The 55,961-nt window shown below is 67.7% G+C and carries 55 protein-coding genes and 3 tRNA genes; 27 read left to right on the top strand and 31 right to left on the bottom strand.

All coding sequences use genetic code 11. From position 1 onward, the window contains the following. Positions 1-32: 32 nt before the first annotated feature. The 4 genes from dprA to ABFD52_13025 all read left to right on the top strand — a co-directional run bounded on the left by dprA (position 33) and on the right by ABFD52_13025 (position 4,909). Positions 33-1,136: a DNA-processing protein DprA gene (dprA, locus tag ABFD52_13040; protein MEN6561689.1), complete on the top strand. Its 1,104-nt coding sequence runs from the start codon at positions 33-35 to the stop codon at positions 1,134-1,136. Between the two features lies 1 nt (position 1,137). Next, a complete protein-coding gene (locus tag ABFD52_13035) occupies positions 1,138-3,519 on the top strand; it encodes a type I DNA topoisomerase (protein ID MEN6561688.1) in 2,382 nt (793 codons plus the stop codon). Continuing rightward, positions 3,500-4,387 (top strand): tyrosine recombinase XerC, encoded by an 888-nt coding sequence (gene xerC / locus ABFD52_13030; GenBank protein MEN6561687.1) that lies wholly within the window; start codon positions 3,500-3,502, stop codon positions 4,385-4,387. Before ABFD52_13035 ends, xerC begins: the two co-directional genes overlap by 20 nt. Positions 4,388-4,597: 210 nt before the next feature. After that, on the top strand, positions 4,598-4,909 hold the full coding sequence (locus ABFD52_13025) for a helix-hairpin-helix domain-containing protein (protein MEN6561686.1): 312 nt from the start codon (positions 4,598-4,600) through the stop codon (positions 4,907-4,909). 4 nt (positions 4,910-4,913) lie between these two features. Here the strand turns inward: ABFD52_13025 and rdgB are convergent, their stop codons facing one another. Together rdgB and ABFD52_13015 are read right to left on the bottom strand one after the other, a co-directional pair. Beyond that, positions 4,914-5,546: an RdgB/HAM1 family non-canonical purine NTP pyrophosphatase gene (gene rdgB / locus ABFD52_13020; GenBank protein ID MEN6561685.1), complete on the bottom strand. Its 633-nt coding sequence runs from the start codon at positions 5,544-5,546 to the stop codon at positions 4,914-4,916. Next, positions 5,539-6,186, bottom strand: coding sequence for an MgtC/SapB family protein (locus ABFD52_13015; protein ID MEN6561684.1), 648 nt, complete (start codon positions 6,184-6,186; stop codon positions 5,539-5,541). Before ABFD52_13015 ends, rdgB begins: the two co-directional genes overlap by 8 nt. Positions 6,187-6,287: 101 nt before the next feature. On the opposite strand from ABFD52_13015, the gene eno reads away from it, so the two are divergent. From eno to ABFD52_12965, 10 genes are all read left to right on the top strand, one after another. Further along, entirely contained in the window at positions 6,288-7,571 is a 1,284-nt protein-coding gene (gene eno / locus ABFD52_13010; protein MEN6561683.1) for a phosphopyruvate hydratase, read from the top strand. A 379-nt stretch (positions 7,572-7,950) separates the two neighbouring features. Further along, positions 7,951-8,454, top strand: a complete 504-nt coding sequence (locus ABFD52_13005) for an Rrf2 family transcriptional regulator (GenBank protein ID MEN6561682.1) — start codon at positions 7,951-7,953, stop codon at positions 8,452-8,454. Next, positions 8,451-9,458, top strand: coding sequence for a porin (locus ABFD52_13000; protein MEN6561681.1), 1,008 nt, complete (start codon positions 8,451-8,453; stop codon positions 9,456-9,458). Before ABFD52_13005 ends, ABFD52_13000 begins: the two co-directional genes overlap by 4 nt. Before the next feature lie 23 nt (positions 9,459-9,481). Beyond that, positions 9,482-10,498, top strand: coding sequence for a substrate-binding domain-containing protein (locus ABFD52_12995; GenBank protein MEN6561680.1), 1,017 nt, complete (start codon positions 9,482-9,484; stop codon positions 10,496-10,498). After that, entirely contained in the window at positions 10,495-11,379 is an 885-nt protein-coding gene (gene pstC, locus ABFD52_12990; protein ID MEN6561679.1) for a phosphate ABC transporter permease subunit PstC, read from the top strand. The genes ABFD52_12995 and pstC overlap by 4 nt, the downstream gene beginning before the upstream one ends. Continuing rightward, on the top strand, positions 11,376-12,251 hold the full coding sequence (gene pstA / locus ABFD52_12985; protein ID MEN6561678.1) for a phosphate ABC transporter permease PstA: 876 nt from the start codon (positions 11,376-11,378) through the stop codon (positions 12,249-12,251). Before pstC ends, pstA begins: the two co-directional genes overlap by 4 nt. 15 nt (positions 12,252-12,266) lie before the next feature. Then, a complete protein-coding gene (locus ABFD52_12980; protein MEN6561677.1) occupies positions 12,267-13,028 on the top strand; it encodes a phosphate ABC transporter ATP-binding protein in 762 nt (253 codons plus the stop codon). A 284-nt stretch (positions 13,029-13,312) separates the two neighbouring features. Beyond that, positions 13,313-16,405 (top strand): TonB-dependent receptor, encoded by a 3,093-nt coding sequence (locus ABFD52_12975; GenBank protein MEN6561676.1) that lies wholly within the window; start codon positions 13,313-13,315, stop codon positions 16,403-16,405. Positions 16,406-16,767: 362 nt separating this feature from the next. Then, a complete protein-coding gene (locus tag ABFD52_12970) occupies positions 16,768-19,971 on the top strand; it encodes a carboxypeptidase regulatory-like domain-containing protein (GenBank protein ID MEN6561675.1) in 3,204 nt (1,067 codons plus the stop codon). 102 nt (positions 19,972-20,073) lie between these two features. Continuing rightward, entirely contained in the window at positions 20,074-22,260 is a 2,187-nt protein-coding gene (locus tag ABFD52_12965) for a sulfatase-like hydrolase/transferase (GenBank protein ID MEN6561674.1), read from the top strand. A gap of 6 nt (positions 22,261-22,266) precedes the next feature. Here ABFD52_12965 and ABFD52_12960 read toward each other — a convergent pair whose 3' ends face one another. The 18 genes from ABFD52_12960 to ABFD52_12875 form a co-directional block, all read right to left on the bottom strand. Then, on the bottom strand, positions 22,267-22,797 hold the full coding sequence (locus tag ABFD52_12960) for an ATP-binding protein (protein MEN6561673.1): 531 nt from the start codon (positions 22,795-22,797) through the stop codon (positions 22,267-22,269). Continuing rightward, positions 22,794-23,540 carry a PHP domain-containing protein gene (locus tag ABFD52_12955; GenBank protein ID MEN6561672.1) on the bottom strand — a complete coding sequence of 249 codons (747 nt, stop codon included), beginning with the start codon at positions 23,538-23,540 and terminating at the stop codon, positions 22,794-22,796. The genes ABFD52_12960 and ABFD52_12955 overlap by 4 nt, the downstream gene beginning before the upstream one ends. Next, on the bottom strand, positions 23,540-23,881 hold the full coding sequence (locus ABFD52_12950) for a DRTGG domain-containing protein (protein MEN6561671.1): 342 nt from the start codon (positions 23,879-23,881) through the stop codon (positions 23,540-23,542). The genes ABFD52_12955 and ABFD52_12950 overlap by 1 nt, the downstream gene beginning before the upstream one ends. After that, a complete protein-coding gene (locus ABFD52_12945; protein MEN6561670.1) occupies positions 23,878-25,179 on the bottom strand; it encodes a [Fe-Fe] hydrogenase large subunit C-terminal domain-containing protein in 1,302 nt (433 codons plus the stop codon). The genes ABFD52_12950 and ABFD52_12945 overlap by 4 nt, the downstream gene beginning before the upstream one ends. Continuing rightward, a complete protein-coding gene (locus ABFD52_12940) occupies positions 25,176-25,625 on the bottom strand; it encodes an ATP-binding protein (GenBank protein ID MEN6561669.1) in 450 nt (149 codons plus the stop codon). Before ABFD52_12940 ends, ABFD52_12945 begins: the two co-directional genes overlap by 4 nt. Then, positions 25,612-25,968: a DRTGG domain-containing protein gene (locus tag ABFD52_12935; protein MEN6561668.1), complete on the bottom strand. Its 357-nt coding sequence runs from the start codon at positions 25,966-25,968 to the stop codon at positions 25,612-25,614. The genes ABFD52_12940 and ABFD52_12935 overlap by 14 nt, the downstream gene beginning before the upstream one ends. Before the next feature lie 239 nt (positions 25,969-26,207). Further along, on the bottom strand, positions 26,208-27,791 hold the full coding sequence (locus ABFD52_12930) for an FMN-binding glutamate synthase family protein (protein MEN6561667.1): 1,584 nt from the start codon (positions 27,789-27,791) through the stop codon (positions 26,208-26,210). Between the two features lie 22 nt (positions 27,792-27,813). Beyond that, positions 27,814-28,497, bottom strand: a complete 684-nt coding sequence (locus tag ABFD52_12925; GenBank protein MEN6561666.1) for a 2Fe-2S iron-sulfur cluster-binding protein — start codon at positions 28,495-28,497, stop codon at positions 27,814-27,816. Positions 28,498-28,505: 8 nt separating this feature from the next. Further along, positions 28,506-30,323: an NADH-quinone oxidoreductase subunit NuoF gene (locus ABFD52_12920; GenBank protein MEN6561665.1), complete on the bottom strand. Its 1,818-nt coding sequence runs from the start codon at positions 30,321-30,323 to the stop codon at positions 28,506-28,508. Positions 30,324-30,331: 8 nt separating this feature from the next. Further along, positions 30,332-30,724, bottom strand: a complete 393-nt coding sequence (locus ABFD52_12915; GenBank protein MEN6561664.1) for a (2Fe-2S) ferredoxin domain-containing protein — start codon at positions 30,722-30,724, stop codon at positions 30,332-30,334. 19 nt (positions 30,725-30,743) lie between these two features. Then, positions 30,744-31,217, bottom strand: a complete 474-nt coding sequence (locus ABFD52_12910) for an NAD(P)H-dependent oxidoreductase subunit E (protein MEN6561663.1) — start codon at positions 31,215-31,217, stop codon at positions 30,744-30,746. Positions 31,218-31,482: 265 nt separating this feature from the next. Next, on the bottom strand, positions 31,483-31,836 hold the full coding sequence (gene hypA, locus ABFD52_12905) for a hydrogenase maturation nickel metallochaperone HypA (protein ID MEN6561662.1): 354 nt from the start codon (positions 31,834-31,836) through the stop codon (positions 31,483-31,485). Next, positions 31,829-32,500 (bottom strand): hydrogenase nickel incorporation protein HypB, encoded by a 672-nt coding sequence (gene hypB / locus ABFD52_12900; GenBank protein ID MEN6561661.1) that lies wholly within the window; start codon positions 32,498-32,500, stop codon positions 31,829-31,831. Before hypB ends, hypA begins: the two co-directional genes overlap by 8 nt. Further along, positions 32,497-32,916: a hydrogenase maturation protease gene (locus ABFD52_12895; GenBank protein MEN6561660.1), complete on the bottom strand. Its 420-nt coding sequence runs from the start codon at positions 32,914-32,916 to the stop codon at positions 32,497-32,499. Before ABFD52_12895 ends, hypB begins: the two co-directional genes overlap by 4 nt. 41 nt (positions 32,917-32,957) lie before the next feature. Continuing rightward, positions 32,958-34,406 (bottom strand): Ni/Fe hydrogenase subunit alpha, encoded by a 1,449-nt coding sequence (locus ABFD52_12890; protein ID MEN6561659.1) that lies wholly within the window; start codon positions 34,404-34,406, stop codon positions 32,958-32,960. A gap of 13 nt (positions 34,407-34,419) precedes the next feature. Further along, on the bottom strand, positions 34,420-34,965 hold the full coding sequence (locus ABFD52_12885; protein MEN6561658.1) for an NADP oxidoreductase: 546 nt from the start codon (positions 34,963-34,965) through the stop codon (positions 34,420-34,422). 4 nt (positions 34,966-34,969) lie between these two features. After that, positions 34,970-35,674 carry a 2Fe-2S iron-sulfur cluster-binding protein gene (locus ABFD52_12880; protein MEN6561657.1) on the bottom strand — a complete coding sequence of 235 codons (705 nt, stop codon included), beginning with the start codon at positions 35,672-35,674 and terminating at the stop codon, positions 34,970-34,972. Next, positions 35,667-37,475 carry an NAD(P)H-dependent oxidoreductase subunit E gene (locus ABFD52_12875; protein ID MEN6561656.1) on the bottom strand — a complete coding sequence of 603 codons (1,809 nt, stop codon included), beginning with the start codon at positions 37,473-37,475 and terminating at the stop codon, positions 35,667-35,669. The genes ABFD52_12880 and ABFD52_12875 overlap by 8 nt, the downstream gene beginning before the upstream one ends. A 163-nt stretch (positions 37,476-37,638) precedes the next feature. Between ABFD52_12875 and ABFD52_12870 the strand changes: the two genes are divergently transcribed. The 3 genes from ABFD52_12870 (at position 37,639) to ABFD52_12860 (ending at position 38,549) form a co-directional block, all read left to right on the top strand. Then, positions 37,639-38,331: a hypothetical protein gene (locus ABFD52_12870; protein ID MEN6561655.1), complete on the top strand. Its 693-nt coding sequence runs from the start codon at positions 37,639-37,641 to the stop codon at positions 38,329-38,331. Positions 38,332-38,397: 66 nt separating this feature from the next. Beyond that, a tRNA-Lys gene (locus tag ABFD52_12865) sits at positions 38,398-38,469 on the top strand. Between the two features lie 7 nt (positions 38,470-38,476). After that, positions 38,477-38,549: transfer RNA gene (locus tag ABFD52_12860), tRNA-Glu, on the top strand. A 536-nt stretch (positions 38,550-39,085) separates the two neighbouring features. Here the strand turns inward: ABFD52_12860 and ABFD52_12855 are convergent. Then, positions 39,086-39,157, bottom strand: a tRNA-Val gene (locus ABFD52_12855). A 122-nt stretch (positions 39,158-39,279) separates the two neighbouring features. Here ABFD52_12855 and rplU point away from each other — a divergent pair. The 8 genes from rplU to ABFD52_12815 all read left to right on the top strand — a co-directional run bounded on the left by rplU (position 39,280) and on the right by ABFD52_12815 (position 43,884). Beyond that, entirely contained in the window at positions 39,280-39,816 is a 537-nt protein-coding gene (gene rplU / locus ABFD52_12850) for a 50S ribosomal protein L21 (GenBank protein ID MEN6561654.1), read from the top strand. 3 nt (positions 39,817-39,819) lie between these two features. Next, positions 39,820-40,074, top strand: coding sequence for a 50S ribosomal protein L27 (gene rpmA, locus ABFD52_12845; protein MEN6561653.1), 255 nt, complete (start codon positions 39,820-39,822; stop codon positions 40,072-40,074). Positions 40,075-40,092: 18 nt separating this feature from the next. After that, complete coding sequence (obgE, locus tag ABFD52_12840; GenBank protein ID MEN6561652.1) at positions 40,093-41,148, top strand: GTPase ObgE; 1,056 nt, start codon at positions 40,093-40,095, stop codon at positions 41,146-41,148. Continuing rightward, the gene (gene nadD, locus ABFD52_12835; GenBank protein MEN6561651.1) at positions 41,148-41,804 is read left to right on the top strand and encodes a nicotinate-nucleotide adenylyltransferase; all 657 of its coding nucleotides are present in this window, start codon (positions 41,148-41,150) and stop codon (positions 41,802-41,804) included. The genes obgE and nadD overlap by 1 nt, the downstream gene beginning before the upstream one ends. A 5-nt stretch (positions 41,805-41,809) precedes the next feature. Next, positions 41,810-42,181 carry a ribosome silencing factor gene (gene rsfS / locus ABFD52_12830; protein MEN6561650.1) on the top strand — a complete coding sequence of 124 codons (372 nt, stop codon included), beginning with the start codon at positions 41,810-41,812 and terminating at the stop codon, positions 42,179-42,181. A 111-nt stretch (positions 42,182-42,292) separates the two neighbouring features. Next, complete coding sequence (locus ABFD52_12825; GenBank protein ID MEN6561649.1) at positions 42,293-42,760, top strand: 23S rRNA (pseudouridine(1915)-N(3))-methyltransferase RlmH; 468 nt, start codon at positions 42,293-42,295, stop codon at positions 42,758-42,760. Positions 42,761-42,772: 12 nt separating this feature from the next. Further along, the gene (locus tag ABFD52_12820) at positions 42,773-43,144 is read left to right on the top strand and encodes a TraR/DksA family transcriptional regulator (GenBank protein ID MEN6561648.1); all 372 of its coding nucleotides are present in this window, start codon (positions 42,773-42,775) and stop codon (positions 43,142-43,144) included. Continuing rightward, positions 43,141-43,884: a ComF family protein gene (locus ABFD52_12815; GenBank protein ID MEN6561647.1), complete on the top strand. Its 744-nt coding sequence runs from the start codon at positions 43,141-43,143 to the stop codon at positions 43,882-43,884. The genes ABFD52_12820 and ABFD52_12815 overlap by 4 nt, the downstream gene beginning before the upstream one ends. A gap of 274 nt (positions 43,885-44,158) precedes the next feature. Here the strand turns inward: ABFD52_12815 and ABFD52_12810 are convergent, their stop codons facing one another. The 4 genes from ABFD52_12810 to ABFD52_12795 all read right to left on the bottom strand — a co-directional run bounded on the left by ABFD52_12810 (position 44,159) and on the right by ABFD52_12795 (position 47,110). After that, complete coding sequence (locus ABFD52_12810) at positions 44,159-44,635, bottom strand: Hsp20/alpha crystallin family protein (protein ID MEN6561646.1); 477 nt, start codon at positions 44,633-44,635, stop codon at positions 44,159-44,161. 137 nt (positions 44,636-44,772) lie between these two features. Continuing rightward, positions 44,773-45,444, bottom strand: coding sequence for a 16S rRNA (cytidine(1402)-2'-O)-methyltransferase (gene rsmI / locus ABFD52_12805; protein ID MEN6561645.1), 672 nt, complete (start codon positions 45,442-45,444; stop codon positions 44,773-44,775). Between the two features lie 3 nt (positions 45,445-45,447). Beyond that, entirely contained in the window at positions 45,448-46,266 is an 819-nt protein-coding gene (locus tag ABFD52_12800) for an NAD+ synthase (protein ID MEN6561644.1), read from the bottom strand. Beyond that, on the bottom strand, positions 46,250-47,110 hold the full coding sequence (locus ABFD52_12795; protein MEN6561643.1) for a nitrilase-related carbon-nitrogen hydrolase: 861 nt from the start codon (positions 47,108-47,110) through the stop codon (positions 46,250-46,252). Before ABFD52_12795 ends, ABFD52_12800 begins: the two co-directional genes overlap by 17 nt. A 104-nt stretch (positions 47,111-47,214) precedes the next feature. Here ABFD52_12795 and ABFD52_12790 point away from each other — a divergent pair, with 104 nt between their 5' ends. Then, positions 47,215-48,672, top strand: coding sequence for a DnaJ domain-containing protein (locus ABFD52_12790; protein ID MEN6561642.1), 1,458 nt, complete (start codon positions 47,215-47,217; stop codon positions 48,670-48,672). Here ABFD52_12790 and ligA read toward each other — a convergent pair whose 3' ends face one another. Continuing rightward, on the bottom strand, positions 48,673-50,682 hold the full coding sequence (ligA, locus tag ABFD52_12785) for an NAD-dependent DNA ligase LigA (protein ID MEN6561641.1): 2,010 nt from the start codon (positions 50,680-50,682) through the stop codon (positions 48,673-48,675). Between the two features lie 90 nt (positions 50,683-50,772). Continuing rightward, positions 50,773-51,924 (bottom strand): hypothetical protein, encoded by a 1,152-nt coding sequence (locus ABFD52_12780; GenBank protein MEN6561640.1) that lies wholly within the window; start codon positions 51,922-51,924, stop codon positions 50,773-50,775. Positions 51,925-52,063: 139 nt separating this feature from the next. Between ABFD52_12780 and murB the strand changes: the two genes are divergently transcribed. Then, entirely contained in the window at positions 52,064-53,002 is a 939-nt protein-coding gene (gene murB, locus ABFD52_12775) for a UDP-N-acetylmuramate dehydrogenase (protein ID MEN6561639.1), read from the top strand. Here the strand turns inward: murB and ABFD52_12770 are convergent. From ABFD52_12770 to murA, 4 genes are read right to left on the bottom strand one after another with little or no spacing between them, the layout of a single operon-like run. Then, a complete protein-coding gene (locus tag ABFD52_12770) occupies positions 52,968-53,834 on the bottom strand; it encodes a Rossmann-like and DUF2520 domain-containing protein (GenBank protein MEN6561638.1) in 867 nt (288 codons plus the stop codon). The genes murB and ABFD52_12770 overlap by 35 nt on opposite strands. Beyond that, positions 53,831-54,307 (bottom strand): NYN domain-containing protein, encoded by a 477-nt coding sequence (locus ABFD52_12765; GenBank protein MEN6561637.1) that lies wholly within the window; start codon positions 54,305-54,307, stop codon positions 53,831-53,833. Before ABFD52_12765 ends, ABFD52_12770 begins: the two co-directional genes overlap by 4 nt. 28 nt (positions 54,308-54,335) lie before the next feature. Then, a complete protein-coding gene (locus ABFD52_12760; GenBank protein MEN6561636.1) occupies positions 54,336-54,692 on the bottom strand; it encodes a histidine triad nucleotide-binding protein in 357 nt (118 codons plus the stop codon). Further along, positions 54,689-55,951, bottom strand: coding sequence for a UDP-N-acetylglucosamine 1-carboxyvinyltransferase (gene murA, locus ABFD52_12755; GenBank protein MEN6561635.1), 1,263 nt, complete (start codon positions 55,949-55,951; stop codon positions 54,689-54,691). Before murA ends, ABFD52_12760 begins: the two co-directional genes overlap by 4 nt. Positions 55,952-55,961 lie beyond the last annotated feature (10 nt).

Raw genomic sequence — 55,961 nt, 5'->3', positions numbered from 1 at the left:
CCGGGCGTCCTTATTACAATAGGGAGGCGACCGTGGACGACCGGGACCTCTGCTGGCTGGCGCTGGCGCTCCTTTTCTACGGGCCGCGCGCCGCGACCCGCCGGCTCCTGGCCCGCTTCCCGGCGATCACCGACGTCTTCCGGGCCGGCCCCGGCGATCTCGAGGGGCTGCGGCTGGACGCCCGGACGGTCGAGGCCATCGCCGGCGGCCGGGCCCTGGACCGGGCCCGCCGGGAAGTGGAAATAATAGAGAGGAAGGCGTATACTCTCCTGACCTTGGACCACCCCGGCTATCCGGGGTACCTGCGAGAGATCTTCGATCCTCCGTTCGCCCTCTATTGCGAGGGCGACCCGGGGGCTCTGGGAAATCCCGCGGTGGCCGTTGTCGGCGCCCGGCGGCCCACCCCCTATGGGCGGGCCGTGGCCGAGAAGCTGGCCGCCGACCTGGCCGGCCGCGGCTGCGTCGTCGTCAGCGGCTTGGCCGCGGGCATCGACGCCTGCGCTCATCGGGGGGCTCTCAAGAAAGGAAGGACGATCGCCGTGCTCGGTTCCGGCTTGGACGTTCCGTATCCGTGGGAGAACCGCGGCCTGCACCGGGAGATCGCCGGGCGCGGAGCCGTCGTCTCGGAGCTACCCCTGGGGACGCCGCCGCTGGCGGAGAACTTCCCGGTCCGGAACCGGATCATCAGCGGCCTGGCCCTGGGCCTGGTCGTGGTCGAGGCGGCCCGCAAGAGCGGTTCGCTCATCTCGGCCAAGCTGGCCCTGTCCCAGGACCGCGAGGTCATGGCCGTCCCGGGCAACGTGACCTCGCCCCTGAGCGAAGGGCCCATCGGCCTGATCCGGGACGGGGCCCGGCCCGTGGCCTCGTGGGAGGACGTGGCCGACGCCCTGCCGTCGCCGTGGCGCGAGAATCTCCTTGCGCAGCGGGACGCAAAAGAGGAGAATAGCGCCGCTTCTCTGAGCCCGGACGAGCGCCGGCTGCTGGACGAGCTGCCCGTCGACGCGGCCCTGTCCATCGACGAGCTGGCCGAACGGACGGGCCGGTCGGTTTCCGGCCTGCTGGCGCTGCTGCTGGGCCTCGAGCTGAAGGGGGCCGTTATCCAGCATCCCGGGAAAGAATTCCAGAGGAGAATGTAAGGTGTCGAAATCACTGGTCATCGTCGAGTCGCCGGCCAAGGCGAAGACGGTCAACCACTATCTCGGTCCGGACTACCTGGTCAAGGCCTCGATGGGCCATGTCCGCGACCTGCCCAAGAAGGGCCTCGGCGTCGACGTCGAGCACGGCTTCGAGCCGACCTACGAGGTCATCCCCGACAAGAAGAAGATCGTCTCCGAGCTGAAGAAGGCGGCCAAGGAGAGCGACCGGGTCATCCTGGCGGCCGACCCCGACCGGGAAGGCGAGGCCATCTCCTGGCATCTCAGCCAGCTCCTGTCCGACGCCAACGCGAACATCTTCCGGGCCTCCTTCCACGAGATCACGGAGGACGGCGTGCGGGCGGCCTTCAAGGACCTCGGCCAGATCGACATGAACCTGCTCGACGCCCAGCAGACGCGCCGCATCCTCGACCGGCTGGTCGGCTACCGCATCAGCCCGCTCCTGTGGAAGAAGATCGCCCGGGGCCTGTCGGCCGGCCGGGTCCAGTCGGTGACCCTGCGGCTGATCGTCGACCGGGAGCGGGAGATCGAGGCCTTCAAGCCGGAGGAATACTGGAATATCGCCGCCCGGCTCGAGGCCGCCAACCCGCCGGCCTTCAAGGCCGCGCTGGCCAAGGTCGACGGCAAGAAGGCCAAGGTCCGCAACGGGGAGGAGGCCGGGATCGTCCGCGAGGAGTGCGAGCGGACGCCCTTCGTCCTGGGCCAGGTCCAGGTCAAGCCGAAATACAAGCACCCCGGCCCGCCCTACATCACCAGCACCCTGCAGCAGGACGGCTTCCGGCTGCTGCGCTTCCCGGTCAAGAAGACCATGTTCGTGGCCCAGAAGCTCTACGAGGGCATGCCCATCGGCGAGCTCGGCCAGACCGGGCTCATCACCTACATGCGCACGGACTCGTTCCGCATCTCCGAGTCGGCCCAGGCGGCGGCCCGGGCCTGGATCGAGCAGAATTACCCGGGCGACAAGGCCGCCGCGGCCGCGGACGCGAACGCGCCGGCGGACGAGGCGGCTTCCCATGCCGGGCACCGGTCCCCCTACGTCCCGGCCAAGCCCAACGTCTACGCGAGCAAGAAGAAGACGCAGGACGCCCACGAGGCCATCCGGCCGGCCCACGTCGAGCTGACGCCGGAGAAGGTCAAGCCCTTCCTCAAGAAAGAGGAATACGACCTGTACAAGCTCGTCTGGAGGAAGTTCATCGCCTCGCAGATGGCCGCGGCCCGGATCGAGGAGACATCCTTCGACATCACCTCCGGGCGGTACCTCTTCCAGGCCAAGGGCGAGGTGGTCAAGTTCGACGGCTTCCTGGCCGTCTGGCCGAACGGCGCGAGCGATAAGGAGCTTCTGCCCAAGGCCGCGGCCGGCGAGACGCTCAAGCTGCTGGAGCTCGAGACCAAGCAGAAGTTCACCGAGCCGCCGCCCCGCTACACCGAGGGCACGCTGGTCAAGGAGCTCGAGGCCCGCGGCATCGGCCGGCCGAGCACCTACGCCCCGACGATCGCCACGATCCAGGGCCGGACCTACGTCGTCAAGGAGGAGGGCAAGTTCAAGCCCACCGAGCTGGGGACGTACGTCACGGACTTCCTGGTCAAGCACTTCGCCCGGCTCATGGACTTCAAGTTCACGGCCCAGATGGAGGAGGAGCTCGACCAGATCTCCGAGGGCGCGCGGAAGGGCGTCGACAGCCTCCAGGAGCTATACGGCCTCCTGGAGGACGCCCTCAAGCAGGGGCTCGAGACCGAGAGCGTCAAGAAGACAGGCATCCCCATCGACGAGAAGTGCCCCAAGTGCGGGGCGGACCTGGTCATCAAGGACGGCCGCTTCGGCCGGTTCAAGGCCTGCTCCGCCTACCCGGCGTGCAAGTTCAGGGAGAGCCTGGACAAGAGGGAATCCAAGCCCCTCGACGAGAAGTGCCCCGAGTGCGGCTCCCAGCTGGCCCAGAAGTTCGGCCGGTTCGGGCCGTTCGTGGCCTGCTCCAACTACCCGAAGTGCAAGTTCATCAAGAAGGACCGTCCGGTCGAGACGGGCATCGCCTGCCCGACCGGCTGCGGCGGCCAGATCCTGAAGCGGAAGACGCGCCGGGGCAAGTTCTTCTTCGGCTGCAGCCGCTACCCGAAGTGCCATTTCGCCTCCTGGGACGAACCCATCGCCCGGCCGTGCCCGCAGTGCGGCGCGCCGGTCATCTATCGGAAGAACCTCATCAAGGGCGAGCCGTACGTCTACTGCAAGAACGAGAAGTGCGCGTTCAAGGAAGCCGCGCCCCGGGACAAGATCTGGGAGACGGCCCCGGCCAAGGAGCCGGCCGGCCCGGACGGAGCGAAGACCGGAGCGGCCGGATCCGGCGGCGCAGATGAACAAGGAAATCGCTGAGTTCCTGGACTATCTCCGGCACGAGAAGAACGCTTCCCCCCACACCGTCGCCGCCTACGAGCGCGACCTCCGGCAGGTCGCGGCCTACCTGAAGGAGCGCGAGGTCCGCTGGGACAGGGCCGGCAACGTCATCCTCCGCGGCTGGCTGGCCGGGCTCCACGAGAAGAAGCGCCAGAAGTCGACCATCGGGCGCAAGCTGGCCGCGTTGCGTTCGTTCTACGATTTCGCGATGCGGCGGAGATGGATCGCCGATAACCCGGCCCGGGTCCTGTCCCGGCCGCGGCTGGAGAAGAAGATCCCGTCATTCCTGTCGGAGGACGAGGCGGCGTCGCTGCTCGACCTGCCGGCCTCGGACAAGCCCATCGACCTCCGCGACCGGGCCATCCTGGAGCTCTTCTATGCCACGGGCATCCGGGTCAGCGAGCTCGTCGGCATCGAGACGGCCGACCTCCACTTCGGCGAGCGCCTGGTCCGGGTCCGGGGCAAGGGCAAGAAGGAGCGCCTCGTGCCTTTCGGCCGCAAGGCCCTCGAGACCATGGAGGACTACCGGCGGGCGCGGCCCGCGCTGGCCGCGGGCGGGGGGAAGGGCGGCGAGGCCTTCTTCCTGAACTACCGGGGCGGAAGGCTGACCGCCCGGTCGATTCAGCGCATGGTCCGGGCGCACATCCGGCGCACGGCCGTGACCCGCAAGATCAGCCCCCACTCGCTCCGCCACTCGTTCGCCTCCCACCTGCTCGGCCGGGGCGCGGACCTGCGAGTCATCCAGGAGCTGCTGGGCCACGCCAGCCTGGCCACGACGCAGAAGTACACCCACGTCGACCTGACCCAGCTCATCGGCGTCTACAAGAAGAGCCACCCCCGGTCCTGAGCCGTCCCCGCGCCGGCGGCGCCCCTCCAGCCCGCATCCTCACCCCGTTTCGCGCGCTAACAGCCGTTTCCACGCCGGGCGCGGTTTTGTCCACGGAGCTAGACAAGGGGTGCCGGGGCTCTCTTGTAACCGCCACAAAATAAAGCAACGGGACGGCGGGCGGGGTGGCACGGGCGTTGCATAAAACGGGGGCGAAAGGAGGTCGCACCCATGACCACACAAAGACACAAGGCCCTGGCGTTGGGGCTGGCCGCGGCGATCCTGGCGCTCGCGCTCGCCCCGGCCTACGCCCAGTCGCCGGCGCCGAAGGGCCGGATCAACATCAACACGGCCTCGGCCTCGGAGCTCGAGACGCTGCCGCGGATCGGCCCCAAGGTCGCCCAGAGGATCGTCGATTTCCGGACGAAGAACGGCAATTTCCGGAAAGTCGAGGAGATCATGAAGGTCCAGGGGATCGGCGAGAAGATCTTCGAGCAGATCAGGGACCTGATCACGGTGGGGGCGGAGAGCGCGCCAAAATGATGGCCTAGGCCCTGTCCGGAAGGTCGCCGGGCAGGGCCTTTCTTTTCGCCTCGAGGAAGGCCCGCAGCTCGCGGACGGCGCGGCCGCGGTGGCTGATCTCGTTCTTGGCTCCCGGCGCAAGCTCGGCGAAGGTCTTCTTGAGCGGCGGGTAATAGAAGACGGGATCGTAGCCGAAGCCCGATTCCCCGCGCGGCTCGAGAGCGATCCTGCCCCCGACCTCGCCGCGGAATTCCCGGATGACCCGGCCGTCCAGGGCCAGGACCATGACGCAGACGAAGCGGGCCTTGCGCCCGGCCGGGGGAAGGCCGTTGAGGAGGCGCAGGACCTTGCGGACATTCTTCTCGTCGGACGGGCGGGGAGCCGAGAAGCGCGCCGAGCGCACCCCGGGCGCGCCCTCCAGGGCGTCGACCTCGAGCCCGGAATCCTCGGCCACGACCAGGCCGGACCACCTCCGGCCGTAATACAGGGCCTTGGCCCGGGCGTTCTCGGCGAAGGTCCGCCCCCTCTCAACGGGCGGGGGCGCCGGCAGGACGTCGCGCAGGCCGACGACCTGGATAGCCAGGCCCTCGAGGGCCCGCCGGATCTCTCGGACCTTGCCGGGATTGCCGGTCGCCAGGAGCAGGCGCCGCTCAGTCAATCTTCAGCTCTTCGATATCGGCCAGCTCCAGGAGCCCCTGGTTGAAGTCCTGTTCCTTTTCCTCGGAGGCCGCGAAGGAGAAAGCCAGGAGGTAGGACGAGCCTTCCTGTTTCATGGTCAGGCGCTCGAGCCGGACGCCGTGGTGGAGGGCCAGCTTGCGCAGGCTGGAAAGGATGTAGGGACGGGCCTTGGCCTTTAGATGGTAGTGGAATTGCGCTTTGCGCAGATAGGATTCTTCGATCCGGCCGAACACGATGAGGGTCACGATGGTCAGCGCGGTGAAGATGACGGCCGGGACGTAGTAGCCGGCGCCGATGACCAGACCCAGGCCGGCCACGACCCAGAGCGTCGAGGCGGTCGTCAGGCCGGCGATCGTGCCCCGGGCCTGGAAGATCGTGCCGGCGCCGAGGAAGCCGATGCCGGTGATGACGCCGGCGGCCATGCGGACGAGCGTGTCCGCGCCGGATGCGTTCTTCCCGGCGATGAGCGTGGCCAGGGTCATCATCATCGTCGCGGCCAGGCAGACGAGGATATTCGTCCGGAAGCCGGCCGGCTTCTGGCTGGCCTCGCGCTCGAGGCCGATGAGCCCGCCCAGGGCGACGGCCAGGACGAGCTTGAGCAGGACCCGCAGGATCTCCATGGATGACGCCTCGCCCCCTCTTTTAGCATCGGCCGCCAGGGGTTGTCAATCGCGGCCTCCCTCTGCTAGAATGTCTCGGCGAGTTTTTCAGGAGGCAACCCATGTCCGCTCTGATCAAGAAAGTCCATGCCCGCGAGATCCTGGATTCCCGCGGCAATCCGACCGTCGAGGTCGAAGTCACGCTGGCCGACGGCTCCTGGGGCCGGGCCGGCGTTCCGTCGGGCGCATCGACGGGCGTTTACGAGGCCCTGGAGCTCCGCGACGGCGACAAGTCGCGCTACCAGGGGAAGGGCGTGCTCAAGGCCGTCGGGAACGTCAACGACCTGATCGCCCCGCGCGTCGCCGGCCTGGACGCCCTCGATCAGGCCGCCGTCGATCAGGCCATGATCGCCCTCGACGGCACCGAGTCCAAGACCAAGCTCGGGGCCAACGCCGTCCTCGGCGTCAGCATGGCCTCGGCCCGGGCCGTGGCCGCCTCGACGAAGGCCCCGCTCTACCGGCACCTCGGCGGCCCGAAAGCCCATCTCCTGCCCGTGCCGATGTTCAACATCCTCAACGGCGGCGTCCACGCCAACTGGCAGAGCACCGACCTCCAGGAGTTCATGATCGCGCCGGTCGGGGCCCCGAATTTCCGCGAAGCCCTGCGCTGGGGCGCGGAGACCTACCAGGCCCTCAAGAGCGTCCTCAAGGCCGCCGGCTACTCGACCGGGGTCGGGGACGAAGGCGGGTTCGCCCCGGCGTTCAAGAAGAACTCGGACGCCATCGAGAACATCATCAAGGCCATCGAAAAGGCCGGCTACAAGCCCGGCGCCGACATCGGCATCGTCCTCGACTGCGCCGCGAGCAGCATCTACGAGGACGGCGTCTACAACCTCCGGACCGAAGGCAAGAAGGTCGGGCCGGCGGAGATGGTCCGGATGTACGAGGACTGGATCGGCCGCTACCCGGTCATCTCCATCGAGGACGGCCTGGCCGAGGACGATTGGCAGGGCTGGGCCCTGCTCAACCGGACGCTCGGCGGACGCGTCCAGCTGGTCGGCGACGACCTCTTCGTGACCAACGTCAAGCGGCTGGCCCGCGGCATCGCGGAGAAGGCGGCCAACTCCGTCCTCATCAAGCTGAATCAGATCGGGACGCTGACCGAGACGGTCGCGGCCATCGAGATGGCCCGCCAGGCCGGCTGGACGGCCATGATCTCCCACCGCAGCGGCGAGACGGTCGACAGCTTCATCTCCGACCTGAGCGTGGCCATGGGCACGGGCCAGATCAAGACCGGAGCGCCCTGCCGGGGCGAGCGGGTGGAGAAGTACAACCAGCTCATGCGCATCGAAGAGGAGCTGGGGTCGAAGGCCGTCTTCTCCGGCCGGTCGACGCTTAAAAGATAGGCTGCCTCCTCTTCTCGCCGCCACCCCCACGCGTCCTCGCCGCTCCAAAGCGCTCACAGGCGTCAGCGGCTCCGGGCGCATGGGAAGGGCCGCGCCTCGCGTCGTCATCTCTCGCTTCGCAAAGACGCGGGCCCCCTTTCAAATCCGTCTCGCTCCCATCTCCGGGATTCCTTCTCGCGGCTTCGAGCCCTCAGCCGTGATCCTGCCTGGTCGCTCCCAAGATCCCGCTTCCCGTTGCCAGAGGCAAGGCCCTGAGCAAAGCCGAAGAGAGGGATCCTCCCGGAATCGGGAGAAGAACCGAAAAAAGGCTTGACAGGGGCTGGCGCGATATGTTAAATGACTTAGTCTATTGAGATAGTCGACTAACAACGGAGGCGCGATGAGGCTCTCGACCAAGGGCGAATACGCCAGCCGGGCCATGCTTGAGCTCGCCCGGCGCTACGCCGGCGGGCCGGTCCACAGCCGTGAGATCGCCAAGGCCCAGGAGATCCCGCAGCGGTTCCTGGAGCAGATCCTCCTGCTTCTCAAGAGGGCGGGGTATCTCAGGAGCCGCAAGGGCCAGCACGGCGGCTACGTGCTGGCCAAGCCCCCGGCCCAGATCAATGTGGCCGAGGTCATCCGGGTCATGGACGGCCCCCTGGCGCCCATCGACTGCGTCAGCGTCATGGCCCACGAGACCTGCCCGATGGAGGCGACGTGCGGCCTGCGCTGGCTCTGGAAGGAGGTCCGCGACGCCGTGGCCGAGATCCTCGAGGCGACGACGTTCGACGACCTCGTCCGGAGAAGCCGGCCCGGCGCCGGCGGCCGTCCGGGAACCGGCCCGGCGAAGAAGGCGGGCGGAGCGGCGAAGAGGCCGGCGCGCCCGCATGGAGGGAGACGATGAGCCTAAGATCTCCGAGGGCCGCGGCCGCGGCGGCCGCCCTGGCCCTGGCCTTGACCGTTCTGCCGGCCGCAACGGCCGCGGCCGAAGAAAAGGACAAGAAGGACTCGCCCGTCCTCACGGCCCTCAAGAACCTCAAGCTCGGCGGCTACGCCCAGTTCTACGGCGCCTCCTGGGACCCCGGCACGGACACCTTCTCGCTCCGCCGGGCCCGCCTGTCGCTCGGCGGGACGATCGTCAAGAACCTCAGCTTCAAGCTCTCCGCCGACCTGGTCAAGTCGCCCGCGCTGCTCGACGCCCAGATCGATTACGCCCCGCTCAAGTGGGCCGGCCTGCGCTTCGGGCAGTTCCTGGTCCCCTTCAGCCTGGACAACGTGACCTCGGTGGCGGACATCGAAATGGTCAACCGTCCGGCCGTGGTCGAGGCCCTGGCGCCGGGCCGCGACATCGGATCGTCGGGCCGCGACGCCGGCCTGGCCGCCTTCGGCAGCTGGAAGATCGCCGAGTACTCGTTCGGTCTCTTCAACGGCTCCGTCATCAACAAGGCGGACTCTGACGGCCGCAAGGACTTCAGCGGCCGGCTCGTGCTCAAGCCCCTGGAGTCCCTGGCGATCGGGGGCTCCGTCTATCGGGGCCGGCGGGCCCCGGCGGAAGGGGCGCCGCTGGCCGGCCGGAACAAGGAAGGCCTGGAAGCCCTTTTCCGCCTCGACCGCGTGATGGTCAAGGGCGAATACATCCACGCCAGGGACGGGCTCGTTTCCAGGGCCGGCTGGTACGCCCTGGCGGGCGTGTTCGCCCTGCCGGGCAAGCTCCAGGCGCTCGTCCGCTACGATGCGCTCGATCTCGACCGGGCCGTCCCGGACAACGGGAAGCACATCGTCACCTTCGGCGTCAGCTGGTACATCGCCGGCCGGACCAAGCTGCAGCTGAACTACGAGATCCACGGGCTCGAGGCCGCGGGCCGCGAGAAGTCCGGCCTGCTGGCCCAGTTCCAGGCGGCCTTCTAGAGGCCGGCCGCAGGAGGCATGACATGACCAAACGTACCGGCTCAGCGGCCGCCTTCGCCGCCGCCCTCTCCGTCATCCTTGTCCTGGCCCTCGTTCTCCCGGCCTGCAGAAACGCGAACGGGGCCTTCCCTCCGGCCGCCTCCGCGGCGGCGCGGCCCGCGGGCGAAAGCCTGTCGCTTTCGGGCGCCTGGGCCCTCTATCCGCTGGCCGTCCGCTGGCAGGAGGAGTTCCAGAAGAGCCATCCCGGAACGGCCATCGACGTCCAGGCCGGCGGCGCGGGCAAGGGCATCGCCGACGTCCTCGCGGGCGCGGCCGACATCGGCATGGTTTCCCGCGAGATCCATGAGGCCGAGACCGCGAAGGGCGCGGTGGCCCTGGCCGTGGCCAAGGACGCGGTCGTGGCCACGATCAGCAGGAAGAACCCGTTCCTGGACGAGATCCTCCGCCGCGGCCTCAGGAAGGAGGACTTCACTGCGATCTGGATCCGGAAGACGGCCGCGACCTGGGAGGGGCTCCTCGGCCGGCCCGGCCAGACCCCGATCCACGTCTACACCCGCTCGGACGCCTGCGGCGCCGCGGAAACCTGGGCCGCCTACCTCGGCGGGCACCAGGAGGACCTCGGCGGCGTCGGCGTCTACGGCGATCCCGGCCTGGCCGAGGCCGTCCGCCGCGACCCGCTGGGCATCGGCTTCAACAACGTCAACTTCGCCTACGACGCCAAGAGCCTGAAGCCCGTGGCCGGGCTCGAGATCGCCCCGATCGACATCGACGGCAACGGCCTCGTCGACCCGGCCGAGCGGGTCTACGCCGGCCGCGACGACCTGACCCGGGCCATCGCAGCTGGCGCCTACCCCTCGCCGCCGGCCCGCGACCTCTACTTCGTCATCAAGGGCCGGCCCGACCGGCCGCTCCTGGCGGAGTTCCTGGCCTGGGTCCTGACCGAGGGCCAGAAGTACGTCCCCGAGATGGGCTACATCGGCGTCGGGCCGGACAAGATCGCTTCGGGCCTGGCCGTCGTCCGCGCCGCGGAAAAGCGATGAGGCTGGTCAAGGACGCGCTGGCCCGCCGGGGCATGGGGATCGTCACCACCCTGCCCGGCCTTCTCGTCCTGCTCATCGTCATCGGGCTGTTCCTCAAGTCCAGGGCCATCCTGGCCGTCGAGCCCCTGTCCCGCCTGCTCTTCTCCCCGGTCTGGCGCCCCCTCAAGGGCGAGTTCGGGCTGCTGCCGTTCATCGCCGGGACGGTCTGGGTGACCGTGACCGCGCTCGCCCTGGCCGTGCCGGTCTCGATCCTGGCCGCCATCTATCTTTCCGAGTACGCCCCGCGCTGGGTCCGCGAGGCCGCCAAGCCGGTCATCGACCTCCTGGCCGGCCTGCCCTCCGTCGTCTACGGCGTCTGGGGCGTCATCGTCGTCGTGCCCTTCGTCGGCGACGTGCTGGCCCCGGCCTTCGGCGTCGTCTCCTCCGGCTTCAGCATCCTGGCCGGCGGCATCGTCCTGGCCATCATGACCTTCCCGACGATCATCCATGTGACCCTCGAGGTCTTCTCGACCGTCCCCCGGGCGCTCCGCGACGCCTCCCTGTCGCTGGGCGCGACGCAGTGGGAGACGATCAGGCACGTCGTCCTGCGCAAGGGGGCCCAGGGCATCCTGGCCGCGTCCGTCCTCGGCTTCTCCCGGGCCTTCGGCGAGACCATGGCCGTGCTCATGGTCGTCGGCAACGTGCCGGCCGTGCCCCGCTCGCTCTTCGACCCGGGCTACCCGCTGCCGGCCCTGATCGCCAACAACTACGGCGAGATGATGTCCGTGCCCCGCTACGACGCGGCCCTGATGCTGGCCTCGCTCGTCCTCATGCTGATCGTCCTGTCCTTCAACGTCCTGGCCCGGGCGATCCTGGTCCGGGTCGAGCGGAGGGCCAGGTGAAGCCGCTCCCGGACGGCGGACTCGGCCGGCGCAAGCGGACCGACCGCGCTTTCCGCGTCCTGGCCTCGGTCTCGGCCGCGGCCGTCCTCCTGTCGCTCGTTCTCATCCTGACCGTCATCCTCTGGAAATCGGTGCCGGCCCTGAGCCTGTCCATGCTGACCCGGACGCCCAAGGGCGGCTTCTACCTCGGCAAGGAGGGCGGCATCCTGAACGCCATCGTCGGCTCGCTAGAGCTGGCCATCGGCGCGACCGTCCTCGCCTTCTTCCTGAGCCTGCCGCTCGCCCTTTACCTCAACGTCTACAAGGCCCGGACGTCGAAGACGGCGGTTTGGACGCGCTTCTTCCTCGACGTCCTCTGGGGCGTGCCCTCCATCGTCTACGGCGCCTTCGGCTTCCTCCTCATGCTGGCCCTGGGGCTGCGGGCCTCGCTCCTGGCCGGCCTCCTGACCGTCGCCCTGCTCGAGTTCCCGATCATGAGCCGGGCCATCGACGAGGTCATGCGCCTGGTCCCGCGCGAGCTCAAGGAGGCCTCGGCCTCGCTCGGCGCGACCCGCTTCGAGACGGCGGTCAAGGTCCTGGTCCGCCAGGCGGCCCCGGGCATCCTGACCGGCGTCCTACTGGCCTTCGGCCGGGGCATCGGCGACGCCGCGTCGGTCCTGTTCACGGCCGGGTTCACCGACCGCGTCCCCGGCGGCCTCCTGGACCCTGCGGCCACCCTGCCGCTGGCCATTTTCTTCCAGCTCGGGACCCCGTTCCCCGAGGTCCGCGAGCGGGCCTACGCCTCGGCCGCGGTCCTGACCCTGATCATCCTTCTCATCAGCCTGGCCGGCCGGGCGCTGGGCCGAAAGGTGACCCGTCATGTCGTCAAGTGAAAGGCGGCCGCTCCGATGAACGGCGAGACCCCCATCAGCATCCGGAACCTGAGCGTCTTCTACGGCGACCTGCAGGTCCTCAAGAACGTGAGCCTAGACATCCCGGCCCGGAAGATCACGGTCATCATCGGGCCGTCGGGCTGCGGCAAGACGACGCTGCTCAAGTCGCTCAACCGGCTCCTGGACACGGCCGAAGGGGCCCGCGTTCGCGGCCAGGTCCTCGTCGACGGCGAGGACATCTACGCGCCCCGGACCGAGGTCACGCGGATCCGCAAGAAGATGGGCCTGCTCTCTCAGAAGCCCCAGGTCCTGCCGATGTCGATCGCCGACAACGTCGCCTACGGGCCCCGCCTCCACGGCCTGCGGGCCCGGAAGGAGCTCGACCGGCGGGTCGAGCATTACCTCCGGGTCGCCGGGCTGTGGGACGAGGTCCGCGACCGGCTGCGCGAGCCCGCCTCGGCGCTCTCGGTCGGGCAGCAGCAGCGGCTCTGCCTGGCCCGCGGCCTGGCCGTCGAGCCCGAGATCATCCTCGGCGACGAGCCGACCTCGGCCCTCGACCCGCAGTCGAGCCAGAACGTCGAGCGGCGGCTGCTCGAGCTCAAGCGCGACTACACGGTCGTCGTCGTCACCCACATCCTCCGCCAGGCCCGCCGCATCGCCGACCATCTCGCCTTCCTCTATCTGGGCGAGCTGGTCGAGCAGGGCCCCGCGGCCGAGGTCTTCGCCGACCCGCGCGACCCGCGGACGCGGGCCTACCTCACCGGCGAGATCAGCTGAGCGGGACCGCGTCCCCCTTCTCTTACTTATCTAATTGTATTGACATTTTTGCGGCTCCGTCCTAACTTCAAAAGGACGCAGGCGGCGCGAGGTCCGTGTTCGGGCCGCCGGACGTTACCGGTCCGAAGCGGCCCGCCGCGCGGGCTTTCCGACGACCCACACGACCTCGAGGAGGCAAATGACAACGGGAGACTCGGCGACCAAAGGCTGAAGCGCCGGGCCGCCCCGCGGGGGACGTCCCGGAAAGGGAAGACCGGAGAATGACAAAGGAGAAAAGGAGCCAGATGAAGAAGTTGAGTGTTCTTGTCCTCATCGTCTGCCTGGCGACCGTCGGCGCGGCGTTCGCCCAGTTGACGCCCGAAGGCCGGATCAACGGCAAGGTCGTCGACACCCAGGGCAACCCCCTGCCCGGCGTCAACATCGAGGCCGTCAGTCCCAAGCTCGTCGGCAAGGCCGTGGCCGTGACCGACGGCGCGGGCGTTTACCGCCTGATGGCCCTGCCTTCGGGGACCTACGAGGTCACCTACTCGCTGCAGGGCTTCAAGACGCTCATCCGCAAGGGCATCCTGCTCGAGCTGTCCCAGACCCTGGCCGTCAACGTGACGCTCGAAGAGGCGACCATCGAGGAGCAGGTCACGGTCGTCGGCCAGAGCCCGCTCATCGACGTCAAGAGCACGGTCAAGGGCCAGGTCATGACCAAGGAGACCTACCTGGCGCTGCCGCGCGGCAGGTCCTTCGATTCGCTCATCAACACCATCCCCGGCGTCCAGAACGAGAGCATCGCCGGCGGCATCTCGGTCGACGGCGCTTCGGGCGCCGAGAACGTCTTCTACGTCGACGGCGCCGACGTGACCAACTTCCACCTCGGCACCGAGGGCCAGAACGTCGTCCTCGAGCTCCTGGACGAGGTCAAGGTCACGGCCTCGGGCTACAACGCCGAGTTCGGCGGCTCGATGGGCGGCGTCGTCAATGTCATAACCCGCACCGGCGGCAACGAGTTCCACGGCGACGCCATCATGTTCTACGAGAACAACTCGCGGCTGATGCGCGGATATGCCCGGGACTACCTCCGTCAGAACCCGCTCGACGACTACGACTACCAGTACGTCAACAATGATACCCTCTATTTCGACAGCGCCAAAAAGCGGGACAACTACGACCGCTACGAGGGCATCCTCAGCCTGGGCGGCTACATCATCAAGGATAAGCTCTGGTTCTTCGGGTCCATCAACGGGACGACCAACCGGACCCTGGCCATGCGCGATTTCGAGCTCGGGGCCGGGCCGTACTCCCAATACAAGACCAAGAACGACGGCCTGAACGGCTCCATCAAGCTGACGGCCGCGCCCATCACCGGGCTGCGCCTGTCGGCCAGCTTCGTCAACAACTTCACCCGCTACCGGGGCGCGCTGCCCAGCCTCGTCGGCAACGACGACAGCAGCTACGAATGGTCCCAGGAGGGCATGGACTATCCCAACTGGACCGGCACCCTGACGGCCGACTATTCCCTCGGCAACAACCTGCTCCTGAGCTACCGCGGCGGCTGGCACATGCAGAACGAGAACAACCAGCAGCTGCTGCCGCCGGACAGCTCGACCTATTATTTCGCCTATTCCAACTCCCGCTACGACGACGACCCGTTCTACGTCGCCAATCCGCAGCTGATCGAGGCCTCCGGGTATTCGACGAACTGGAACTACTTCGAGACCAAGAAGTACCGGCAGGACAAGGTCAGCAACAACCTGGATGCGACGCTGTACACGAACTGGCAGGGCGAGCATTCGATCAAGGCGGGCTTCGGCTATTATTACCTGCACGAAGACGTCTATGACGCCTCGACCCATCCCCGGGTCTGGCTGTATTGGGGCCGGACCTATACCGGCCTGGGCTTCCCCGTCGGCGCCGGCGCCGACCCGTCGAGCGACTACTACGGCCAGTACGGCTACTACTATGTCCGCGGCTCGTACACCTCGCCCTACGGCGGCGTCTGGAACATCCACGCCAACAACTTCTCGGCTTACCTCCAGGACTCCTGGACGATCGGCGGCAAGCTCACCCTGAACTTCGGCGTCCGGGCCGAGAGCCAGTACATCCCGGCCATGACCACCGATACGTCCTACGTGTCCTACAACGCCAAGCCGGTCAAGTTCGACTTCGGCCAGATGCTGGCTCCCCGCTTCGGCGCCGTCTATGACGTCTTCGGCGACTCCAGCCTGAAGATCTTCGGCAGCTTCGGCATCTACTACGACGTCATGAAGCTCTACATGGCCGAGCTGACCTTCGGCGGCTGGAAACGGAAACAGGATTATTACTCCCTCGAGACCCCCGACTGGCGCCTGATCGCGGCCAGCGGCGACCTCGCCGACGCCGCCAGCCAGGGCGCCGGCGGCACTTACGCCGGCACCGTCGACTTCCTCCCGCCGTCCTTCGACCGGGTCGACCCCGACCTCAAGCCGACGGCCCAGCGGGAGATCTCCCTGGGCGCCGAAAAGAAGCTGGTCGAGAACCTGTCCCTGTCCGTCCGCCTGGTCCAGAAGCATCTCATCCGGACCATCGAGGACGTCGGCGTTTACGTCATGAACGGGGACACCCTCGAGCAGCAGTTCTACGTCACCAACCCCGGCTTCGGCGTTTCCCGGCCGATCTCCGAGGGCGGCTTGTTCTCCGACGACTACTGGCGCTGCCCCAAGGCCACGCGCGAGTATTACGGCGTCAACGTCTCCCTGGAAAAACGGTTCAGCAACAACTGGCAGGGCGGTTTCAACTACACCTGGAGCCGCCTGACCGGCAGCTACACCGGCCTGGCCAGCGCCGACGAGGACGGCCGCATCGGCCCGAACGTCGAGCAGGACTACGACCGCTGGTTCATGGGCTACGACGCCCTCGGCAACCAGCTCGACGGCGTCCTGCCGCAGGACCGGACCCACTACTTCAAGGCCTACGGCTCCTACCTCTTCCCGTTCGGCCTGACCGTCGGCGTCGTCGCCTACGGCCGCAGCGGCCTGCCGCTGACGACCAAGCTTTACTACGACGGCAAGTACTTCTATCCCAACGGCCGCGGCGACCTCGGACGGCTGCCGTTCACGTTCTGGGCCGACCTGTTCATGGAGTACAGCCTCAAGCTCGGCGACCGCTACAAGGCGGCCATCAACCTCCAGGTCGACAACGTGACCAACACCAAGACCGTCCAAAGCCGGGTCACGGACTACAACCTGGACGGTTTCTCCGGCTACGACACCGAGATCCTGAACGGCGAGTTCGCCACGCACTACCCCGAGTACACCGCGGCGGACGACACCGTTCATCCCGCGTTCAACCAGTGGTCTTCGCGTTTCGGCGCCTGGTCGGCGCGGCTCGGGCTCAAGTTCTCGTTCTGATCAGGACGATCCCCGGGGATCCGACACGCACGGCCCGCCCCCTCCGGGGGGCGGGCCTTTTTATTTGGGGCGCATCTCCCGATCCCGCTACGCGACCTCCGCTCTCCGCCGGTTCTTGACAAAGCCTCCCGTCGGACTTAACCTTTGGAGGAAGTCGGCAGATTGAATAAGGGGACCCGCGGCCCTGCCCGTCGGCGGCGCCGTCAGGAGATCCGTCCGCGCCCGCCGAAATGGCGTCCCCCGTGCGGAGGGTGAATGCAGCAGGCTCACAATTCCCGAAGGTAAAGGCTCGCGGCGGGGTCCGCCCGGAGCCCGTCGCAGGGAAAAGGGATGAGAGGAAAGAAAGGGGAGGATCTCAGCGAATGAACAAAAAGGCTTTCATTCTTGTCCTCATCGCCTGCGCGTCCATGGCCGGGCTGGCGTTCGCCCAGCTGACGCCCGAAGGCCGGATCAACGGCAAGGTCGTCGACACCCAGGGCGGCCCCCTGCCCGGGGTCAACGTCGAGGCCGCCAGCCCCAGGCTCATCGGCAAGGCCATGGCCGTGACCGACGGGGCCGGCGTCTACCGCCTGATGGCCCTGCCGTCGGGCCCGTATGAGATCACCTATTCGCTCCGGGGCTTCAAGACGCTCGTCCGCAAGGGCATCGTGCTCGAGCTGTCCCAGACCCTGGCCGTCAACGTCACGCTCGAGGAGGCGACCCTCGAGGAGCAGGTCACGGTCGTCGGCCAGAGCCCGCTCATCGACGTCAAGAGCACGGTCAAGGGCCAGGTCATGACCAAGGACATCTATCTCGCGCTGCCGCGCGGCCGGTCCTTCGATTCGCTCATCAGCACCATCCCCGGCGTCCAGAACGAGAGCGTCACCGCGGGGATCTCCGTCGACGGCGCCTCGGGCGTCGAGAACGTTTTCTTCGCCGACGGCGCGGACATCACCAACTTCCACCTGGGGACCAAGGGCCAGAACGTCGTCCTCGAGCTTCTCGACGAGGTCAAGGTCACGGCCTCCGGCTACAACGCCGAGTTCGGCGGCTCCATGGGCGGCGTCATCAACATCATCACCCGCTCCGGAGGCAACGAGTTCCACGGCGACGTCATCGGCTATTATGAGAACAACACCCGGCTGATGCAGGGCTACACCCGCGGTTACCTCCAGCAGAACCTGGACGATTACACCGTCTGGGAATACGCGAACAACGATACGCTCTACTTCGACCACGGCAAGGACCGGGACAAGTACAACCGCTACGAGCTGGTCCTGAGCCTGGGCGGCTACATCGTCAAGGACAAGCTCTGGTTCTTCCTTTCGGCGAACCCGGCCTTCGACCGGAGGATCGCGTCCCGGGATTTCAACTACGGGGCCGGGCCCTTTGCCAGCTTCCGGAACAGGAACACCGATCTGGGGGGATCGCTCCGGATATCGGCCGCTCCGTTCAAGGGATTCCGCCTGTCGGGCAGCTTCATCGAGAATTACAACAAGTACCGCGGCGCCATCCCGAGCGTCCGGGGCTATGACGATTCGTCCTATGAGTGGGGCAAGGAAGGCTATGATTATCCCAATTGGACGGCCGCGCTGACGGCGGACTATTCCCTGGGCAACAGCCTGCTCGTGAGCCTGCGGAGCGGCTGGCACTGGGCGAACACGACGGACCAGCAGATCCTGCCGCCGGACAGGTCGACGTTCTACTTCAGCTATTCCAACCTCCGCTACGAGGACGAGCCGTTCTACGTCGAAAATCCGGGTCTTCTTCATTCCCGCTACTGGACCGACTCCGGCGTCCTGAGGGAGACGAAACGTGACATCGAGGAGAAGGTCAGCAACAACCTGGATGTTTCCTACTATCTGAACTGGATGGGGGAGCACGCCCTCAAGGCCGGCTTCGGCTATACCTACCTTCATGAGGATAACGATTCCACGGCGACGCATCCGCGGGTCTACCTGAACTGGGGGAGGACCACGACCGCTCTGGGCGCCCCGATCGGCGTCGGGGCGGACCCGTTCCTCGAGGACGGCGAGACGCCCAACCCGGCCTACGGCCAGTACGGCTACTACTACATCCGCGGCTCCTGGACACAGCCCATCAACGGAGGATCCTGGAAGATCCACGCCAACAATTTCTCGGCCTACCTCCAGGATTCCTGGACGATCAAGGGCAAGCTCACGGTCAACTTCGGGCTCCGGGCCGAGAGCCAGTACATCCCGTCGATGACGACCGAAGCCTATCCCAATTTCACGGACAAGCCGGTCAAGTTCGACTTCGGCCAGATGCTGGCCCCCCGGCTCGGCGTCGTCTACGACGTGTTCGGGGATTCCAAGCTGAAGATCTTCGGCAGCTTCGGCATCTACTACGACGTCATGAAGCTCTACATGGCCGAGCTGACCTTCGGCGGCTGGAAGCGCGTCCAGGATTATTATTCCCTGAACACCCTCGATTACCGCCTGATCGCGGCCAGCGGCGCCTTCAACGACCGGGCCAGCCAGGAGGCCGGCGGCAGCTACATCGGATCGCTCGATTTCCTGCCGCCGTCGTTCGGCCGGGTCGACCCGAACCTGAAGCCGACGGCCCAGCGGGAGATCTCCTTCGGGGCCGAGAAGAAGCTGGCCGAGGACCTTTCGATCTCCGCCCGCTTCGTCAACAAGCACCTCATCCGGACGATCGAGGACGTCGGGGCCTGGGCGATCACGACCAATCCCGACGGGACGCGGGAATGGACGGAGACCTTTTACGTCACCAACCCCGGCTACGGCTGGTCGCTGCCCGTGAGCCAGGGAGGAAAGTTCCCCGACAAATGGACGGACCCCGGCGAAGACGAGGTGACCGGGACCGAGGATGACGGGCTGACGTATACGATCTGGCCCAATCCCAAAGCCACGCGGGAGTACCTCGGGCTGAACATCTCCCTGGAAAAGAGGTTCAGCCACAACTGGCAGGGCGGGATCAACTACACCCTGAGCCGCGTCTCGGGGAATTATTCCGGCCTGGCCAGCTCCGACGAGGTCAGCGGCGGCGAAGGCCGCATCGGCCCGAACGTTGAACAGTACTATGATGATTTCTACATCATGTACGACGCCAAGGGATATGTCCTCAAGGGGCCCCTGGCCCAGGACCGGACGCACTACGTCAAGGCCTATGGCTCCTACTCCTTCCCGTTCGGGCTGACCGTGGGCCTCGTGGCCTACGGACGAAGCGGGCTGCCCCTGACGACGAAGCTCTATCTCAACGACCGTTACATCTATCCCGAGAACCGCGGGGACCGGGGCCGCCTGCCCTTCACCTTCTGGGCCGACCTCTATCTGGATTACACCCTCAAGCTCGGCGACAAGTACCGCGCCTCCATCAACCTCCAGATCGACAACGCGACCAACACCAAGACGGTCCAGAGCTACGAGATGACGCTCAACCTGGACGGCATCTACGCGACCAATACGCAGATCCTCGACGGGACCCTGGCCAGGGATTACCTGGTCATGGTCGCGGACGCCGGGGACTCGGACTACGGGTACAACAAATGGGCGACCCGGTTCGGTTCCTGGTCCGCCCGGCTCGGGCTCAAGTTCTCCTTCTGACCGGACGATCCTCCGGGATCAGGCGCGACGGGCCCGCCTCCCGCGCGGGGGGCGGGCCCCTTTTCTTGACTATTTCCCAAAATGTCTTAATCTGGACTCCCCATGGATAAAACGGACCGTCCCCTCCCGGAGACCGGGCCGCGCCGGCGCCGGCTGGCCCGGCCGATCGGAGCCGGGCTGGCCTTGGCCCTGCTCGTCGCGGCGGCCGCCGCGTTCCTCGCCAAGGGGCGGGGACCGTTCCGGCCCGGAGCCGCCGCCGGTCACAACATCCTGCTCATCACCCTGGATACGACGCGGCCCGACCATCTGGGCTGCTATGGGTACGCCCAGGCGAAGACCCCCAACATCGACCGCCTGGCCGGCGAGGGGATCCGCTTCGCCCGCGTCTATTGCCCGGCCCCGCTGACCCTGCCCTCGCACAGCACCATCATGACCGGCCTCTATCCGGCCACGCACGGCGTCCGCAACAACGGCCACGATCTCCCGGCCAAATGGAAAACGCTGGCCGAGATCCTCAAGGCGAAGGGCTTCGCCACGGCGGCCTTCGTCTCGTCCTTCTCGGTCGATTCCCGGTTCGGCCTCGGCCGCGGCTTCGACGTCTACGACGACACGTTCGACGTCCAGGCGCCCCTGAAGGGGGCCAACGCCGAGCGCCGGGCTGAGGCGACCTTCGCCCGCTTCTCGCGCTGGTTCGAGAAGCGGGACGGGGCGCGGTTCTTCGCCTGGATCCACTATTACGATCCGCACCTGCCCTACGACCCGCCCTCGCCCTACAAGGAAGAAGCGGCCGGCCGGCCGTACGACGGCGAGATCGCCTATATGGACCGCTATGTCGGCGCCGCGCTGGACGCCCTCGCCTCCAGGGGCCTCCTCGACAAGACCCTCATCGTCGTGGCCGGCGACCACGGCGAGGGTCTGGGCGACAAGGTCGAGCGCGGGCACGGCATCTTCCTTTACGATGAGACCGTGCGCGTTCCCCTGATCGTCCGCGATCCCGCCTCCTTCCCGAAGCCCAGGGTGGTCGAAGGCGCGGCCCGGCTGGCGGACGTGGCCCCGACCATCCTGGAAACGCTCGGCTTCGCCGGCGATGCGGCCGCGATGGAAGGGCGGAGCCTCGTCCCCTGGATCAAGGACCCGGCCCGGCCGGGCCTGGCCTGCCTCGTCGAGAGCTTCTACCCGCGGGAGAACTTCGGCTGGTCGGAGCTGGCCGGGATCGTCGCCGGCCCCTGGAAATACATCCAGGCCCCGCGGCCCGAGCTCTATGACCTGCGGAACGACCCGGCGGAGAAGGCCGACCTGGCTGGCGCGACGCCGGCCAAGGCGGCCGAAATGCGGCAGGCGCTCGAGCGGGAGCTGCTCGGCCTGACCGCCGGGTCAGGCCCGGGCCCCGGCCCGGCGGCCGTCGGGTCCGGAGACCGGGAGCGGCTCCGCTCACTGGGCTACGTCAACTTCGCTCCGGCCGCGCCGGGCGGCGCCGCGCCAGATCCGAAAGACATGATCGGCCTGCTGCGGCTCATCCAGGAGGCCCAGGCCTTCGAGGCCGCGGGCCGCTTCGCCGAGGCCGAACAGGCCTTCGAGCGGGTCGTGGCCGAGATCCCCGACTCGCCCGAGGGCTACGTCGACCTGGCCCTGGCCCAGGCCCGGCAGAGCCGTTTCGACCTGGCCCTGCGGACGCTCGTCCGCGGCCTGGCCCGCCTGCCCGATTCCGAGGTCCTCCTCGTCCGTCTCGGCCACACCTACCTTGTCAGCGGCAAGCCGCGGGAAGCCCTGGAAGCCATGGATAAGGTCCTGGCCCTGAACCCGCAGAACCTCGACGCCCTGACCGTCGCCGCCGGCATCCTGGACGCGACGAACCGGAAGGCCGAGGCCCGGGCCTTCTATGAACGGGCCCTGGCCGTGGAACCGGAGAGCCGTCATCTCCGGATGAGCTATGCCGGGAACCTGGCCTCGACCGGGTCGTTGAAGGAAGCCATCGCCGTCTACGAGAAGCTGGCGGCCGATTTCCCGGAGGAGCAGGCCTTCTACCAGTTCGCCGGGATCGCCCACTCCTACCTCGGCGAATACGACCAGGCCATCTCGCTGCTGCGCCAGGCCGTGGCCATCCGGCCGACGCCGGTCGGGTTCTTCAACCTGGCCGTGGCCTACGAGAAGCGCGGCGACCTCCGCGAAGCGGCTGAGGCGCTGCGCATGTATCTCCGGAACGCCCAGGGCGAGAGCGCGGCCAATGTCGCCAAGGCCCGGGCCGAGCTGGAGAGCCTGCAAAAGAAGGTCGGCTCCAACGGGCCCTGACCGCCCTCACGCCGCTCCGACCCGCTTCAATCCCGCCCGCAACGCGTCGCGCAGCGCGGTGATCTCGGCCGCGTCCGCCGCGGCGCTCTCCCGGCCCCGCCGCAACACGCTGAAACGACGGCCGTTGCGGGCGTGGGCGTAGCGGAAGCTGACGCCCGGATGGCCGAAGAACAGGGTCATCATGGTCTCGGCCATCCGCGTCAGCGGCGGCCGGTCCAGGTGCGAGAACGGGAAGCGAGCCTCGACCGCCGTGCCCCGGCCGGGCGCCGAAGCGATGGTCAGGCGGCCGCCGCAGAGCTCGGCCGTCTGGGCCAGCAGAGGCAGCCCGAGGCCGGTCCTCTTCCGCCCGGTCGTGAAGAACGGGTCGAGGGCCCGGGCCCGGTCCGCCGCCGGCATGCCCCGGCCGTCGTCGGCGACCCGGATGGTCAGCACATCGCGCCGCTCGTTTTCGTTGACCGATATGAGGACGCGCGTCGCGCCCGCGGCCACCGCGTTCTCGGCGAGATCGAGGATGTGGAGCGAGAGGTCCTCCATCATGGAGCGAGGACCTCCCGTCCGGACTCGCCGGCCAGGGCCAGGCGGATCTCCCCGAGCGACGGGCCGGCCACGAGGAATTCGGTGACGGCCGCGCCGATCTCCTCGGGCCTGTGGGCGTCGGAGAAGCGGACGATGGGCAGGGACCCGATGGAGCCGAGGCTTGCCCGGGCCTCGGCCGCCGTCGTCCGGGGCGAGACCTCGACGGCCTCGAGCCCGAGTCCGGGCGGGATGAAGCCGAGCTGGCCGATGATGCCGAAGGCCTCGCGGTCGACGTGGCAGGCGATGGCCAGCCCGCCGTGGGCGTGGATGAGCTCGACGGCGTCCCGGACCGGGAACCGCGTCGCCCCGAACAGGCCCCGGGGGCAGAAGCCCATGACATAGTCGTCCGCGTCGACGAGGACCTGGTCCTCGATGAACTTCGCTTTCGACGGGACGTCGGGCAGGTTGCGGTAGACCTCGGCCTGGAAAGGGCCGAGGTCGGCGCCGGCGTCGAAGAGCCCGAGGACGTGGACCTCCTCGGCGGTCGTCAGCTCGATGCCGGGCAGGACGGCCAGCCCGGTTCCGCCGGCCGCGGCCGTGGCGGCGGCGGCGTTCTCGGTCGTGTTGTGGTCGGTGACGGCGATGAGGTCGAGCCCGGCCGCCCGGGCCCGCTCGACGACCGCCCGCGGCGACATCGACAGCTCGCCGCAGGGGGACAGGCAGGTGTGGATGTGGAGGTCGGCCCGCAGACGGCGCAGGGACATCAACTTCCCTTGAGGCCGAGTCCGTACAGCCGCCCGGCCAGCTCGAACGTGCCCGAACCGGCGCCGAGAATGGGCACTTTCTCGCGGGCGGCCTGCTCCAGGGTCTCGGGAGCCGGCTCGCGGCCGTTGACGACGACGATGGCGGCCAGCTCCTTGAGGACCGCGACGGCGACGATGTTCGGATGGACCTGCATGGTCACCCAGAGGTCGTCCTTGCGGGCGTGGCCGATGACGTCGCTGAGGAGGTCGCTCGCGTAGCCGCCGCGGACAGGCCGGTCGAGCGCGACGCCGGCCGTGAAGACCTTGAGCTCGAGACGCGGGACCAGATCGGACAGGATCATCGTTTCTCCTTCTTCGTCTTGGCCGTCTCGGCGAACGGGCAGTCCTCCAGCCGGGCGTAGCCGCGGACGATATCGTCGGCCAGGGTCCGGCAGTCGGGCGCGCCGCAGATGCCGCAGTCCTTCTGGGGCAGGCCGGCGTCGATCTTGTCCCGGAGCTTGGCCTTGCGGATGGCCGTGGCCGGATCGAGGTCCAGGGGCCGGGCTTCGGCAGGCGGCACGGGGTGGTCGAACGACAGGAAGTTCCGGTGATAGAGCCGGCTGACGTCCTTCTGGTCCACGACGGCGTGCTCGCCGGCGGCCGCGACGAGCTCCAGGATCCGGCTCTTGGCCAGGAAGCGGTTCTCGACTTCGAGGGGCCCCCCGACGCAGCCGTCCGGACAGACCGTGCACTCGAGCAGGTCGATGTCCTGGAGGAGCCCGCCCTCGACCTGATCGAGGACGCGCATGGTGTCCTGGATGCCGGACACGGCCACGGCCCGATGGCTTTTGAGCCCCCGGATCTCGCCCCCGGACAGGGACCAGCCCATGCCGATGCCGCTGAAGAGCGTCTCCGGGAAAAGGTGCCGCATCAGGGAGTCCTCCTCGCTCTTGCGCAGGGCCTTGACGACCTGCGGGAAGATGTCCCGGATCGAGATGGCCCCGTCGAGGTAGGACTTGGCCAGGGAGGCCGGACTGTTGATGGAGACGATCTTGGCCGGGCACGGGGTGATGTGGATGATCCCGATCCGTTCCGCGGGGAGGCCGAGCGACTTGGGCAGGATCGTGCGCAGGATCTTGGCCGCGATCTCCCGGGGCGGCTCGATGGGCAGGATCTGGCCGCAGAGCGACGCGTAGCGCCGCTGGATGATGCGGACCACGACCGGGCAGGTCGAGGTGATGTACGGCCGCGGCCGGGGGTGGTCGTTGAGGTACTCCTCGGTCGCCGCGCAGTTGAGCTCGCAGATGGAGCTGAGGTCGTAGACCTCGTCGAAGCCGATGCGGCGCAGGGCCGAGAGGATCTCGTTGGGCAGGACGGAGGAGCCGAACTGGCCGTAGAGCACCGTCGAGGGGATGGCGACCTTGTAATCGAAGGCGTCTAGCGCGGCGAACGAGGTGGTGTGGGAGTGGATGGCGTCGCGCGGGCAGATCCGGAGGCATTCGGCGCAGTCGATGCAGAGCTGGCCGATGATGCGGGCCCGGCCGTCCTGGACCCGGATGGCCCGGGTCGGGCAGGCGGACAGGCAGCGGACGCAGCCGATGCACTTGTCCTTGGTGATGTGGATGGCGTGGAAGTTCTTTTCGGTCTTGGTCTCGTTCATGATGGTCCGTGTCCGTTCGTCCGGATGATGATGTCGAGGCGCGTCCCCCGGCCCACCTCCGAGTCGATGGCAAAGACGTCGGCGTTCCTCTTGATGTTCGGCAGGCCCATGCCGGCGCCGAAGCCGAGCTCCCGCATCTCTGCCGTCGCCGTCGAATAGCCTTCCGTCATGGCCAGTTCGACGTCGGCGATGCCGGGGCCGCGATCGTCGATGGTCAGGCGGACTTCCTCCGAGGAGACGGCCAGGTTCATCCGGGCCTCGCTCGCGTACATGATCACGTTCATCTCCGCCTCGTAGGCCACGATGGCCGCGCGGCGGATCGTCGCGGTGGCCAGCCCGAGGTCCTTCAGCAGCTCCTTGATTTCACAGGCGGCGGCTCCGGCGTTGGCGAAGTCCCCGCCCTTGACGGGGAACTCCCGGCGGAAGACGGGCTCAGCGGCGGGCATGGCCTCCGTCCTGTAAGAGGCCGGCGATCCGCGAGCAGGCCTCGAACATCGTCATCTTGGTGGCGATGAGGGGGAGGTTCTTCGTCCCGGCCTCGCGGACTACCTCCGGCGCCGGGCGCTTGCCCTGGACGAAGACGACGCCGGCGAGATCGGCCACCGAACAGGTGCAGACGACGTGAGAATTGGCCAGCCCCGTCAGCAGGAGAGAGCCGGGCTCGGCGGAGGTCAGGACGTCGCTCATGAGATCGGAGGCGAAAACCTTGCCGAAGGCCGCCTCGGGGGCGGTTGCCGGGGTGAGGAGCTCGCCGTCGAGAAGGGCCAGAACGTCCTTGAGAACGATCATCGGGGCCTCCGACCGTGCCGAATCACCCGGAGATCTTCATTATATCCGGAACCGGAGCTAAAACAAAGCCGGGGCGGCCATCGCCATCGCGGGGAGGGCGGCTCGAAGCCGTCCGGCCGGGACGTCTCCGAGAAGCGTCCCGGGAGGGACGCGGGGGAAAAGGGCGGATTAAAAAAATCGGCGGAGGAAGGACCCAGCCCTCCTCCGCCGATCGGAGGTAATTCAGCCGATGCCGCCGCCTACTTGCCCTTGAGGATCTTCTGGACCTCTTCCTTGTCCACGTCGGTGATGTACGGGATGCCGCTGATATCGGCCGCCTCCCTGGTCAGGGAGGCGATGTCGTCGCGGTTGATGTAGTCGAGCGTGAACTTGCGCTCGCCGGCCATCATCTGGCGGAGGCCCTGGCTGAGGCGCTTGAAGTAGGTGTAGACGCCGATGGCCCCGGACGGGAGCTCCTCGAACCGGGCCCCGAAGCGCCGCCGCAGCTCGGGCGCGGTGACGAAGATCTCGTCCCGGCTGCTGCCGAAGCGCTCGACGTAGACCGGGATCTGCCCGTCGGCGATGCGGCCGCCGATCGTCTTGCCGACCATGGCCGCGGCCAGGGGCGAGCGGGCCATGCCGACGGCCTTGACGTAGGGCGCGCCGAGGGCCAGGGCCTTGAAGATCTGGTCCTCGAAGGTGATGCCGCCGGCGAAGGCCAGGTCGGGCACGTACTCGCCCTGCTTGGCCAGCTGGTCGGCGAACTTCCAGGTCAGGGACCAGATCTCGACGGTCGGGATGCCCCACTCGTTCATCATCCGCCAGGGGCTCATGCCCGTGCCGCCGCCGGCGCCGTCGACCGTCAGGAGGTCGAGCTTGGCCTTGGAGGCGTACTTCACGGCCCGGGCCAGGTCGGCCGGCCGGTAAGCGCCCGTCTTCAGGAAGACGTGCTTGGCCCCGATCCTGCGCAGCTCCTCGACCCGTTTAATGAAGTCGCCCTCGTCGACCATGCCCATGCGGGAGTGGCGCTCGAACTCCTTGAAGCTGCCCTTCTCGAAGGCGGCGATGACGTTGGGGTCCTCGGGGTCGGGCAGGACGATGTAGCCCTTCTTTTTCAGGGCCTGGGCCTTGGTGACGGTCTTGAGCTTGACCTCGCCGCCGATATCCTTGGCCCCCTGGCCCCACTTGAGCTCGACGGTCTCGATGCCCAGCTTCTCGATGGCGTACTCCTGGGTGCCCAGCCGCGTGTCCTCGACGTTGGCCTGGACGACGACGTCGCCGTAGCCGTCCTGCCAATCACGGTAGGACCTGATGCGGAACTCCATGTCCGGCGAGCGGACGACCCGGCCGTTCTTGAGCTCCGTCTCGTCGTCCATGCCGCAGACGTTCTCGCCGATCGTCAGGATCGACCCGGCGATGGCCGCGCCGCCGCCGAGGCCGGCCCAGTTCTGCCGGGCCACGTTGGTCGAGCCCATGCCGGAGATGATGAACGGGACCTTGAGCTTGATGTCCTTGTTGCGGCCGATCTTCGTCTCGACCGTGACCTTCTCGAAGGTCGCCTTGTCGCTGTCGGCCTCGACGCCGCAGGCCCCCTTGGCCGTGCCCATGATGCTGAAGTGGGACAGGTCGACGGGATAGTCCTTCTCGCAGCCGGCCGTGATGATGCCGAACGGCTGGGGATAGAGGACCTCGGCGCCTCGGTAGGCGGATTTGCCGATCTCGCACATCCCGATGCAGCCGTCGACGCAGGTCACGCACATGCCGCTGAAGGGGCTGATCGACCCTTCGGTCCTGTTCTTGGTCAGGGTGGCGGCGCTTCTGTTGATTTTCGTGAGACTCGGCATGATGTTACCTCCTCATATGCCTTTAGGGTTTCTTTTCTTGAACGCAGGTGCCACAGCGGCCCGCATCGTACATCCAACATTGCAGATCGTCGTAGTGCTCCAGGCAGGTCGGTTCCATGGTCAGGCAGCCGTTGCACAGAGCCGTTTCGGCGTTCGGGCCCTGGCAGCGCAGCTGACAGGCGGGACAGATGTACATGCAGGCCCCGCACAGCCGGCAGACCTCCGAGCGCATGTCGAAGGGCGTCGAGATCTTTCTCTTGTGGCCCCGCTGCTGGAAGCCGATGGCCGAGGCGTCCATCTGCTCGGCGCAGATGCGAGTGCACAGGCCGCAGAGAACGCACTCGCCGTTGCGGGGGGTGAACCGGACCCGCGTCACCCCGAACCGTGAGGCCATATCCTGGAGGACCTTGGACCCCGGGGCCATGGCCAGCATGAGCTCGATCATCATCCGCCGGGACGCCCAGACCCTGGCGGAATCGGTCCGGACGACGAGCCCCTCCTCGGCGGGATAGGTGCAGGACGAGACGAGCTTGCTCCTCAGGCCCTCGCCGATCTCGACGACGCAGAGCCGACACCCCCCGAAGGGCGTCAGCCCCTCGTTGTAGCAGAGGGTCGGGATCTCCAGGCCGTAGAACCTGGCCGCGTCGAGGATGGTCGACCCCTCCTCCGCCTTCACTTCCAACCCATTCATGCGAAAGGTGATCATGGTCCCTCTCAAACGATCTGAATGGCTTCGTCGCGCTGCTCTTCGATGGCCTCGAACTTGCAGGCCTCCTTGCAGGCGCCGCACTTGATGCATTTCGACTGGTCGATCAGGTGGACATCCTTGAGAGTGCCCTTGATGCAGTCGTTCGGGCAGGCCTTCTTGCAGGATTGACAGCCGGTGCACTTCTCGGCGAGGACGACGTAGCGGATGAGGCTCTTGCAGACGCCGGCTGGGCATCTCTTGTCGAGGATGTGGGCCTCGTACTCGTGGCGGAAGTAGCGCAGGGTCGTCAGGACGGGATTGCCCGCCGTCTGGCCGAGGGCGCACATCGAGGCGTCCTTGCAGATCGTGGCCAGCTCCTCGAGCAGGGCAAGATCGCTTTCCCGGCCCTTGCCCTCGGTGATGCCCTTGACGATCTCGTACATCCTCTGCGTGCCTTCCCGGCAGGACACGCACTTGCCGCACGACTCGTCCTGCAGGAAATTGAGGAAGTACTTGGCCACGTCGACCATGCAGGTCCGGTCGTCCATGACGATCATGCCGCCCGAGCCCATCATGGCCCCGGCCGCGGTCAGGCTCTCGTAGTCGACGGGCAGGTCGAGCATCTTGGCCGGCAGGCAGCCGCCGGAGGGGCCGCCGATCTGGATGGCCTTGAAATCCCGCTTATCGGGGATGCCGCCGCCGATGCCGTAGACGATCTCGCGAAGGGTGATCCCCATCGGGACCTCGACCAGCCCGGTATTGGCGATCTTGCCGACGAGCGCGAAGATCTTGGTCCCCTTGCTTGTCTCCGTCCCCAGCCCCTGGAACCAGTCCGCGCCCCGGCGGATGATGTTGGGGACGGTGGCCCAGGTCTCGACGTTGTTGATGACCGTCGGCTGGCCCCATAGCCCCCTCTGGGCCGGATAGGGGGGTCTCTGCCGCGGCATGGCGATCTCGCCCTCGACGGAGGCGATCAGGGCCGTCTCCTCGCCGGAGACGAAGGCTCCGGCGCCCTGGACGATCTCGAGATCGAAATCGAAGCCGGTCCCCAGGATGTCCTGGCCGAGCAGGCCGTTCTCCCGGGCCTGGGCGATGGCGATCTCCATGCGCTTGAGCGCCAGCGGATATTCATGGCGGATGTAGACGAATCCTTTGGCCGCCCCGATGGCTCTGGCCCCGATGACCATACCTTCGAGAACGGCGTGGGGATCGGCCTCGAGGACGGAGCGGTCCATGAAGGCCCCCGGGTCGCCTTCGTCGCCGTTGCAGATGATGTACTTCGGCGACCTTTTCTCCTTGGCGCAGAGGGCCCACTTCCTGCCCGTGGGGAAGCCGGCGCCGCCCCGGCCGCGGAGGCCGGAGAAAAGGATCTCGTCGATGATCTCCTGGGGCTTCATCCCGGAGAGGGCCTTGGCCATGGCCTCGTAGCCGTCGAAGGCGATATATTCCTCGATCCTCTCCGGGTCGATCCGGCCCCGGTTGCGCAGCACGATCAGCCGCTGGTGCTTGAAGAACTCGATGTCCTTCATCTTCGGGACGGGCTGTTTCTCGTCCGGCGGCACGTACATCAGCTTCTGGACGGGGCGGCCCTTGAGGAGGTGCTCCTCGACGAGATGGGGGACATCCTCGACGCTGAGGAGCTGGTAGAAGATGCCGTCGGGCTGGACCATGACGATCGGCCCCCGCTCGCAGAAGCCGTTGCAGCCCGTGGCCACGACCTGGACCTCGTCTTCGAGGCCCTTCTTCTTGATCTCGGCCTCGAGGGCCTCCTTGATCCTGAACGATCCGCAGGAGACGCAGCCGGTGCCGGCGCAGACCAGAAGGTGAGCTCGGTAGTGTTTCACGACGCCCCCTAATACATGGTTTCGCAGCCGACGGCCAGCACCAGGTCGGCGGCCATCTGCCCGCCGAGGATGTGCTGAACGAAGATCTTGTGCAGCTTCTCCGGGGTCAGGTAACCGTATTTCACGGGGGGATGGTTCTTGAGCTCGACGGTCATCATCGGCTCGGCGTTGCACAGCCCGGCGCACCCCGACGTCGTGACGATGACGTCCTGGATCTGGGCCTTCTCGATCTCCCCGAGAAGGGCATCCATGATGTCGCGGGCGCCGGCGGCGATGCCGCACGTGCCCATGTGGACCGTGACGCGGGCCCGGCCTTCGCTCTCCCGGATGGCCATCATCGATTTTGTCCTTTCCCGGATCTTGGCCAGGTCTTGAATGCGGAGTTTCTTTGTTCCGGCCATCAGATGTCCTTCCTTTCCGTCATGACGCTTCCGGCGCCTGGTATTTGCCGAGGATCGGTCCGATATTGCGGATCGTGGCGCGGCCGTGATACTCGCCGTCGACGACGACGACCGGCCCGATGGCGCAGCAGCCAAGGCAGGCGACCGTCTCCAGGGTGAACAGTCCGTCCTTCGTCGTCTCTCCGGCCGGGATGTCGAGCTTGCGCTCGAGCTCCTCCAGGATCTTCGGTCCGCCCCGGACGTGGCAGGCCGTGCCGAGACAGACGAGGCAGGTGTGCTTGCCCCGCGGCTTCAGGCTGAAGGCCCGGTAGAACGTGGCTACGCCGACGACGTTGATGAGGGGCATGTCCAGGGCCTTGGCGACGTGTCGCAGGGCTTCCGGGGGAAGGTAGTTGAAGCTCTCCTGGACGTCGAGAAGGATGGCGATGAGGTTCTTCTTGAGGCCCCTGTGCTTGTCGACGATCGACTGGACCTTCGTAGTGTCGATGTCCAAATCATCCCTCCGGTACGTGGATTGTCCTTGCAAGCGCAAAACGGGAAGATCGGCGCGGGTCCCCCCTGAAGGGGGTCAGGCAGGAGGCGGGGGGAAGCGAGGCGGGGCACGGCGGCTTTCGGCCGTCGGCCGGCCTCACAGGCGGGCGACTATGGTCTATAAAAATAAAAATCTCCTACGGCAGTGCCAGGAGACCTACAGACCACGTAATAAGACGGCACTTATAGCAGAACTGATTTGGCCTTGTCAAGTGCGCGGCCGAAAACTAGGCGCCGTCGGTCTCGAGCTCGATCTTGTCGACGACGAGGTCGCGGCCCTCGACGATCTCGACCCGCCTCGAGCCGCAGGCGGAGCAGGAGAAGTCCGTGTCCTCGCGGACGGTCGAGCCGCCGCAGTCCGGGCAGCGGAGCTTCACCGGGACGACGACGATCTCGAGCCGCGCGCCCTCGGCCAGCGTTCCCTTCCGATAGGCCTCGAAGGCCGATTCGAGGAGATCGGGCACGGCCCCCGACATGACGCCGACCTTGAGGACGACGGCCGTGACCCGGGTCGCGCCGTGCGCCCTGGCCTGCTCCTCGAGGATCGCGAACATCGAGGCGACGAGCGACAGCTCATGCATGGCCGGACCTGAGGCGCTCGAGGGCGTCGACGAGCCAGGCGGCGAGCTCGTCGAGCCCCTCGCCGCGGAGCGCGGACACGGTGAAGACGCGGAGCGCGGGCTTGATCGCCCGGGCCTCGGCCGAGGCCCGGGCCGGGTCGAACGGCAGGTAAGGCAGGAGATCGGCCTTGGTCAGGACGAGCGCGTCGGCCGACAGGAAAGCTTGGGGGTACTTGGCCGGCTTGTCGTCCCCTTCGGGGGACGAGAGCAGGACCAGGCGGACCTGCTCGCCGAGGTCGTAGGAGGCAGGGCAGACGAGGTTGCCCACGTTCTCGATGAACAGGAAGTCGATGTCGGCCGGGATCCCGGCGAGGACCTTGCCGATCATGCGGGCCTCGAGGTGGCAGGCGCCGCCGGTCGTGATCTGCCAGGCCGGGACGCCCTTGGCCCGGATGCGCTCGGCGTCCCGCTCGGTCTCGATGTCGCCCTCGATGACGGCCAGGCGGAACCGGCCCCGGAAGCGGTCGGCCAGGGCCTCGAGCAGGGTCGTCTTGCCCGAGCCCGGCGAGCTCAGCAGATTGACGGCCAGGATGCCGCGGCCGCGGAGCTCGCCGCGGATGGCCGCGGCGGCCTGCTTGTTCGTGGCCAGGAGATCGTGGACGACGGTCAGGGTCTTGACGGTCATGGGCGTTCCCCTTTCAGGAAGGCCTCCAGGAAGCCGAGGGCCAGGCCGAGGTCGCGCTCGCCCCGTTCGGTCAGCCCTTCGCCGACGGCGAAGCTGTGACCGCGGACGGCCAGGAGCCAGGCCTCGGGCGTCTGGCCGTAGAGCGCGGCCGCGAGCGCCAGGACCGCGGCCGGATCGAGGGCATGGCTCATGGCCGGCAGCCCTGCCCCGGGCTCGAGGCGCCCGAAGCGGAAGGGCTTGCGCAGTCCCCGAACGGCGTCGACGAAGACGACGACGTCATGCCCGGCGCAGGCCAGGGCGTCCTCGATGTTGAGCTGGTAGTTGGCATCGCACGCGACGCCGCGCAGGCGGCGCTTCCTCAGGCGTTCGGCCGCGGCGACCCCCAGGCCGTCGTCCCGGCGTCCCGGATTGCCGATCCCCAGGACGAGCGTGCGCGGGGCCGTGGCGCGGCGCGGGCTCAGCGGACCTTCCTCTGGAGGACCCGGCCCGCCGCATCGACGAGAGCGACCTCGAGCGGCATCCGGCCCAGCGCGTGCGTGGCGCAGCTGAGGCAGGGATCGTAGGCCCGGATGGCCACCTCGACGCGGTTGAGCATGCCCTCCGTGATCTCGGGCTTCTCCGAGAGCACGTTCATGGCGACCCATTGGACGGCCCGGTTCATCGGCTCGTTGTTGTTGGTCGTGGAGACGATGAGGTTGGCCATCGTGATCTGGTCGTCGCCGTTGACGCGGTAATGGTGGAACAGGGTGCCGCGCGGCGCCTCGATCAGGCCGATGCCCTCGGGAGCGCGCGGACCGGTCTTGACCAGCTTCGAGCCCTGGAGGTCCTTGTCGAGCAGGAGCTCCTTGACCACCTCGGCCGCGTGGAGCAGCTCGATGAGCCGGGCCCAGTGGCTGTGGAGCGACATGTTGTTGGGCTTGCCGTCGGTGTAGGCCTTGTAGGTCTCGAACTCCTTCTGGGCCAGCGGCGAGGGGATATAGTCGCAGGTGTTGAGCCGGGCCAGCGGGCCGACGCGGTACCAGCCGGCGGCCTTGCCCAGCGACCGCAGGTAGGGGAACTTCATGTAGCTCCAGGGCCGGGTCTCCTCGCCGATGTACTCGAGGTAGTCCTGGTAATCGACGTCGTCGAGGACCTTGCGGCCGTCGGCGTCGACGGCCCGCAGGACGCCGTGGTAGAAGTCGAGGGCCCCGTCCTTGCGGACCAGGCTGAGGTGGTTCGAGGGGAAGACGGCGAAGCCGTCGACCAGGTCCTTGTGCCTGGCCTGGTAGCCCTTGAACAGGTCGACGGCGGCCTGGCACCATTCGATCACCCGGTCGATCGTCAGCCCGTCGGGGGCCTTGAGGAAGCGGTCGCGCTCTTCGGGGGAGAGGTTCTTGTTGATCCCGCCCGGGACGGCGCCCGTGCCGTGGACCTTCTTGCCGGCCGTGGCCAGGATGATCTCCTGGCCGAACTTGCGCAGCAGGACGGCCCGCGTGGCCAGGTCCTTGTCCAGGCCGATGATGCCGATGACGTTGCGGACGGCCGGGTCGGCGTCCAGGCCCAGCAGGAGGTCGGGCGACGCCAGGTAGAAGAAATGCAGGGCGTGGGACTGGACCATCTGGCCGTAGTGCATGAGCCGGCGCATCTTCTCCGCCGTGACCGGCAGCTTGCCGGGCCCGGCCCCGACCACGACATCCATGGCCTTGGCCGCGGCCAGGTGGTGGCTGACGGGGCAGATGCCGCAGAGCCGCTGGACCAGGACCGGCGCCTCCCAGTAGGGGCGGCCCTGGACGAAGCGCTCGAAGCCGCGGAACTCGACGACGTGGAAGCGGGACTCCGTGACCCGGCCGGCGTCATCGAGCCGGATGGTGACCTTGCCGTGCCCTTCGACCCTGGTGACGGGTTCTATGGTGATCTTCTTGCCCATGGCTGTTCACTCTTCAGTCGAATTTGACCAGATCGTAGGTCAGGTGCAGGGGCCGGCCCTCGATGAGCGCGGTCAGGGCCTCCCAGATGAGGTCGGCCGAGGGCGGGCAGCCCGGCAGGAACGCGTCGATCTTGACGATCTCGTGGCAGGGATAGACCTTGTCCAGGATGATCGGCAGGTCCTCGTCGTTGGGGATGAGGCGGTCCTCGGGGGCGATCGTGGGCGAGTTCAGGTAGGCCTCCTCGAGGCACTCCTTGAGCGGGATGCCGTTGCGCAGGGCCGGCAGGCCGCCCATGATGGCGCATTCGCCGACCGAAACGAGGACCTTGCAGTTCTTGCGGAAGTCCCGCAGGACATGGACGTTCTCGCTGTTGCAGCAGCCGCCCTCGATGAGGCCGATGTCGACGGGCTTGGTGAACTCCTTGATGTCGTCGATCGGCGACTTGTTGAACTCGACCAGCTCGACCAGCTTGAGGATGCGCTCGTCGATGTCCAGGAGGGACATGTGGCAGCCGAAACAGCCGGCCAGCGAGGCGGTGGCGATGACGGGTTTGCCCACGGCGTTACCTCCCGATCCCCTTCTCGATGTCGGCGCCGATCGGCGTGCGGTCGAACCTGCGCTTGCCGATGGGCTTGGCGAAGCCCGTCCCCTTGCGCAGTATGGCGCCCACGGGGCAGATGTCCATGGCCCGCCGGGCCTCTTCCTCGGACAGCCTGGCGGCCAGCTTCCGGTCGATCTCGATGGCCACGCGGGCGCCCCGGCGGACCGAGGCGAAGATCTTCCGCCCGTCCCTGGCCCGGACGCCGCGGACGCAGCGCAGGCACTGGACGCAGCGGTTGCGGTCGAGCATGACCAGCGGGGTCCCGGCCTCGACCGTCCGGACAGGCCAGAGATAGGGGAAGCGCGGGACCATCATCCGGTAGCGGTAGGCCAGGGCCTGGAGCTCGCAGTTGCCGCTCTTCTCGCAGGAAGGGCAGAGGTGGTTGCCCTCGGCGAAGAGCATCTCGATGAGCGACTTGCGCATGTCCTCGAGGTCCGGGGCCGTGTTCTCGACGGCCATGCCCTCGGTCACCGGCTGGGTGCAGGCGGCCATGTAGCGGCCGGCGACGCGGACGGTGCAGATCCGGCAGCTGCCGGCGGGCTTGAGCCCCTCATAGTGGCAGAGGACCGGGATGTAGACGCCGTTGGCCTTGGCCGCCTCGACGATCGTCTGGCCCGGCTTGGCCAGGCAGGCCCGGCCGTCGATGGTGAAGCGGATCTCAGTCATGGAGGGACTCCTTGCACTCGGGCTCGCGGCCGGCCGCGGCGCAGCCGTCCCGGATGGCCGTTGCGAGGTCGAACTCGCTGACGAACGCCTCCCCCTTGCGGATCCTGGCCTCGTAGAGCTCGGGGAAGCTTTTCATGGTTGTCAGGATGGGGTTGGGCGAGGTCTGGCCGAGGCCGCAGCGGCTGGTCGATTTGACCAGCTTGCCCCAGGCCTCGATCTCGCGGAGGTCCTCGGCGGTGCCCAGGCCCCGGGCGATCTTCCCGAATTTTTTCCTGAGCAGGACGTTGCCGGCCCGGCAGGGGACGCACCAGCCGCAGGACTCCTCGACGAAGAAGTCCATGAAGTTCTCGACGATCTCGAAGATGTCGCGCCGGGGCCCGAAGACGATGACCGAGCCGCCCGTGGCCAGGTCGGAGAAGCAGATCCGGCGGCCGAACCCGGCCGGCGCGACGCACGTGCCCGAGGGGCCGCCGACCTGGACGGCCTTGGCCCCGGCCCCGCCGGCCATCTCCAGGAGATCGGCGACGGTCAGGCCGTACTCGACCTCGTAGACGCCCGGCCGGGCGCAATCGCCGGACACGCTCAGGAGCTTCGTGCCGGCCGACTGGGTCGTGCCCAGGGCCTTGAACCAGGCCGCGCCGCCGGCCAGGATCCTGGCGGCGGTGGCCAGGGTCTCGACGTTGTTGACGGTCGTCGGCAGCCCCTGGTAGCCGGACGAGACCGGGAAGGGCGGCCGGTCGCGCGGCTCACCGCGCTTGCCCTCGGCCGATTCGAGCAGGGCCGACTCCTCGCCGCAGACGTAGGCGCCGGCGCCCGACTTGATGACGATGTCGAAATCGAAGCCCTTCAGGCCGGCCGCGCTCCGGCCCAGCAGGCCGTCCTTGCGGAGGCCGGCCAGGACGGCCTCGAGGTGGTCCCGGAGGTAGGCGTATTCGGACCGGAGATAGAGGATGCCGGTCCTGGCCCCGACGGCGTAGCCGGCCACGGCCATGCCCTCGAACAGGAGCCTCGGCAGCTCGGTCAGGATGACCCGGTCCTTGAACGTCCCGGGCTCGCCCTCGTCGGCGTTGCAGACGACGTAATGCTGGGCCGCCTTCTCCCGCCGGCAGAACTCCCATTTGAGGCCGGTCGGGAAGCCTGCGCCGCCGCGGCCGAGGAGGCCGGATCTCTTGACCTCGTCGATGACCTGCTCGGGGGTCATGGCCACGGCCTGGCGCAGGGCCGCGCCGGTCTCGTGGGCGCCGAACAGGACCGGGCCGCGCCGGCGGATGTTGTTGACGACCATGGAGCGGACCAGGTCAGACTGGTTGGCCCCGTCGCCGAAGGCGGCGACCTGGTCCCGGGCCGGCGTGCCGGCCCGCAGGCCGCGGATGATGGCCCGGGCCTTGTCCGGGGTCAGGGCCGTGAAGACGGTCCCGTCGACGATGGCCGAGGGCTCCTGGTCGTTCATGCCGATGCACGAGGTCGGGAAGAGGCCGATCGCGCCGTCGGCGCTGACCTCGCCGAAGCGGCAGCCGGCCTCGTCCTCGAAGGCCCGGGCCACGGCCGTCCGCCCCATCATCCGCGAGGTGATGGAATCGTTCAGGTAGACCGTGGACCGGCCCCGGGGGGCCAGGGAGAAGAAATGGTAGAACGTCACCGCCCCGCGGACCTCGGCTTCGGCGAGCTTCAGGTGAGCGGCGATGCGCCCGACGGCTTCGTCGGAGACGTGCCCCGCGGCGGCCTGGACGTCGCGGATGACGTCGAGCAGGGCCGCCGGGTCCTTCGGGTGCCTGAGAACGGGATCCTTGTCTTGCGCCATGTTCAATACCCCGTATCGGAGTTTTCGAGCGTGGTAGTGTAGCATAAAAAACAGGCCGGGAAAACCAGGATCGCTGGCCCGGATAAAAAGGCTTGATTTTCCCCCCTCGAACACGATATCATCCTCCCAGAGAAGTCTCGAAACGAATAGTGAAGGAGGAGACATGAGGAAAAGAACACTGGTCGCACTCGGCGTTTTCGTCGCATTCATCTTTATCCAGGGATGCACGCCGGCGCCCGAGAAAACCCTCCTCAAAAAGTACTTCAACGCCGTCATGATGAACGACAACGATACGATGTCGAGCATGGCCCTCGACCCGCTCCAGCCGGAGCTGGGCTCCTGGTCCGTCATCAACATCGGCCCGGACAAGATCGAACCGGCCAAGCTGCCCGATCTGAATAAGGCCGAGATCGAATCCAAGAAGCTCCAGGACGCCCAGATCGGCCCGACCCTCGACTCGGACGCGGCCGTCAAGGACGCCCAGTTCGAGATGGATACGACCCGCTCGGCCGGCGCCAAGGCCGCCCTCAAGAAGAAGGTCGAGGAGCTCCAGGCCAAGTACGACGTCGAGAACGGCAAGATGCAGGAGCTCAAGAAGACCTACAGCGCCGCCAAAGCCGCCGCCTCCTCCGAAGAGGAGATGACGATGTTCTCCCTGGGCGTGCGCGAGCTGCCGAACGTCCGCGAGCTGACGGGCAGCGTCCACTCCAAGGACGTCGATATCTCCATCACCAACCGGGCCGGCGTGACCAAGAAATACAAACTGCTCCTCAAGCAGTACCTGCTCAAAGACGAGGCCAACAATATCCCGCATCGCGGCCGCTGGGTCATCATCAAGTTCGAGCCCCTCGCCTGAGGGGCTCGGCGTCCGGCCGGGGGCTGTTGACTCTTTCTCCCCCGTCACTATAATAGTGCTTTTTTCGGGCCGTTAGCTCAGCGGTAGAGCACCGGCCTTTTAAGCCGGGTGTCGCTGGTTCGAATCCAGCACGGCTCACGTATGTGCCCCTGTCGTCTAGAGGCCCAGGACACCGCCCTTTCAAGGCAGCAACACGGGTTCGAATCCCGTCGGGGGCGCTTTTCCTCTGTTGAATCCGGAAAGTCCCTCTCTCCGGCTATGCTCGGGAATCACCTCTGGCTCCCCGGCCCCGGGAACCGGTTACACGGTTCCCCCCGCTTCGCGGGTCCCCTCTCCAGCACGGGGATCTGCGAGGTGAATTCCCTCACCGCCTCGAGAGGGACTGCCGGAAACGGGACAGGAGGTCAGCGGCCGCGACGGAGGAGAAAGGTCTCTGACCTCCGCTCGCGTCGCTAAAAGCCAAGAAACACCTTGATCCCGATATTTCGCAGAAGTCCAGCTTCGAGTCGCTCAGCTGGACTTCTGCCGCCTCCGCTCGCTTCGCAAAACCAGATGGCAACAGGCTATCAGGCAGACGACTTTATCAAGATATTTCGCAGGAACCCGCCTTCGTGACGCTCAGGCGGGTTTCTGCCGCCTCCGCTCGCGTCGCTAAAAGCCAAGAAACACCTTGATCCCGATATTTCGCAGAAGTCCAGCTTCGAGTCGCTCAGCTGGACTTCTGCCGCCTCCGCTCGCTTCGCTCGCTACGGGATGGGCGGTGCAGGGATCGAACCTGCGACCCTCGGCTTGTAAAACCGACGCTCTGCCGCTGAGCTAACCGCCCGCGGACGCCCCAAGGGTAGAGAATCGGCCCGGGCCTGTCAAGGCGCGCTAATTTGACTTAAAACCGGTCCTATGTTAAATTTGCTGTTCCTTTTTCGTATCTCCTCCGAAGGGTAGGTCGACATGCACGCTGTGATCCTGACGGGCGGCAAGCAATACCGCGTCAAGGAAGGGGACGTCCTGGCCGTCGAGAAGCTCGATCTCGAGCCGGGGCGGAAGGCCCAATTCGAGCGCGTCCTCCTCATCGAGGACGGCGGCACGGTCCAGGTCGGGACCCCGGTTCTCGACAACGCCATGGTCCTTGGCCTGGTCCTCGAGAATTTCAAGGACGAGAAGGTCCTGGTCTTCAAGAAGAAGAGAAGGAAACAGTTCCGCCGGACCCGCGGCCACCGGCAGCAGCTGACCAAGGTCCGCATCACCCGGATCGCGGCGGACCGGTCCGTCGTCACGGCCGCGGACCTGGCCGAAGAGAAGATCATCCCGGTCGAAAAGCCCGCCCCGGCGCCCAAGCCGAAGGCGGACGCGCAGAAGCCGGCCGCGGCGGCCGAGAAGCCCGCCAAGGCGGCGGCCAAGGCCAAGCCGGCCAAGAAGGAAGCGGCCAAGCCGAAAGCCGAAAAGAAGGCGGCCCCGGCCAAGCCCAAGAAAGCCAGCAAGGAGTAAGCCATGGCCCATAAGAAAGCCGGCGGAGCCGGAAAGAACGGCCGCGACAGCGCGGGAAAGAGGCTCGGCGTCAAACGCCATGGCGGCCAGAAGGTCAACGCCGGGTCCATCATCATCCGTCAGCGGGGCACCCCCATCAAGCCCGGCCTCAACGTCGGCCGGGCCAAGGACGACACCCTTTTCGCCACGGTCACGGGAACGGTCCAGTTCTCCGACAAGGGCCGCAAGGGGAAGATCGTCACCGTCGTGCCCGCCTGAGGACAAGCGGCGCCGCCGTTGTTCGTTGACCAGGTCACCGTCACGTTGAAGGCCGGCCGCGGCGGCGACGGCTGCGTCAGCTTCCGCCGCGAAGCCCGGGTGCCGAAAGGCGGCCCGGACGGCGGCCATGGCGGGGACGGGGGCAGCATCGTCCTGACCGCCGACGAGAACATCAGCTCGCTGGCCTATTTCCGTTTCCACCCCATCATCAAGGCCAAGAACGGCGCGCCCGGCGAGGGTGGCAACCGGCAGGGCAAGCGCGGCTCCGAGGTCCGCCTCGGCGTGCCCGTCGGCACCGTGATACGGGAGGCCGACGGCGGCGCGGTCCTCGCCGACCTGGACGTCCACGGCCGGTCCTGCGTCGTGGCCCGCGGCGGCCGGGGCGGGCGGGGCAACGCCTCGTACGCGACGCCGACGCACCAGACGCCGCGCGAGTGGCAGCCCGGCCGGCCCGGCGAGGAGAAGGAGCTCTTCCTCGAGCTCAAGCTCATCGCCGATGTCGGCCTGATCGGCTTCCCCAACGCCGGGAAATCTACGCTCATCTCCCGCATCTCCGCGGCCAGGCCGGTCATCGCCGACTACCCGTTCACGACCCTGACGCCCAATCTCGGCGTCGTCGATATCGGCGAGTACCGCTCGTTCATCGTCGCCGACGTCCCCGGGCTGATCGAGGGGGCCAACCGGGGCCAGGGCCTGGGCATACGCTTCCTGCGCCACATCGAGCGGACCAAGCTGCTCATCCATATCGTCGACGTCTCGCCCTATTCGGGGCGGGACCCGGTCGAGGACTTCAAGGTCATCATGAAGGAGCTCGAGGCCTTCTCGCCAGCGGTCGCGGCCCGGCCCCAGATCCTGGCCGCCAACAAGGTCGATCTGCTCGGGGACGACGCGTCGCGCCTGGCCCGGCTGCGGCGCCTGGCCGCCCGCCGGAAGATCCCGTTCTTCGCCGTCTCGGCGCTCAAGGAGGAGGGCCTGAAGCCCCTGGTCGAGGCCGCGGCCCGGAAGCTGGCGGAGCTCGAGGCGGCGCCCGGGACCGGGGAGCCCGGGGCCAAGGGACCGGAGGGACGGCCCTGATGGAGACGATCGGCCTCTTTGGGGGCACCTTCGATCCCATCCACTGCGGCCATCTGAAGGCCGCGTCGGAGGTCCGCCGGCGGACGCGGCTCGGCCGCATCCTCTTCATCCCGTCCTATCTGCCGCCGCACAAGGCGGCGGGCGGGGCGGCCTCGCCGGCCGACCGCCTGCGGATGGTCGAGATCGCCGTCCGGCGCCGGGCCGGATTCGAGGCTTCGCCGCTCGAGGTCGAGGCGCGCGGCCGGTCCTACTCCATCCTGACCCTGCGCCAGGTCCGCCGCCTCAACTCCGGGGCCCGGCTGTTCTTCATCCTCGGGGTCGACGCCTTCCTCGACATCGGGACGTGGCACGAGTACGAGAAGGTCCTCCAGGAGTGCTTTTTCCTGGTGATGGCCCGGCCCGGCTTCGATCTCGAGCGGGCCCGGGACGTCCTCGGCGGCCGCCTCCGCAGCGGGATTGGGCCCCTGGCCGGGGCGGGACCGCTGGACGGCGCCGCCCCGCCGCGCTGCCGGGTCCTGCTCGTCCCGATCCCGGCCCTCGACGTGTCGTCGACGGAGGTCCGGGAGCGGGTCCGCCGCGGCCGGCCCCTGGACGGGTTCGTGCCGCCGGCCGTCGCCGCCTACATCCGCGAACATAAACTCTACAGAGGTCGATAGGAGCCATGGCCGAAGAAAAGAAAAAACGGTTCACCAAGAGGAGCCTGCCCGCGCCGGTGCGCGCCGCCGTCGAGGCCGCCCTGGGCCGGAAGGCCGAGGGCCTCTGCGCCCTCGACCTGCGCGAGCTCTCGTCGTTCACCGACTTCTTCGTCATCGCCCACGGGAACTCGTCCCGCCAGAACGCGGCCATCGCCGAGGCCGTCGAGCAGGCCCTCAAGCCGTCCGGCTACCGGCCCCTGGGCGTCGAAGGGCGCGATGCGGCCGACTGGATCCTCGTCGATTACGGTTCGTTCGTCGTCCACGTCTTTTCCCGGGCGGCGCGGGACCGCTACGGCCTCGAGCAGCTCTGGGGCGACGCGCCCCGCCTCGAATTCTAGTTGCGGCGTTCCCGGGGCCCGTTCGCGCCCGATCTCGCGGGCCCGTGACGGCGGAAATAGGGGGTTGACAAGCCAGGAACGAATCGCTATTGTCTAAAGGCGTTTTCGGCGATGCGCCTGAAACTTCTCTGGCCCGGCAAGACGAAGAATCCCGAGTTGCGGGGGTTGCAGGGCTTTTACGAGGCGCGCATCAGGTCCCTCGCGACGCTCGAGGTCATCGAGACGCGCGAGAGCAGGGGGCTGGGGGAAAAGCACGCCGAAAAGATCAAGGACCTTGAAGCGCGCAGCCTCGAACGCCATCTCGACGGCGCGTACGTGATCTGTCTCGACGATCGCGGCCGGGAGATGTCGTCGGCGGAATTCGCCCGCTTCCTCCGCGGCCGGGAGAGAGAGTCGGGAACGCCGCTGGCCTTCGTCGTCGGCGGCTTCCTCGGGCTCGCGGACCGCATCGTGGAGAGGGCGGACATGAGATTGTCACTGTCGCGGCTGACCTTCTCGCACGAACTGGCGCGCGTTGTTCTGCTCGAGCAGATCTACCGGGCCCTGACCATCGTCGGGGGCCGGCATTATGCCAAATGAAGGGATTGTCCGATGCCTCGTAAGCTGAACAAGAAAGAGAAAGACGAGTTCCGGGCCAAGCTCCGCGCGAGGAAGGAGAGCATCACCCGAAAGCTCACCGATACCATCAGCGAGAGCAAGGAGATGGAGTCCAATGTCGCCCAGGACTTGGTCGACAAGGCGGAAACCTCTTATACCAAGGAATTCCTGCTGAGCCTGTCGGACGGCGACCGGGAGCAGCTCCTGCTCATCGACGAGGCCCTCAAGCGGCTCGATCACGGCGATTTCGGGATCTGCCAGGTCTGCGGCAAGGACATCGGCATGAAGAGGCTCGAAGCCATCCCCTGGACGCCCTACTGCATCGACGACCAGGAAAAGGCCGAAAAAGAACGCGAAATGCCGTGACCCCGTCGCTCCGGACCCGGGCGGCCTGGCTGGCCCGGCTGGCCGAGCTGCTGTTCTTCCCCTCATTCTGCCGTCTCTGCCATGAACCTCTCGATCGCCCCGGGGAAAAGGTCGTCTGCGCCGCCTGCCTGGAGAAGCTGGGTCCGCGCCGGGGCCCCGTTTGCCCCCGTTGCGGGCGGTTCCTCCAGGACGGACCGGAAGATCATCTCTGTGCCCGGTGCCTGGGGCAGGCGCCGGCCTTCTCGCGGCACCGGTCCTGCGGCGCCTACGGCGGGACCCTCAAGGACGTCATCCTCCTCTTCAAGTACAGGCGCTGCGCGCCGCTCAGCCGGCCGCTGGCCCGCTACGCCGAGGTCTGCCTCGGCTCGGACGGGCCGCTCTGGCTGGACGCCGAGGCCCTCGTCCCCGTGCCCCTTCACCCGGCCCGGCGGCGCGAGCGGGGCTTCAACCAGGCCCGCCTGCTGGCCCGCGACCTGGCCGCCCTCCGGGGCATCGACGTCGTCGCGGGGGCGCTCGTCAAGACCCGGAACGTCCCGGCCCAGGCCGGCCTAAGGGCCGGCGACCGCGAGAGGAACGTCCGCGGCGTCTACGCCGTCCGGCGGCCCGACCGGGTCAGGGGCCGAACGCTGGTGCTGATCGACGACGTCACCACGACCGGAGCGACCATCCGGGAATGCGCCAGAGTGCTGAAGGAGGCCGGGGCCAAGGAAGTCAGGGCCATTACCCTGGCCCAGGCATAAGAAAGGTTCTTCTCCAGGTTCCGGGAAGCGCCTCTCTCCGGCTTTGCTCGGGATATGCCTCTTGCTCCCCGGCCGGCCCGGAGCGGACTCTGGGGAGCGGAGGTCAGAAGCATGGCTCCGAGTCGCTCCGCCATGCTTCTGATGGTCGCTTCGAGGGCTTCGCTCCCTGCCGTACATCCCTCGCCGCCTCGGAGGTTTCTCGGAAATGGGAGAAGAATAAAAAAAGGCGGCCCCGCGGGTAGCGGGAGCCGCCTGGCGAGAGGATGCGAACCAGTTACTTCTTGGGTTTCTCGGCCTGCGCCTGGACGGGCGTCACGATCTTGACCTTGCGGGGCTTGAGCTCGGACCGCTTCGGCAAGTGGATCTTGAGGACGCCGTTCTCCTGCTCGGCCTCGATCTTGTCCTGATCGACATAGCTGGGCAGGGCGAAGGAGCGGTAGAACGAGCCGTAGGACCGCTCGACACGGTGGTAATTCTCTTCCTTGGTCTCCTTCTCGAACTTGCGCTCGCCGCGAAGGGTCAGGTTGTTGTCCTCGACCTTGATCTCGACGTCTTTAGCGTCGACGCCGGGGATCTCGGCGCTGAGGACGACCTCGTTCTCGGTCTCATAAATGTCGACCGAAGGGGCCCAGGCGTGGGCCATGAGGTCCTTTTCCTCGCCCTTGGACACCGACATGTCCTCGAAAAGCCGGTTCATCCTGTCCCTGAGGGTTCCCATATCCCTGTAGGGATCCCATCTGATAATAGCCATCTGAAGCCTCCTCGTTATATCTTAGTGTGACACCAATATAATATCTTAGTGCTATTTTGTCAAGTATTGGAAAAAAATATTCTTCGGGCTTGCTTATATTGGGAAAAAGGGGAAATCGAGGGATAGCCTGGTCTTCTTCAGGCGCCGTCGACCAGAACCGTGGCTTCGCCCCTGGGGGGCCGGGGGCCTGCCGCCGCGGCCAGCTCGGCGGCGGAGCCTCTCAGGAACTCCTCATGGATCTTGGTCAGCTCCCGGGCCACGACCACCCGCCTGTCCCCGAGGACTTCGATGACCGCCGCCAGGAATTCTGGCAGCCGCCGGGTCGGGAGATAGAAGACGAGCGTGGCCTCTTCGCGCGCCAGCCCTTCGAGGAGCTTGCGCAGCCCGGCGGCCTTCGGGGGAGGAAAGCCGGCGAAAAGGAAGCGGTGCGTGGGCAGTCCGGCCGCGGACAGGGCCGCCGTCACGGCCGAAGGGCCCGGGATGGGCACGACCTGGAGCCCCTTTTTGAGGGCTTCGCGGATCAGCGGGAAGCCGGGATCGGAGATGCCCGGCGTGCCGGCGTCGGAGACGAGCGCGACGTCGCGGCCGGCCTCGAGCAGCCCGATGATCTCCGGGATGCGCCGGCCCTCGCGCGGCTGGAAATAGCTGATCAGCGGCTTCTTGATGCCGTAGCGGTTCAGTATCTTGACCGTCTGCCGGGTGTCTTCGCAGGCGATGGCCGCGACCTCGCCGAGGACGCGAAGGGCCCTCAGCGTGATGTCCTCGAGGTTGCCGATGGGCGTTCCGACGACGAAAAGGCGGCCGGGCACGGGCTATCTCCCCCGATCGTAGGGATAGAGGAAATCGTGGCCCACTGAGCGCGTCGAAAGCTTGGCGATCGGCGGCAGGAGCCGCTTGAACTGAGAGCCCCGGACCCGCCGCAGGACGCGGTCGACGGCGGCCGCCGAGTGCCCGGCCGCGATGATCTCCCGGCGGGCCTGGCGGCCCTCGACGAGGGCATAGAGGATGTCGTCGATCTCGTCGTAGGCCAGGCCGATGTCGCCCTCGTCCGTCTGGCCGGGCCAGAGGCCGGCCGTCGGGGCCTTGCGCCGGATCGCGGCCGGGATGCGCAGGTGGGTGGCCAGTTCCCGGACCTGCGTTTTGTAGAGGTCGCCCATGGGGTTGATGGCGCAGGCCATGTCGCCGTAGATCGTGCCGTAGCCGAGGAGGAGCTCGGTCTTGTTGCTTGTCCCCAGGACGAGCCCGCCGTCGCGGGCCGAGTGGTCGTAGAGGATGGACATGCGCTCGCGGGCCATCTTGTTGCCCTTGCGTACCCGGCTCGCCCCCGGATGCGCGGCGAAGTAGATGTCGATCTGCGGGGTGATATCGATCGTCTCGGACCGGATGCCGAGGCGGCGGGCCAGGGCGGCCGCGTCGCGGACATCCCCCTGGAAGGCCCGGCCGTAGGGCATGATCAGGCCGAGGACATTGTCCGGGCCGAGGGCCCGGGCGGCCAGGGCGGCGCAGACCGCGGAGTCGAGCCCGCCGGAGAGGCCGACGAGGCCCCGGCCGCAGCCGCACCGGCCGAACTCGTCCCGGATGAACCGGACCAGGACCTTTTCGACGAAGGACGGATTAATCTTCGGAGGCACGGACTATCCTTTCGAGCGATCGCCAGACCGCTTCGGGCTTCTCGTCCCGCTTGAAAAGCCAGGTCCGGCGGGCCCTGGCCACGGCGGCGGGATCGACGGAACAGAAGACCAGGTCGGGATCGACGGACGAGGCCCGGACGACGAGCCGGCCGCCGGGCGCGAAGACGAACGAGCCGCCGGCGAACGTGACGCCGTCCTCGCTGCCGGCCCGGTTGGCGTAGACGACGTAGGCCGTCGAGAAGAAGGACACGGCCTCGCCCATGAGCTCCCACATCCGGCCGGTCTCGAAGGCGTCGCCGCCTCCGACGCCGCGGCCCGGGGCGGCCGAGATGCAGATGATAACCTCGGCCCCGGCGGCGTAGTGGGCGTAGCTCGAGCCGAGCTGGAGGAAATCGCGGCAGACCAGGAGCCCGGCCCGGCCGAACGGCGCGTCGAAGGCCCGGAAGTCGCGCCCCTGAGCGAAGAACTTGGCTTCCTCGAACATGCCGCCGGTCGGCAAGAAGACCTTGCGATGGACGTGGACGATCCGGCCGCCGGAGATGAAGGCCGCGGCATTGTAAAAGAGCCCCCGCTCGGACGGGCTCTCCTGGACGAAGCCGACGACGGCCGAGATCCCCTTGGTCCGGGCCGCGAGGCGGCGGAAGCGGGGGTCGGCGGCCGGGTCCAGGGCGACCTCCTCGACCAGGTCCTTGAGGGTGTAGCCGGTCAGGCTGAGCTCGGGGAAGACGACGAGCCCGGCCTTTTGCCTTTTCGCCTTCTCCAGGACGTCCAGGTGGAGGTCGAGGTTGGCCTCGACGTCCCCGAGCTTGGGCGCGATCTGCGCGATGGCGATCTTCATGGGCATTAATTAACACAATCCCCCGGCCCGTTCAAACGCGGCCCTTTTCCCCGATGTTGAAATCTCCGGACGTCTGGACTATAGTTGGGCCTTCCGGAATCTGGAGGGCCATGAGCCACATCGCCGTCGAACTGCGGGACGTCTTCTTCGAGAAGAAGACCGGGCGCCTGGTCTATCGGCGCGGCGACATCCTCAAGTATTTCTTCTTCGAGAAGGGCGCGATCGCCCAGGTCAAGACGAACCAGCCGGACGAGCGCCTGGGCGAGATCCTGTTCAAGCTCGAGCGCATCCCCAAGGAAGCCCACGCCAAGCTCGATCAGTACATCGAGCCCGGCAAGAACATCGGCGAGGTCCTCAAGACCCAGGGCGTGATCTCCGAAGAGGACCTGGCCGAGGCGCTGGGCCATCAGATCCGCGAAAGCGTCCTCAATGCCTTCGGCTTCTTCGACGCCGAGCTCGAATTCCAGCCCCACGAGAGCTTCGGCGCCGCGGTCCCCGAGTCGCAGGTCAGCGTGCCCCTGCTCATCGAGTACGGCATCCGCCGCATGCAGGCCCATCCGCTCCTGCAGGCCTTCCTGGCCAACCGGACGCCGGCGCTCGGCCGCAAGACCTACGCCTATCTGCTGACCATCGAGGAGAAGGAGATCCTGGAGAAGATCAACGGCGCCGACACCGCGGAGGTTATCCTCAAGTCGCTGACGATGCCGCCCGACCAGTTCTGGAAGAGCCTGTACCTGTTCTACTGCCTCGGCATCGTCGATTTCGAGGGCGAGGCCTCCTCCCGGGCCAGGCTGGACGTCAAGGAGCGCATCAAGCCGCCGAGCCAGGCCCACGAGGACGTCCCGCGGGAGATCGCCGAGGTCCTGAGCCTGCGCGATACCCTGCCGGCGATGACTCTCTACCAGATCCTGGACGTCCCCAAGACGGCCACGGAAGAGGACATCAAGAAGGCCTATTTCCAGCTGGCCCGCCGCTTCCATCCCGACCGTTTCGACCGCGGCATCGCGGCCCGGTTCAAGTCCCAGATCCACGAGGTCTTCGACGGCATCAACAACGCCTACCGGGTCCTGAGCAACAAGGACTCCCGGCGGGCCTACGACGCCAAGTCCGGCCCGGTCGCCGCCCAGGAGGACGCCCAGGACGTCCTGCGCAAGGCGGACACGAAGTTCCGCCAGGGCAAGACCCTTCACGGCCAGGCGCGCTACGACGAGGCCGTGGCCTATCTCGAGGAAGCCGTCCGGATGCGCCGGGACAAGGCCGATTATTACCTCCTGCTGGCCATGTGCGAAGCCCGGCTGCCGGCCTACGTCAGGAAGGCCGAGCAGGATTTCCTCAAAGCCATCGAGCTCGAGCCCTGGAACCCCGAGGCCTACGTCGGGCTGGGACTGCTCTACAAGGCCGAGGGATTGCAGACCAAGGCCCTCAAGCAGCTCGAGAAGGCCGTCTCAGTCGACCCCGACCATGCCACCGCCCGGGAGGCCCTCGACGACCTGGCCGGGCGCCGGTCCAAGGGGCCGAAGAGCATCTTCAAGCTTGACCTGTTCGGCTCGAAGAAGAAAAAGAAGTAGCTAGGCCTCGCGGCCGACGAGCTCCCGGAATTCCTTCTCGCCGACGATCCTCACGCCGAGCTCCCGGGCCCGGTCGAGCTTGGAGCCCGGCGATTCCCCCACGATCAGGGCGGTTGTCTTCCGCGTCACGGAGGACCCGACCTCCGCGCCCCGGGCCTCGAGGAGATCGCGCGCCTCGTCGCGGCTGAGGCCGGCCAGCGCGCCGGTGATGACGAAGACCTGGCCGGCCAGGGGCCTGGGCCCGGCCGCCGCGGCCGCCGTGCGGTCGGCGACGCCGGCCCGGCGGAGCCGGTCGATGAGCTCGCGGTTCTCCGGCTGGGCGAAGAAGAAGAGGACGCTTTCGGCCACCTTGGGCCCGACGTCCTCGACCTGGACGAGATCGTCCGGGCCGGCCTTCTCCAGGGCCGCGAGCGACCCGAAGCGCGCGGCCAGCGTCTGGGCCAGCCGCTCCCCGACGTGCCGGATGCCCAGGGCGAAAAGGAGCCGGGCCAGGCCGCGCGATTTCGAGGCCTCGATCTCGTCGAGGAGGTTCCCGGCGCTCTTGGCCCCCAGGCGCTCGAGGGCGGCCAGCTTGTCGAGCTCCAGGCCGTATAGATCGGGGATGGAGCGGACGAGCTTCGATGCCAGGAGCTGGTCGACGACGGCCTCCCCCAGCCCGTTGATGTCCATGGCCCGCCGCCCGGCGAAGTGGAGGATCGATTCCCTGATCCGGGCCGGGCACGACGCGTTCTCGCAGCGCGAGATGACCTCGCCCTCGGGCTTGAAGACCTTCGAGCCGCAGACGGGGCAGCGCCTGGGCCAGGCGAACCGCCTGGCGCCGCGGGGCCGCCGGTCCATCATCACCGAGACGACCTGGGGGATGACGTCGCCGCTCCGCTCGATGAGGACGTGATCGCCGACCCGGATGTCCTTGCGCCGCAGCTCTTCCTCGTTGTGAAGGGTCGAGCGGCTGATGGTCACCCCGGCCAGCTTGACCGGCTCGAGAACGGCCACGGGCGTCAGGGCGCCGGTGCGGCCGACCTGGACGACGATGTCGTTGACCCGGGTCGTGGCCTGCCGGGCCGGGAACTTGTAGGCGAAGGCCCAGCGCGGCGACTTGGCCGTCGCCCCCAGGTCCCGGCGCTCGTCCGCGTCGTCGACCTTGATGACGACGCCGTCGGCGTCGAAATCGAGCGTGTCCCGCTTGGCCGTCCATTCCCGGTAATAGGCGAGGACGTCGTCGATCGTCCGGCACAGGCGCGAGTGGGGGTTGGTCGGGAAGCCGAGCTCCTTCAGCTTGAGCAGGGAGCCCCACTGGGTCGGCTCCTCGCGGCCGTCGATGAACAGGTAATAGAGAAAGGCCCGGAGGTTCCGGCCGGCGACCAGCCGCGGATCGAGGAGGCGGACGGACCCGGCCGCCGCATTGCGGGTGTTGGCGAACAGCGGCTCGCCGGCCTCCTCGCGGTCCCGGTTGAGGGCCTGGAAGGACTTGAAGGGGAGATAGATCTCGCCGCGGGCCTCGACCTCGCCGGGGGCGTCGATGGCCAGGGGCAGGGAGCGGATGGTCCGGACGTTGGCGGTCACGTCGTCGCCGCGGACGCCGTCGCCCCGGGTGACGGCCTGGGCCAGCTTACCGCCGCGATAGACGAGGGCGATGCCGAGGCCGTCGATCTTGAGCTCGGCCGTGTAGGCGACGGTCCGCCCCGGGAGCAGCTTGCGGACGCGCTCGTCGAACTCGCGGAGGTCGTCCTCGCCGTAGCCGTTGTCGATGCTCATCATCGGCGTCCGGTGGACGACCGTGGCGAAGCCCTCGACGGGCTTTTCGCCGACCCGCTGGGTCGGGGACTCCGGCGTCACCAGCTCGGGGAAGCGGGCCTCGAGGCCGCGGAGCTCGCCGACGAGCCGGTCGAACTCCTCGTCGGAGATCTGGGGGTCGTTGTCGACGTAGTACTTCCGCTCGTGGTAAACGATCTGGCGGCGGAGCGCTTCGGCCCGGGCGCGCTCCCTGGGCCCGGCGGGAGAGGAGGACACCTGAACCCTCCTTCTATCGATGACTCTCCGCCGCCGGCCCCGGGCGGGGCCGGGACGGCGGACGTCGCGGACCGGTCGGGCGCTTGCGCCCTACTTGCCCATCCTGGACTTGACCTGGGCGACGAGGGCGTTGAACTTGGCCAGGACGTCCTTCTGGCTGGCCTGGATCTGGGCGATGGCCTGGTTCTCGGCTTCGATGTTGCCGTTGAGAGTCTTGAGCAGCCGCTTGTCGCTCTCCGAGAGATCATCCTCGGTCTTGCCCGAGAACTTCTGGTCGATCGTCTTGTTGAACTCCTCGACGGCCTTCTTGTGCTCCTCGATCTTGGCGTAGCTCGAGGCCAGGTCCTTGTCCTGGCCGACGAAGAGGTTCTGGGCCATGCCGAAGAAGTTCTTCTGCTGGGCCGGGATGAGCAGCCCGGCCTCGATGTTGGCGGTCACGGCCTCCATCGTCTTGGACGGATCGGTCTTGACCTGGGCGTTGAGGAGGACGGCGATGTTCTGGGCCAGCGAAGCGGTCCTTTTCCTGGCGTATCCTTCCTTGTAGATGGCCAGGGCCTCGCCGACCTTGCCCTGCTTGTAGAGGGTCTGGCCGAGGAGCGCGGCGCTTTCCGGGCCCTGGTCGGAGGCGTAGAACTGCCGGAAGACCTGCTCGGCCTCGGCGAACTTGCCGTTCTTGTACAGGGACCCGGCCAGGCCGTTGAGAAGCTTGGAGATGTTCGGGTCCTTGTAAGTGCCGTAGGCCTTGATGTAATACTCCGCGGCCTTGCCGACGTTGCCGGACTTCTCGGCGAACTGGCCGATCATGACCAGGCCGGCGGCCTGGAGCTGGCCGGAGAGCTTGGCGTCGCTCAGGCCCTTGCCGTAATCGATGAGCTTCTGGGCCGCGGCGTCGGCCTTGTCGGCCTGCCCGGCCTTGTTGTAGAGGGCCGGGATGGTGGCCAGGAGCTGCATCTTGGTCCCGTTGTCGAGGCCTTCCATGGTCAGGGCCTTCTCGCCGGCCGCAGCGGCCTTGGCCGGATCGGTCGAGGCGCAGGGCGTCAGGCAGTAATAGGCATGGGCCCAATGCTCGTTGGTCGTGCCCTGCCCGGCGTACTTGGCCAGATAGGCCTCGAGGGCCTTGGCCTTCTGGCAGTTATCCGAAAGCTGCATGGCCGTGAGGTAATCCTGGTCCGCGCTCTGCGCGGCGGCCAATCCGACGAGGACGAGAACCAAGGTCACGGTCGTGAACAGTGTCCTTTTCATTGCTAACCTCGCACAAAAAATTGCCCGAATGATATTCCCCATTCGCGGTCTTTGTCAATAAGCGGCTGGGAGCGTCGGCGCACGCCTGAATTATAGCAAAAAATATGCCAGCAAGGGGGACTGGGGTATAATATCGGCCATGGACCCGAAATCGGCCCTCAGGCGGGCCTTTCTAGAGAAGCTGGGCCCGGCCCTGTCCGAGAACGTGCCTCTCTCGGCCATGTCCAGTTTCGGCATCGGCGGCCCGGCCGACCTCTTTATCGAGGCCAGGACGGAAGCCGAGCTCGAAACGGCCGTTTCCCTGGCGGTCTCCTGGAAATATCCTTTCTACGTGATCGGCGGGGGGAACAACATCCTTTTCGACGACGCCGGCTACAGGGGGCTCATCGTCCGCAACCGCCTGGAGGGCGTCTCTCGGGGCGAAGGCCGGCTGACGGTTCTTTCCGGGACGGGCCTGCCCTGCGTCCTGCGCGAGGCCCTCGGGGCCTCCCTGACCGGCCTCGAGTTCCTGGCCGGGATCCCCGGGACCGTGGGCGGCGCCGTTTACGGGAACGCGGGCGCCTACGGCTCGAGCATCGGCGACGCGGTCGAGACGGCGGTCGTCCTCAGGCCGGGAGGCGAACGGAAGACCCTGGCCAGGGCGGACCTCGGCTTCGGCTACCGGGATTCGGCCCTCAAGAAGGCCTCCGGCATCGTCCTCTCGGCGACCCTGTTGTGTTCTCCTGGGGACGCCCGGGGATCCGAGGCCAGGATCAGGGATATACTGGAAAAGCGGCGGGTCAAGCATCCGCCCCTTGGCACGGCCTGCGCCGGCAGCTACTTCAAGAATTTTTGCCCCGCTTCCGGGGAGCGGGTCGCCGCCGGGCAGCTCCTCGAACGGGCCGGCGCCCGCGGCCTGTCGGTCGGGGACGCGGCGGTCTACGAGGGCCACTGCAATTTCATCGTCAACAGGGGGAACGCCCGGGCCGCCGACGTCCTGGCCCTGGCCGCCGAGCTCAAGGACAGGGTCGAGCGGATATCCGGCATCCGGCTCGAGGAAGAGGTCATCTATCTTCGAGCAGACGCCTCATTGCTCTGACCCGCCCGGGCGGCAAGCCCCTTTTCGCGGCCAGGCTGAGGATCCTCCCGCCCAGGACGGCATAGACCTCTCTTTCCCGTGGCGCCCCCTTGAGGGCTTCCAGGTGCCGGCGCACCGTCTTCAGGTCCCCCCTTAGGATCGGCCCGGTCAGGGCCTTTTCCAGGCCAAGCGATTTTACGTTCTGTAAAGTTCCTTGCAGGAGGGGAGCGAGGGTCGCGGCGGCGGCCTCGGCGTCGAGCCCCGTCCGCTCGAGCAGCCCGGCGGCCGTCGACTCCAGGGCGACGAGGGCGTTGGACGCGAGGACGCAGGCGGCGTGGTAGAGGGCCTTGTCCCCGGCCGCGACGAGGAGGACGCGGCCGCGGAGCGCGCGCACGATCGTCTCCGCGGCCTCGACCGCCGCGGCGCCGCCTTCGACCCCCCAGGTGATCCCGGCGAAGACCGACGCGGGCAGGTCTTTGCGGGGAAAGGCCTGGACGGGATGCAGGGAGGCCGCGCTGGCGCCGCGCCGGGCCAGGGGGCCGAGGACTGAGGACGGCAGGAGCCCGCTCGTATGCAGGACGACCCGGCCGGCCCACGGCCCGCCCGCGCGGGCGAGGGAGGCGGCGGCGCGGCCGACGGCGTCGTCGGGCACGGCGATGATGACCAGGCCCCTGGCCGCGGCCGCCGCGGCGAGCGAGGCGGAAACCCGGCCCCGGCCGATGATGCGCCGGCTCTCGCGGGCCGCCCGGACGTCCCGGTCGGCGACGACCTCGAGCTCCCAGCCGCGCCGGACCAGGGCCGCGGCCAGCGACGTTCCCAGCCGGCCCGCCCCCACGATGGAGAACTTCTTCATGGCTTGGTCCTGAACATCTCGTCCCACAGATCGATCTCGAGATCCGTCGGCGTTTCCGTCCGCTTGTCGAGCTCGCGCCGCTTCCTGCCTTCCTTGAGGGCCGTCTTGAGCTCGCGGGCGAAGACGTCCGAGGTCACGGCGACCAGTCCCTTTTTCTTGGCCGCCTCGCGGATGTCCCGGTCGGAGCTGACGACGAAGAAGCGACGACGGTCGGCCTGGGCGGCGATCATGTCCAGGATGACGTCGTCGGCGCTGCGGCCCTCGCCGGGATAATGGATGACGAACTTCGGGTTGACGGCGATGTCGGTCGGCGTCGTCTCGGGGTTGCCGTCGAAGACGAGATGGATGCGGGCCCGGGTGACGCGCTGGTAGGCCAGGAGCCGGGCGACGAGGCCCTCGCGGCCCGAGCGTTCGCGCAGCTCGTGCGGAGCGATGCGGCCGAGGAGATTGTTGCCGTCGATGAGATAGGCCATGGCGCGCCGCCGTCCGGGCCTCCGCCCGTCACCCCGGGGGCCAGCCGAGGGATCGCCCGCCGAGGATGTGGAAATGGATGTGGAAGACCGATTGGCCGGCCTCCGCTCCCGTGTTGAGGACGATCCGGTAGCCCTTCCCGGAGACGCCCTTGTCGCGGGCGATCGTCCGGGCCCGCAGCAGGATCTCGCCGAGGAGAGCCTGCCGCTCCCCGGGGATGTCGTCGAGCGAGGAGAAGTGCTCCTTGGGGATGACCAGGAAGTGGACCGGCGCCTGAGGCCGGACGTCCTCGAAGGCTAAGACGCGGTCGTCCTCGAACAGGACCTTGGCCGGAATCTCGCCCCGGACGATGCGGCAGAAGAGGCAGCCGGAGGCGGAGGCGCTCACGGCCCGAGCCTCTCGATCGAGGCCCCGAGGCCGCGGAGCTTCTCCTCGATCCGCTCGTAGCCGCGGTCCAGGTGCTCGATCTCGGTCACGGTCGTCTCGCCGGAGGCGACGAGCCCCGCCAGGACGAGGGCGGCGGAGGCCCGCAGGTCCGTGGCCACCACCTCGGCCCCGGAGAGCGGGGTCCGGCCCTTGACGACGGCCTTGTCGCCCTGGACCTCGATCGAGGCGCCGAGGCGGACGAGCTCGTTGACGTGGGAGAAGCGGCGGTCGAAGATGGTCTCGGTGATGATCGAGGTGCCGGGGGCCTGGGTCAGGAGGACCATGAACTGGGCCTGCATGTCGGTCGGGAAGCCGGGATAGGGCGAGGTGGTGATGTCCTGGGGCCGGACCTCGGCTGCGCCGACGACGCGGAGGGCGTCCTCGCCCTCGGGCTCGATCGCGGCCCCCGAGGCCCGGAGCTTGTCGATGACGCTCTCGACGTGCCCGGCGACGGCGCCGCGGATGAGGAGGTCGCCGCGGGTCAGGGCCCCGGCGACGAGGAAGGTGCCGGTCTCGATGCGGTCGGGGATGATGGCGTGCTCCGCCCCGCCGAGCTCCCGGACGCCGTGGATGCGGGCGGTGTCCGCTTCGGGCCAGTCGATCCTGGCGCCCATCTTGTTGAGCAGCACGGCCAGGTCCGTGACCTCGGGCTCGCGGGCGCAGTTGCGCAGGATGGTCTCGCCCTTGGCCAGGGCGGCGGCCATGAGCAGGTTCTCCGTGCCCGTGACCGTCTTCTTCTCGAACTCGATCTCGGCGCCGTGCAGGCGGCCGGCCTCGGCCCGGATGTAGCCGTGCTCGAGGGAGATGGCCGCGCCGAGCTTCTGCAGCCCGGCGATGTGGAGGTTGACCGGGCGCGAGCCGATGGCGCAGCCGCCGGGCAGGGCCACGACGGCCTTGCCGAAGCGGGCCGTGAGCGGGCCGAGCACGAGCACGGAGGCGCGCATGGCCCGAACGAGCTCGTAGGAGGCCTCGTCCGAGCCGAGCCGCGGCACGCGCAGCGCGACCGCGTCGCCGGCGGAGCGGTGCGAGCCGCCGAGATCGTCGACGAGCGTCAGCATGGTCTCGACGTCCCGGACCCGGGGCACGTTGGTGAGCCGGACCTCCTCGCTCGTCAGCAGCGAGGCGGCGATGGCCGGCAGGACGGCGTTCTTGGCCCCGCTCATGCGGACCTCGCCCTTGAGCCGGAGGCCGTGGTTGCCGCGGATGACGAGCTTGGCCATCGGGCCGATT

It is taken from the genome of Acidobacteriota bacterium, from assembly GCA_039683095.1.
Lineage (GTDB): Bacteria > Acidobacteriota > Aminicenantia > Aminicenantales > Saccharicenantaceae > RBG-16-66-30.
This window is presented reverse-complemented; position numbering and strand designations above follow the sequence as displayed.

Coding starts and splice junctions, on each gene's coding strand:
- xerC (MEN6561687.1), top strand. CDS start 3,500: ATGAACAAGGAAATCGCTGAGTTCCTGGACTATCTCCGGCACGAGAAG.
- ABFD52_13025 (MEN6561686.1), top strand. CDS start 4,598: ATGACCACACAAAGACACAAGGCCCTGGCGTTGGGGCTGGCCGCGGCG.
- ABFD52_13015 (MEN6561684.1), bottom strand. CDS start 6,186: ATGGAGATCCTGCGGGTCCTGCTCAAGCTCGTCCTGGCCGTCGCCCTG.
- eno (MEN6561683.1), top strand. CDS start 6,288: ATGTCCGCTCTGATCAAGAAAGTCCATGCCCGCGAGATCCTGGATTCC.
- ABFD52_13005 (MEN6561682.1), top strand. CDS start 7,951: ATGAGGCTCTCGACCAAGGGCGAATACGCCAGCCGGGCCATGCTTGAG.
- ABFD52_13000 (MEN6561681.1), top strand. CDS start 8,451: ATGAGCCTAAGATCTCCGAGGGCCGCGGCCGCGGCGGCCGCCCTGGCC.
- ABFD52_12995 (MEN6561680.1), top strand. CDS start 9,482: ATGACCAAACGTACCGGCTCAGCGGCCGCCTTCGCCGCCGCCCTCTCC.
- pstC (MEN6561679.1), top strand. CDS start 10,495: ATGAGGCTGGTCAAGGACGCGCTGGCCCGCCGGGGCATGGGGATCGTC.
- ABFD52_12980 (MEN6561677.1), top strand. CDS start 12,267: ATGAACGGCGAGACCCCCATCAGCATCCGGAACCTGAGCGTCTTCTAC.
- ABFD52_12975 (MEN6561676.1), top strand. CDS start 13,313: ATGAAGAAGTTGAGTGTTCTTGTCCTCATCGTCTGCCTGGCGACCGTC.
- ABFD52_12970 (MEN6561675.1), top strand. CDS start 16,768: ATGAACAAAAAGGCTTTCATTCTTGTCCTCATCGCCTGCGCGTCCATG.
- ABFD52_12965 (MEN6561674.1), top strand. CDS start 20,074: ATGGATAAAACGGACCGTCCCCTCCCGGAGACCGGGCCGCGCCGGCGC.
- ABFD52_12960 (MEN6561673.1), bottom strand. CDS start 22,797: ATGATGGAGGACCTCTCGCTCCACATCCTCGATCTCGCCGAGAACGCG.
- ABFD52_12955 (MEN6561672.1), bottom strand. CDS start 23,540: ATGTCCCTGCGCCGTCTGCGGGCCGACCTCCACATCCACACCTGCCTG.
- ABFD52_12950 (MEN6561671.1), bottom strand. CDS start 23,881: ATGATCCTGTCCGATCTGGTCCCGCGTCTCGAGCTCAAGGTCTTCACG.
- ABFD52_12945 (MEN6561670.1), bottom strand. CDS start 25,179: ATGAACGAGACCAAGACCGAAAAGAACTTCCACGCCATCCACATCACC.
- ABFD52_12940 (MEN6561669.1), bottom strand. CDS start 25,625: ATGCCCGCCGCTGAGCCCGTCTTCCGCCGGGAGTTCCCCGTCAAGGGC.
- ABFD52_12935 (MEN6561668.1), bottom strand. CDS start 25,968: ATGATCGTTCTCAAGGACGTTCTGGCCCTTCTCGACGGCGAGCTCCTC.
- ABFD52_12930 (MEN6561667.1), bottom strand. CDS start 27,791: ATGCCGAGTCTCACGAAAATCAACAGAAGCGCCGCCACCCTGACCAAG.
- ABFD52_12925 (MEN6561666.1), bottom strand. CDS start 28,497: ATGATCACCTTTCGCATGAATGGGTTGGAAGTGAAGGCGGAGGAGGGG.
- ABFD52_12915 (MEN6561664.1), bottom strand. CDS start 30,724: ATGGCCGGAACAAAGAAACTCCGCATTCAAGACCTGGCCAAGATCCGG.
- hypA (MEN6561662.1), bottom strand. CDS start 31,836: ATGCATGAGCTGTCGCTCGTCGCCTCGATGTTCGCGATCCTCGAGGAG.
- hypB (MEN6561661.1), bottom strand. CDS start 32,500: ATGACCGTCAAGACCCTGACCGTCGTCCACGATCTCCTGGCCACGAAC.
- ABFD52_12890 (MEN6561659.1), bottom strand. CDS start 34,406: ATGGGCAAGAAGATCACCATAGAACCCGTCACCAGGGTCGAAGGGCAC.
- ABFD52_12880 (MEN6561657.1), bottom strand. CDS start 35,674: ATGACTGAGATCCGCTTCACCATCGACGGCCGGGCCTGCCTGGCCAAG.
- ABFD52_12875 (MEN6561656.1), bottom strand. CDS start 37,475: ATGGCGCAAGACAAGGATCCCGTTCTCAGGCACCCGAAGGACCCGGCG.
- ABFD52_12870 (MEN6561655.1), top strand. CDS start 37,639: ATGAGGAAAAGAACACTGGTCGCACTCGGCGTTTTCGTCGCATTCATC.
- rplU (MEN6561654.1), top strand. CDS start 39,280: ATGCACGCTGTGATCCTGACGGGCGGCAAGCAATACCGCGTCAAGGAA.
- rpmA (MEN6561653.1), top strand. CDS start 39,820: ATGGCCCATAAGAAAGCCGGCGGAGCCGGAAAGAACGGCCGCGACAGC.
- nadD (MEN6561651.1), top strand. CDS start 41,148: ATGGAGACGATCGGCCTCTTTGGGGGCACCTTCGATCCCATCCACTGC.
- rsfS (MEN6561650.1), top strand. CDS start 41,810: ATGGCCGAAGAAAAGAAAAAACGGTTCACCAAGAGGAGCCTGCCCGCG.
- ABFD52_12825 (MEN6561649.1), top strand. CDS start 42,293: ATGCGCCTGAAACTTCTCTGGCCCGGCAAGACGAAGAATCCCGAGTTG.
- ABFD52_12820 (MEN6561648.1), top strand. CDS start 42,773: ATGCCTCGTAAGCTGAACAAGAAAGAGAAAGACGAGTTCCGGGCCAAG.
- ABFD52_12810 (MEN6561646.1), bottom strand. CDS start 44,635: ATGGCTATTATCAGATGGGATCCCTACAGGGATATGGGAACCCTCAGG.
- ABFD52_12795 (MEN6561643.1), bottom strand. CDS start 47,110: ATGCCCATGAAGATCGCCATCGCGCAGATCGCGCCCAAGCTCGGGGAC.
- ABFD52_12790 (MEN6561642.1), top strand. CDS start 47,215: ATGAGCCACATCGCCGTCGAACTGCGGGACGTCTTCTTCGAGAAGAAG.
- ABFD52_12780 (MEN6561640.1), bottom strand. CDS start 51,924: ATGAAAAGGACACTGTTCACGACCGTGACCTTGGTTCTCGTCCTCGTC.
- murB (MEN6561639.1), top strand. CDS start 52,064: ATGGACCCGAAATCGGCCCTCAGGCGGGCCTTTCTAGAGAAGCTGGGC.
- ABFD52_12770 (MEN6561638.1), bottom strand. CDS start 53,834: ATGAAGAAGTTCTCCATCGTGGGGGCGGGCCGGCTGGGAACGTCGCTG.
- ABFD52_12765 (MEN6561637.1), bottom strand. CDS start 54,307: ATGGCCTATCTCATCGACGGCAACAATCTCCTCGGCCGCATCGCTCCG.
- murA (MEN6561635.1), bottom strand. CDS start 55,951: ATGGCCAAGCTCGTCATCCGCGGCAACCACGGCCTCCGGCTCAAGGGC.